The organism is Streptomyces sp. NP-1717 (assembly GCF_022695985.1).
In the GTDB taxonomy this organism is placed as follows: Bacteria; Actinomycetota; Actinomycetes; order Streptomycetales; family Streptomycetaceae; genus Streptomyces.
Window position 1 is genome coordinate 1 of sequence record NZ_JAAPBF010000026.1, and the last position, 56811, is coordinate 56811.

Genomic DNA, 56811 nt, shown 5'->3' on the forward strand with positions numbered 1-56811 from the left:
CGCCAGCAGCGGCGACACCGCCGGTTCGTGACGCAGCGGCACGTCGTCGCCGTCGATCTCCAGCGGCACGCCCGCCGAGGTCAGGGCCCGCCGTACCGCGGGGATGGTCCGGCCTCCGGCTCGTACCAGCACCGCCATCTCGCTCCACGGCACGCCCTCTTCAAGATGCGCGCGCCGCAGGATGTCGGCGATGTTCTCCAGCTCGGCCGAGGGGGTCGGGTAGGTGTACGTCTCCACCCGGCCGCCCTCACGCACCGCCGTCAGTTCGCGGTGTGCCCGCACCTTGTCGGCCGGCAGCCGGTTGAGCGGCATCCGGCGGGTGAGCAGCCGGGTCGCGGCGAGGAGATCGGCGCCGGAGCGCCGGGAGGTCGTCAGGACCTCCACCGGGGCGGGACGGCCGTCGGCGCGCGGGAAGGCGTCGGGGAAGTCGAGGATGCCGTTCACGTCGGCGCCCCGGAAGGCGTAGATCGACTGGTCCGGGTCGCCGAACGCGACCAGCGTACGGCCGTGCCCGGCGAGCGCCCCGAGCAGCCGGACCTGCGCCGGGTCGGTGTCCTGGTACTCGTCGACGAAGACGGCGTCGTACCGGTCGGCCAGCCGCTCGGCGACCTCGGGCCGTTCCGCGAGGAGTACGGCGCGGTGGACCAGTTCGGCGTAGTCGAGGACGCCCTGCATGTCGAGGACGTCGAGGTACTCGGCCAGGAAGGACGCCGCCGCCGTCCAGTCGGGCCGCCCCGTACGCCGCGCGAAGACGGACAGGGAATCCGGGCCGAGCCCCAGCTCACGGCTGCGGGCGAGCACCGCGCGCACCTCGTCGGCGAACCCGCGCGTGGTGAGACAGGCCCGCAGCTCGTCGGGCCAGCGGATGTGCGCCAGCCCCTCGCGCTCCAGGTCGAGCTGGCCGGCGAGCAGTTCCCGTACGGCGACGTCCTGCTCCGGTCCCGACAGCAGCCGCAGCGGCTCCGTGAAGAGGTCGGCCTCCTGATGGGCGCGGATCAGGGCGTAACAGAATGAGTGGAACGTGGTCGCCTGCGGCCCCTGCGCGCCGCCCAGCCGGACCGCCGTACGGTCGCGCAGTTCGACCGCCGCCTTGCGGCTGAAGGTGAGGACGAGCATCCGTTCGGGATCGAGGCCGCGCGCGACCCTCGCGGCGACACTCTCGACGAGCGTGGTCGTTTTCCCCGTGCCGGGACCGGCCAGGACGAGCAGCGGTCCGCGGTCATGGTCAACCACCGGACGTTGCGCTGCGTCCAGCACAGGAGGATCCACCGGAGCCGGCGTCGTACGTACCAGTCGGTACGCACCGGAGGTCCGCTGCCGTACCCGACGGTGCGGGGTACGCCCGGTGAAAGAGGAGGAGCTCACGTGGATCGCCGGTCCTGGAGGGGGTGCTGGTGGTGACGGTGCTTTCTGGGGTGTCTGTGCCGCGAGCTGACGAGGCTACGCCGTGGAGCGCCACGGAAGCGGGGAGTCCGTCCGATGGTCCGACGGCCTTCACGGTCACCGCGGTCGCGGCGGTCCCCCCGGTCGCCGGGCCCCGTCGTCAGCCGTACGGTCCCCGGCCGACTCGCAGGACCTCCCGTGACGCGGCGGAATGCCGGAAACTGTCAGGTGTGAGAAGCGTCGCCCGTACCCGCGCCCGTTTCCGGCGGCCGGCCGTCCCATCGCGCCCGTTTCATGTCGAGGCGCGGCAGATGGCCTTCGGTGACGCGCGACGCCTCCCGCAGCGGGGTGCCCTCCTCGCGGTAGTGGGCCAGGGCCCGCAGCTCGTGACCGGCGAGCAGCACACCGTCCGAGCGGACCACACGCCACCAGGGCACGGCCCCGCCGTACAGCGCCATCGCCCGGCCGACCTGGCGCGGGCCGCCCTCGCCCAGCCACTCGGCCACGTCGCCGTACGCCATGACCCGGCCCGGCGGGATCAGGTCGGCGACGTCGAGCACCCGCTCCGCGTACTCGGGCAGTTCTCCGGACACCTCGTCGGGCTCGTCGCTCGTCATCCGTCCCATCCTGCCGCACGGCACCGACAGCCGGTCCGACCGCTCGGCCCGGCCGGGCGGCATGTCCCGCGCACGCGGCGCGGTGTTCCCCAATGCACCCTGATACCCCCCTCTGTCACCCTGGCGTGCCACCATCATCCGGGCGGTGACTGGTGATACGAGATCAAGAAGACACGGACTCGACAAAGGAGCAGGGCGTGCAGCCTCCGACGGTGGCCGGCACCCCTGAGGCCGAGCCACGCCCCGATCCGGCCCCCGGCGACGGCGCGAAGACGGGCGCCGACGCGGGCGCCGACACCGGCAGCGAGGGCGGCAGCGACACCGGCACCGCCCGCGAAACCCCCCGAGCCCACGCCGGCCGAGCGGACACCGACGACACCGACGAGACCGGCACCGACGGCGGGAGCCGCCGGGGCGTCCCTCCGGGCAGCCACGCCGACCCGCTCTCCGGTGACGAGCCGCTGCTCGCCGCCCGCGTGCACCGCCCGTCCGACCTCCTGCGCCTGCTCATCGGCATCCTCGCCATCGCGATCGTCCTCGGCCTCTCCGCCTTCGCCCACGGCACGACGTCCGGCCTCGAACAGGACATCAGCAAGGGCACCGGCCAGGCCCCCGACCTGCTCGTCAAGGTCGCCGGTCTGATCTCCAGCATCGCCGTGCTGCTCGTCCCGGTCGCCTTCGCGATCGAGCGGCTCATCAAACGCGACGGCCTGCGCATCGCCGACGGCGTCCTCGCCGCCGTCCTCGCGCACGGCGTGACGCTCGCGACCGATCTCTGGGTGGCCCGCGCGGCGCCCGGTTCCATCCAGGACGCGCTGACGCGCGCGCAGCCCGGCGAAGGGCTCACCGACCCCGTACACGGCTATCTCGCGCCCGTCATCGCCTACATGACGGCCGTCGGGATGGCCCGCAGACCCCGCTGGCGCGTGGTCCTGTGGGTGGTGCTGCTGCTCGACGCCTTCGCGATGCTGGTCGCCGGCTACACCACCCCGTTCTCGATCATCCTCACCGTACTGATCGGCTGGACCGTCGCGTACGGCACGCTCTACGCGGTCGGTTCGCCGAACGTACGGCCCACCGGCCAGACCCTGATGGCGGGTCTTCGCCATGTGGGTTTCCGCCCCGTCAGCGCGATGCGCGCGGAGCCCGACGACACCGCCGACTCCACCGAGCAGGGCGAACGGGGCCGCCGCTATCTGGTGACGCTCGACGACGGCCCACCGCTGGACGTCACGGTCGTCGACCGGGAACAGCAGGCACAGGGCTTCTTCTACCGGGTCTGGCGCCGTCTCACCCTGCGCTCGATCAGCACCCGCCGCTCGATCCCCTCCCTGCGCCAGGCCCTGGAGCAGGAGGCGCTCCTCGCGTACGCCGCCATCGCCGCCGGCGCCAACGCGCCCAAGCTGATCGCCACTTCGGAGCTGGGCCCCGACGCCGTCATCCTGGTCTACGAGCACATGGGCGGGCACTCCCTGGACTCGCTGCCGGACGACGAGATCACCGACGAGCTGGTGCGCGGCGCCTGGGAACAGGTCAGGGCGCTCCAGTCGCGCCGTATCGCCCACCGCAGGCTCACCGGCGACGCGCTGCTGGTCGACCGGGACGGCCAGGTGATCGTCACCGATCTGCGCGGCGGCGAGATCGCCGCGGGCGACGTGGTGCTGCGGATGGACATCGCACAGCTCCTCACCACCGTCGGACTGCGGATCGGCGCCGAACGCGCGGTGGCCACCGCCGTGGACGTCCTCGGCCCCGACACCGTCGCCGACTGTCTGCCGCTGCTCCAGCCGATCGCGCTCAGCCGCTCCACGCGCGCGACGCTGCGCCGGCTCGCCCGTGAGCGGTCCCAGCGCGAGCGCGAGGCGGTGCTCCAGGCGTCCCTGGCGGCCAAGCACTCCCGTACGTCGGAGGCGAAGGCACCGGCCACGGACGCCGAGCGCAAGGCGGCCCGCAAGTCGCTGCGCGCCGAGAAGCAGGCGGAGAAGAGGGCGCTGGACGACGCGCAGGAGGGCGCGCGCGAGGAGGACCTACTCTCCCAGATCCGCGCTCAGGTGCTGCTCATCAGGCCGCAGGCACCGGTCGAGCCGGTCAGGCTGGAGCGGATCAGACCGCGCACGCTCTTCAGCTTCATCGCGGGCGCCGTCGCCGCCTACTTCCTGCTGTCGAGCCTCGCCGGGATCGACTTCCGCACCGTCGTCTCGGAGGCGCACTGGGGCTGGGTGGCCGCGGCCGTCCTGTTCTCCTCGCTCAGCTACTTCGCCGCCGCGATGAGCCTGCTCGGCTTCGTGCCGGAGCGCGTGGGCTTCCTGCGTACGGTCGTCGCGCAGGTCGCCGGGTCCTTCGTGAAGATCGTCGCCCCGGCGGCGATCGGCGGTGTGGCGCTCAACACCCGTTTTCTCCAGCGCGCGGGCGTGCGCCCGGGGCTCGCCGTGGCCAGCGTCGGCGCCTCGCAGCTGTTCGGACTCGGCGCGCACATCCTGTTGCTGCTGCTCTTCGGCTATCTCACCGGTACGGAGAAGACGGCCTCCCTCACCCCGTCGAGGACGGTGATCGCCGGCCTGCTGACGGTCGCCGTGCTGGTGCTGGTCGTCACCGCGATCCCGTTCCTGCGCAAGTTCCTGGTGACGCGGCTGCGTTCGCTGTTCGCGGGGGTCGTGCCGCGCATGCTGGACGTGCTCCAGCGGCCCATGAAGCTCGCCACCGGCATCGGCGGCATGCTGCTGCTGACCGGCATGTTCGTGATGTGCCTGGACGCGTCGGTGAGGGCCTTCGACAACGGCGACCACGGGCTGAGCTACGCGAGCGTCGCCGTCATCTTCCTGGCGGGCAACGCGCTGGGGTCGGCCGCTCCGACACCGGGCGGTGTGGGAGCCGTCGAGACGGCGCTGACGGTCGGTCTGGTGGTGACCGGCGGGGTGCCCTCCGAGGTGGCGGTCCCGGCGGTGCTCCTGTACAGGGCGCTGACGCTGTGGCTGCCGGTGCTGCCCGGATGGATCTGCTTCAACCACCTCACCCGCAAGGGAGCCCTCTGAGACCGGTCCCCGGGCCCGGCCACCACTCGGCTGGCCCCCGGGCCGCGCGCCGCTCCCCGCCACGACGCACCATGGGGAGATGCCGATGCCCTTCTTCTCCGCCCCCACCACTCCCGCCGGGCGTCGCCGCCCGGCGCTGACCGCCGTCACCGCCGTCGCTGTCGCCACGCTGCTCGCCGCCGCCGGATGCTCGGGGTCCGACCCGGGTTCCGAGGGTGGTGACCAGGGCGGGCAGAACAGCCGGACCGGCCAGGACGGCCAGAACAGGGCCGACAAGAGCGCCGCACCCGAGGACCTGACGTCCCAGAAACTGGACTGGAAGGCGTGCCCCACCCCGTCGGCGGCCGAGGGCGGCGGTACGGCCCCGTCTCCGCTGCCCGGCGGCACCAAGTGGGAGTGCGCCACCATGACCGCCCCGCTCGACTACGCGAAGCCCAAGGGCGACACGATCCCGCTGGCCCTGATCCGGGCGAGGACGAGCGACCCGGACAAGCGCATCGGCTCCCTCGTCTTCAACTTCGGCGGGCCCGGCGGCTCGGGGGTGACCGGGCTGCCCTCCTTCGGCAAGGACTACGAGAAGCTGCGCACCCGCTACGACCTGGTCAGTTTCGACCCGCGCGGGGTCGGCCGCAGCGAGCCCGTGGAGTGCAAGGACGACAAGCAGCTCGACGCGTACTACGCCAAGGACATGACCCCGGACGACAGTGCCGAGGAGAAGTCGTACGTCGACGGCCTCAAGTGGTACGCCGAGGGCTGCGAGCGGAAGTCCGGCCGGGAACTCCCGTACGTCGGCACGGTCAACGCCGCACGCGACATGGAGCTGATGCGCCAGGTCCTCGGCGACGACAAGCTGAACTACTTCGGTATCTCGTACGGCACCGAACTGGGCGGCGTCTACGCGCACTTGTATCCGAAGTCCGTGGGCCGCACCGTCTTCGACGCCGTCGTGGACCCGACCGAGAGCTCCGAACAGGGCTCGCTCGGCCAGGCCAAGGGCTTCCAGCTCGCCCTGACCAACTTCGCGAAGGACTGCGTGAGCCGTGGCGACGCGTGCACGCTGCCGGGCAGCACCCCGCAGGAGATCGAGAACTTCGTCGTCGGGCTGCTCGACCGGCTCGACAAGAAGCCCATCAACGCCCTCGGTGCCCGCAAGCTCACCCAGACACAGGCCACCAACGGCATCGCCCAGGCGCTCTATTCGAAGGAGTACTGGCCGCTGCTCGAACAGGGGCTGGACGAGGCCGACGGCGGCAGCGGCGCGCTTCTGCTCGTCCTGTCGGACGCGATGAACGGCCGCGACGAGAAGGGCCGTTACAGCAACATCCAGTCGGCCAACGCGGCCGTCAACTGCGTCGACTCCAAGCAGCGTTACACGCTCGCGCAGACGAAGGCCAAGCTCGCCGAGTTCCGCGAGGTGTCGCCGGTCTTCGGCGACTTCCTCGGCTGGGGACTGCTGGGCTGTTCCGAGTGGCCGGTGCCGGGCGAGCGGGACAAGCCCGACGTCAGCGCGCCGGGGGCGGCCCCGATCCTGGTCATCGGCAACACCGGTGACCCGGCGACGCCCTACGAGGGCGCCCGGGCGATGGCGAAGGCGCTCGGCAAGGGCGTCGGCGTCGAGCTGACGTACGAGGGCCAGGGGCACGGCGCGTACAACAGCGGCAGCACGTGCGTGCAGAACGCCGTCAACGGCTATCTGCTGGACGGCAAGGTGCCGAAGGACGGAACGGTCTGCAAGTGACCCCGTGAGGTGGCGGGGCGCCCGCATACGCAGGAGGCCGGTCCACGCGTGGCGTGGACCGGCCTCCTGCGTAGGACCCTCGGTCAGTAGATCGGCTTCTCCGGCTCGATCTGGTTGACCCAGCCGACGACCCCGCCGCCCACGTGCACGGCGTCCGCGAATCCCGCCGACTTCAGCACCGCGAGCACTTCCGCACTGCGGACACCCGTCTTGCAGTTCAAGACGATCTTCTTGTCCTGCGGCAGATCCTGGAGCGCGTTCCCCATCAGGAACTCGTTCTTCGGGATCAGCTTGGCGCCCGGGATGGAGACGATCTCGAACTCGTTCGGCTCCCGCACATCGATGAGTTCGATGTTCTCGCCGTCGTCGAGCCACTCCTTGAGCTGCTTCGGAGTGATCGTCGAACCGGCCGCCGCCACCTGCGCCTCCTCGGACACGACGCCGCAGAAGGCCTCGTAGTCGATGAGTTCGGTGACGGTCGGGTTCTCGCCGCAGACCGCGCAGTCGGGGTCCTTGCGGACCTTGACCTGGCGGTACTGCATCTCCAGCGCGTCGTAGATCATCAGACGGCCGAGCAGCGGCTCGCCGATGCCCGCGAGGAGCTTGATCGCCTCGTTGACCTGGATGGACCCGATCGACGCGCACAGGACGCCGAGCACGCCGCCCTCGGCGCAGCTCGGGACCATGCCGGGCGGCGGCGGCTCCGGGTACAGGCAGCGGTAGCAGGGACCGTGCTCGGACCAGAAGACGCTCGCCTGACCGTCGAAGCGGTAGATCGAGCCCCATACGTACGGCTTGCCCAGCAGCACACACGCGTCGTTGACCAGATAGCGGGTGGCGAAGTTGTCCGTGCCGTCCACGATCAGGTCGTACCGGGAGAAGATCTCCATCACGTTCTCGGACTCCAGCCGCTCCTCGTGGAGGACGACCTCCACCAGCGGGTTGATGCCGAGGACGGAGTCACGCGCGGAAGCGGCCTTCGAGCGGCCGATGTCCGCCTGACTGTGGATGATCTGCCGCTGGAGATTCGACTCGTCGACCTCGTCGAACTCCACGATGCCGAGTGTTCCGACACCGGCCGCGGCCAGATACATCAGCGCGGGCGAGCCGAGCCCGCCGGCGCCCACGACGAGCACCTTCGCGTTCTTCAGCCGCTTCTGCCCGTCCATCCCGACGTCCGGGATGATCAGGTGACGGGAGTACCTGCGGACCTCGTCGACGGTGAGCTCGGCAGCGGGCTCGACCAGGGGTGGCAGCGACACAGGGACCTCAACAGGGGATTGGTCGGTTGGTCAGTACGTTTGTTCCTTCAGTAACACTGCCACGCGCCTTCTCATTCCGAGACACCTGGTCCGATCTGCGAGACGATTTCGTCCCAGTAGCCGGGCAGGGCCGCGAACGGGCTCTGCTGTCCCGTCCGCTCGTCGTGATCGCCGCGGTCGGTGAAGAAGATCGTGCCCGCGCCCTGCCGGCGCGCGATCCCCATCGCCTCGTCCAGATCGCCGCGCGGCACGCCGTGGACGAGGTGCGCGAAGCGCTCGGGCGGATGGTCCGCCGTCCACCCGGCCGCCCGTGACCGGCGATAGTCGCTCCACGGCCCGCGGAAGGTGACCAACTGGTCGGCGATCCCGGCGTATCCGGGGTGCGGATGCGTGCCGTGGCCGAGGACCAGATGCCCGCGGTGGGCGACCGTGCCGAGCGTCGCCGCCGCGCGCCGGACATCGGGGAGGTACGAGGCCTCCGCCGGACAGCGGTCCAGGTAGAAGCCGTCGACGCGGTACCAGTCGTGGAAGTCGTGCGCGTCGGAGACGATCTCGCCGAAGCTCCGGGCGCCGTACGCGAGATCGAGATGTCCGAGCACCCGCACGCCGGCGTTCCTGAGCCGGCCGGCGGCTTCCAGGCAGTGCGGGTCCGGCATGGTGCCGGGCCCGTCGGCGACGTTGAGCACGGCCCAGTGCAACGGCGTGCCGGGACGCGTCAGTTCGGCCCACTCGACCCGGGCGAGCAGCGGATGCGCGTAACCGGGGACGCCGAAGCCGAGCCCGGCGGCCCCGGTGGCCGGCAGGCTGTCTCCGGCGGTCGTCAGATGCGACATGCCGCCTCCATCCAGATGTCGGCGAGCGACTCCTCCAGGTTGATACGGGGCCGCCAGCCGAGCCGGTCGCGCGCGGTGCGGACGTCGGCCTGCTGCCAGCCGCCGCAGCCGTCGGGGTACGGGAACGGGCCGGCGCCCAGCTGCTCCGCCGGGTGCTCCCCGCGCGGCGGGCCGACGGTGGCGTGCGCCGGGCGCGGGGAGCCGGTGGGCGCGTCCAGTTCGTGCAGGGCGCCGCCGTATCCGGCGACCCTCGCGAGGACGGCGGCGGCGTCCCGGAGCCGGACCGCGCGCCCCGTCCCGATGTTGACGACGCCCTGCGCCGCCGAGAGCGACGCGGCGTGCACGGCCCGGGCCACGTCCCGTACGTCGACGAAGTCTCGCTGTACGCCGAGGCCGCCGAGCTTCAGCTCGCCGTCGCCGGACTGCATGGCGCGGCGCATGGCCTCGGCGAGCCTGCCGAGCGGGGAGCCCGCGGGCGTGCCGGGGCCGACCGGCGAGAAGACCCGCAGGACGACGGCGTCGAGCCCGGCGCCGAGCACCAGCTCGCTGGCGGCCAGCTTGCTCACGCCGTACGGGCCGCCGGGCCGGGGCACCGCGTCCTCGGCGGTGGACGAGCCGGGCTGGGAGGGCCCGTACTCGGAGGAGCAGCCGAGCTGGACCAGACGGGCACCGCAGCCGCTGCGGCGCAGCGCCTCGCAGACGGTGGCGACGGCGACGGTGTTGTGCCGGATCAGGTCGCGGGCGCCGCCCCGGGTGGCGCCGGCGCAGTTGATGACGACTCCGGGGTGGACGGCGTCCAGGAACCGGGTGAGGGCTCCGGGACTGCCGCCGGCGAGGTCGAACCGTACGTCGGCGTCGTCGCCCCGGCCGAGTGCCGTCAGATGGACGGCGGGATCGGCGAGCAGCCGGTCGGCGACGAAGCGCCCGAGGAAACCGTTGGCACCGAGCAGCAGGACCCTCATCGCGCGGCCCCTTGGTTCCGACGTGTCGGTGCTGAGGGTTGACGGGTCATGTTCTGTCGTCTCCTTCGAGGTGTTGCCGTGTGCTTCGGGTACGCCCGCGGCGTCGGCTCCGCGGGAGGTCTGTGGTGTCCGGGGTGCGGCCCGGAGGGGCGTGCGCCGGAGGCCGGTGGTCCGCCGGTCAGGTGTGGGCCGAGGCCCGGGAGAGGGCGACGGTGGCGTGGATCAGCAGGCCGAGCGCGGCGGCGCCGCAGGCGACGGCCGGTACGGCACCGGCTCCCCCCGCGTCGACGAGGGCCCGGACGGGGGCGGAGAGGGATTCGAGGCCGGGGACGCGGCCCGCCGTCGCGAGGACGAGGGCCAGCGCCTCGACGGCGCAGGCGGTGCCGAGGCCGGTCGCCGCCGCCTTCGGGACGTGGTGGACGGTGAGCAGCCGGGCGAGGAACAGCAGAGCGCCGAGGGCGACGGTCGCGGCGGGATGACCGGTGTCCGCGCCCCGGTCGCCGCCGACGACGAGTTCGGCGAGGACAGCCAGCGCCGTCAGGGTGAGGAGGTACAGCGTGAGCAGGCCCACCAGCGGTGGCCGGGTACGGGAGGCGAAGTCGGCCAGTGCGCGGCTGTCGGCGAGGCCGCGCCGCGCCCGCAGGGAGAGCAGATGGGCGCACCAGGCGGCGGGGGCCACGGCGAACGACAGGGCCACCAGCGGCGCCGCCGCGTCGGTCAGGGGCGACGTCCCGTGCGGGGCGCCGCCGGACAGGCGCAGCAGCCCGTCGCCGTACAGCAGGTACGCCAGCAGCCAGCACACCCGGAGACGGGAGACGCGCGCGGTGCGGCCCTCGACGCGCAGCGGGCCGCGCCGGAGGGCCACGGTGAGCGCGATGGCGAGGGCGACGGCCCCCGCCACAGCTATCGCGGACCGCGCGCCTTCACCGTCGGCTCCGCGCGTGGCGGCGACGGCGACGGCGCACACGGCGCCCGGGAGCAGGGTGCGCAGCGCCCATCCGGCGCGCGGGTCGGCGGAACGAGCCGGGTACGGCGCGGCGTCGGAGGCGTCCGTGCCGTTGTCCGCGGCGCGCGGCACGCGCGCGTACAGCTCCTCGGCGAGGGAGAAGACGTCCCGGTGCCGGAAGCGCGTGGCGGCCCGGTCGGTGACGCCGTGCGCCTCCAGACCGGCGGCGATCTCCAGGGGGTCGACGGCGCGCTCGCACAGTTCGCGATGGCTGTGCATCAGCGTCCTGACGGGGTCGGCCGGTCCCCGTCGCCGCGCGGGCCGGGCCGATCCGGCGGATGTGGTGGGCGCGTCAGACATCGCTCTCCCCCAGGGCCTGTCCGGCGCCCACGGCGACCGCCCCCGCGGGACGCGACTCCGGCACCGCCGCACCGGAGTCCACCGGCCCGGTCAGCGGCGGGGGCGGCGGCATCGACACGGGAGGCACCATCGGTACGGGCGGCGGCATCGGTACGGTCCTGGCCTGCCCGGCGGTCCAGTGCCCGGGTACGTACGCCTCCGCCGGGTTGGCGAACGGCAGCGGCTCGCCGTGCGCGTCCACGGTCTCGGCCGGGCGCCGGACCGGGGCGTGCGAGATCAGCTCCAGATAGATGCCGCGGAACGCCGCCAGGTTCTGCTCGACGGTGAAGAGTTCGAGCGCGCGGGCCCGCGCGGCGGCGCCCAGCCGTTCTCGCCGCACCGGGTCGCGCAACAGCGCGAGACAGGCGTCGGCGAGCGCCCGCGGATTGCGCGGGGGCACTACGAGCCCGGTACCCCCGATGACTTCGACGACCGCGCCGACATCGGTGGAGACCGTCGCGCGCCCGCAGAACATCGCTTCGACCAGGCTGACCGGGAAGCCCTCGACGATGCTGGACAGGACGATCACCCCGCCCGCCGCGTACGCGTCCACCAGCTCCGGCGCGCCGGGCCCGCCGACCTCCTCGAAGGAGACGCGGTTGTCGCCCACAGTGTCCGCGTCGGCCGCCTCGTCGGGGAACAACCGGGCCGCCAGCGCGCGGCAGTGGGTGAGGTACGCCGTCGCCTCCGCGCCCCGCGCCGCGGCGCCGATGATCCTCAGCCGCGCGTCGGGCTCCTCCTTACAGATGTCGGCGAAGGCGTGCAGCAGGGAGATGAGGTCCTTGGCGGGCTCGATCCGGCCGACCCAGACCAGCGTGTTCGGATCGCCGCCGGCGTCACCGGGGCCGGCCCCGCCGGCCTCGTCGCGTTCTCCCAGCGCCGCGAAGCGCTCCGTCTCCATGCCGGGGTAGACGGTGCGCAGTTTCGCCCGGTCGGCTCCGCAGCGCTCCTGCCAGCGCCGGGCGTGGGTGTTGCCCGGGGTGATGACGGCGGCCTGGCCGTAGACCTCGGCGGCGAGCCGGCCCTGGAAGGCCGCGAGCAGGGCGCGTACCGGCGCGCGCAGGGGCGTGTCCCCGCCGGGTCCGGCGGCCAGGTAGTGGGCGCGGAGTCGGACGCCGTACTCGGTGACCAGCAGCGGCACCCCGAAGAAGCGTTTGGCCACAAGCCCCGGCAGGGCGGCGGATCCGCCGGTCGTCGCGTGACAGAGGTCGGCGCCGCCGAGCCCGTCGTCGTCGTACCAGTCGAGGGAGAGCGGGCGCAGGGCGCGCTCCAACTGGTCGGCGAAGACCAGGTAGTCGGGGACGGTGGCACCGCCCACGCTCCGGCGTGCGCCGGAGGCGTGGCAGGCGGTCTCCAGGATGCGTACGGCTGTCTCCGAGCGCAGGGCCGTGGGCAGCCCCCCGTGCTCGTGCGCGAGTTCGGCGAGCCCGTACAGCCCCTCGGCGAAGGCGCTCGCTGCGGACGCGTCGTCGTCCGCGCCCCGCGCCGCCTGTCCGTCCGGGGCGCAGACGGCGGTGATCAGCTCCCCGAAGTGCCCGGCGAAGCGCCGCCGTTCACGCCGGCCGTACGCCCTCCCGTCGCCCCGCGCGGACCAGAGCGCCGCCGTGCGCACCCGCTGTACGGAGGGCGGCAGCTGGATCCAGCCGGTGGCCTCCTGGTGGGCGCTGCGGCTGAGCGCGTAGATGTCGAACTCGTGCGGTGCGAGCCCGCGCACGAGCCGGTCGCACCACAGCCTGGACTCACCCGTCGCGTACGGGTAGCCACCGTCCGTAAGCAGTCCGATCCGCACGAGTACACCCCCGATCTCCCTGGTGGGAAGCCGCCGTTGGTTCGACGACTCGCAGCGGGACGACCGTAAGCGGACATGACGGTGCGACGGCGGACGGTTGTCCGCCGCACCACCGGAAGGGGTGAAAACGCGTGACTTTCCCACCGCGGTAGCGTTTCGTCGCGGTAGGGAATCATCGGGTCACGCTGCGTCAAGCTGCGGCCGATGCCTCAACCGCCGGGGAACACCCAGGGGTTGGGCCTGCACTTCACGCCGTCGAGGTTGAGCGTCTTGGTCTGCTGCTGCATCACGGGGGCGAGCGAGCCCGGCGTCCGGCAGCTCACGTGGTCGTGCCCGAGCCGGTGCCCGATCTCGTGGTTGATCAGCATCTGCCGGTAGGCGAGCATCGCCTTGGCGCCGTACGTCTTGGCCCCCTGCGCCCAGCGGAACGCGTTGATCATGACGCGGTCGGTCGCGGCGGAGTCGCAGGACACGTTGTCGACGGTGGTGTCCAGACCGGACTTGGCGCACCACTCGGCCGTGGTCCCCGGACTGGCCAGGGTGATCACGAAGTCGGGCGAGCCACCGGCGATCCGCTCGAAGGTCATGGCCCCGTCGTGGGCCCAACTCCGGTCGTCGTTCAGGGTCTTCTGCACGGCGTCGGCGAACAGGTCGCGGTCGAGACCGAGGCCCTTCTCGACATCGATCCGGTAGCGGACCTTGCGCCCCTCGCCGGGCGCCTTCGCCAGTCCGGGCACCGCCTCGAACTCGCCCGAGCCCTTCAGATCGGCGGCCAGCGGGAACTGCCTGGCCATCAACTGGCCGTAGGTGGGCGGCAGCGCCGGGGCCTCGGCCACGGGCTCCTTCGGCGTCGGCCTGCCGTCCGAGCGCGAGGCGGCGCCCTCGCCGTCGCGGGCGAGCCCGCCGGAGGGCTGCGCGCCGGCGCGCGGTTCCCCGCGGTCGGTGACCTGACCGGCCACCACGACGACGAGCACGGTGGTCACGGCCGCCGCGGCGATCCCGGTGAAGGTGCGGCCCAGACCGCCCTTGGCGGGCCGCTCTCCGTCGGCGTCCGGGGCGGCGTCACTGTCGTCGTCCCGGTCCGAGCCGCGGCCCGAACCGTCCGCGGAGCCCGCGCGGGGCCGGCTGTTCTCGTCGTCCCAGTCGGTGACGGGCGCGTACGGATCGGGCCGCCACCGCGCGGCGTCGACGTCCGTACCACTGCCGGCGCCGGATCCGGACGGAGGGGGCGGCACGTCGAAGGCGTCGATGAACTCACGGCGCGGTCCCGGCACTTGGCGCTGCCCGGCCGGTGCCGAGGGCGTCTGCCTGCCCTGCGGCTGTTGCGGATGCCTGGGGCCCGGCGCGCCGCCGCCCTGCCAGTCCTCGTAGCGCTGCTGACCCCAGCCGCCGCCCGGTTCGCGGTGCTCGGGATGCCCGCCGCGTACCTGCGGCACGCCGTGCGCGGGGGTGCCGTAGGCCGGCGGTGCGGCGTGGTCCCGCCCGCCGGGAGACGGCGCGGCGGGAGCGTCCCGATGGCCGGCCGCGGGGCCGGCGGGAGCCCGCTTCTTGCCGCCGGATCCCTGGGGTGCGGGGCCTTTACGGCTGTGTCGTCCCACGCCCAGGATCAGCTCCCGCCACTGTCGTTGTCGTTCTCGCTGCCACTGCCGCCGTCGTCGCGTACGACCGCGTCGTCTCTACCGTAACTACGGCCGGCACGGTCGTTCGTCTCACCCCGCGCACCGCACGCCGCGCCGTCCGACTCCACGATGAGGTCGCGCGCGGCCTCGGCGACCGCCCCGGGGTACTCCATCATGGCAACATGCCCGGCGTCCGGAAGCGTCAGGAGCCGCGAATCCCGGAAAGCCGCCGACGCCTTTCGTGCCATTCGGTAGGAAACGAGCTGATCCCGCCCTCCGTAGACGAGGAGCGTCGGCGCGAGGACCCGTTCGGCCTGCCGCCACAGCCCCTGCTGTCCACCGAGGGTGTACGCGTCGACGATGCCCCGCGCGGAGCGGGTCATCGCCTCCCAGAAGTGCGGAAGGCGCTGCCGCCGCTCCATCTCCTCGACCGCGTGCCGCAGCCCTTCCTCCGAGACCCGGCCGGGGTCTCCGTAACAGAGGGCCATCACCCCGCGCGTGCGCTGCTCGGCGGTCCACTCGCGCGTCATCCGCCCGAACAGCGCGGCGACCCCCGGCACCGCGAGCAGGGCGGTCGGCAGGGCGTTGCGCTGCACACGGATCTCGGGGAGCGCGGGCGAGACGAGGGTGAGGGTGCGCACCAGGTCGGGGCGGGCGGCGGCGATCCGGGTGGTGACGGCGCCGCCGAGGGAGTTGCCGAGGAGGTGCACCGGACCGTGGCCACTCGCGTCGAGGAGCCGGATCACGGCCCGCGCGTGGGCCGTGACGGAGTAGTTGCGGTCCTCGGGCGGCGGGGAGTCCCCGAAGCCGGGCAGGTCGACCGCCTCGCCGTCGACCACGTCGGCCAGCAGCGGCATCAGGTCGGACCAGTTCTGCGAGGAGCCGCCGAGGCCGTGCACGTACAGGGCGCGCGGCAGTCCGGCGCGCGTCGGGGGCCGTGAGCGCACGTTCAGGGTCAGCCCGGGCAGGGCCACCGTACGCAGCCGCTCACCTTCGGCGACCCGGACGGTACTCACGCGCGGTACGGCGGCGGCGAGGGTTTCCGGCAGCTCGGTCGAAGACATGCGGGCAATGTTACGAGACGATCACGCGCCGGTTCGCGTGTTCGCCGTCACAGGACATATAGCGTCCGGGGTCCGGACCTCCTACCCTCGTAAGTAGGCGTAGTCATTCGCCCCATTTCGCGAATGACTACGGACGGAAGACGACCGGAGAAGGAAAGGGCGCCCCATGGCGGCGGACCCGAACGGCCCGGACACATTCCCGAACGACACCGACGGCGAGGAACGGACCGCCGGGACGGATTCCGGCGAACTCGAAGAGATCGACGAGGAGACCCCGGAGGCCGACGCCGCCGAGCAGCACCGGGACGTGCGGCCGGAGGGCGACGATCCGCAGGCCCCCCTCAATACGACCGAAGCGGACGAGGCGGACGCCGCCGAGCAGGCGCGTATCGTCTCCCTCGACGAGGACGACTACCGCTGAGCGTGTGCTCAGGACCGGGTCCGCCTTTTGTCAGCATTGGATACTTTTCTCCGCCGCGGTATACGGGTCCGGACGGATATCCGGCTTCCCGACCGTCCGGTCCGTGAAATTCTGCGACCTGACCACGCACAGCCGGGATACCCAAAAGTACGATGGCAAGGCGGCGCACAGCGCGCACGGAACGATTCTGGGAGGCGGCGTGACAGCCATAGAGCAGACCGAGGCGGCGCGCCCGCGAGGGACGCGCCTGCCACGCCGCGCTCGGCGCAATCAGCTTCTGGGCGCGGCTCAGGAAGTCTTCGTCGCACAGGGGTACCACGCCGCGGCGATGGACGACATCGCGGAACGGGCCGGAGTCAGCAAGCCCGTCCTCTACCAGCACTTCCCCGGGAAGCTGGACCTCTACCTGGCGCTGCTCGACCAGCACTGCGAGGCGCTGCTGCACGCGGTGCGTACAGCCCTGGCGTCGACGACGGACAACAAGCTCCGGGTCGCGGCCACGATGGACGCGTACTTCGCCTACGTCGAGGACGAGGGCGGCGCGTTCCGCCTGGTCTTCGAGTCCGACCTGACGAACGAGCCGGCGGTGCGCGAGCGCGTCGACCGCGTCGCGCTCCAGTGCGCGGAGGCGATCTCCGACGTGATCGCCTCGGACACGGGCCTCTCCAAGGAGGAGTCCATGATGCTGGCCGTCGGCCTCGGCGGCGTCTCCCAGGTGGTGGCCCGCTACTGGCTCTCCAGCGAGTCGGTCATCCCCCGCGACAAGGCCGTGGAACTTCTCACCTCGCTCGCCTGGCGCGGCATCGCCGGATTCCCGCTGCACGGCAGCGAGCAGCACCCGGGCGCCTGACCCGGTCCGTGTTCGCTGCGGGCGTGCCCCGCCACCGTCCTGAGCATCGTCCCGCCGGGCTAATGTGTGCCGGGTACCGCGCGGTTGACCGCGCAACGCACCGAACCGTTCGGAGGGACATAGCGGTGGAGGTCAAGATCGGCGTGCAGCACACGCCCCGCGAGATCGTTCTGGAGAGCGGGCAGTCCGCCGAGGAGGTCGAGAGCGCCGTCGGCGACGCACTCGCCGGCAAGGCGAAGCTGCTCAGCCTCACGGACGAGAAGGGGCGGAAGGTGCTCGTACCGGCCGAACGGATCGCGTACGTGGAGATCGGCGAGCCGACGACACGGCGAGTGGGCTTCGGCACTCTCTAGGGCGACCGGTCCGAGGCGGGCGCGACAGCATCACGGTGACACAGGAGTGGCCCGGCGGGGATCCCGCCGGGCCACTCCTTCGTCGTCTCTTCGGATCGCGGAGGGTTGTTCCGCGCACACTCCGGGTAGACCGGGCTACGACCGAATTGCCGGCGCGCCTCGTGAGGTGAACAGCAGTGATCTTGGAAGCTCTCGGCGCGATCCTGCTCGGACTCGGTGCCTCGTGGGCCGCGCTCCAGCGACTGCCCCACCGGCTGCCCTCCCGCCGCCTCGTGCTCGCCGCGGGATCCCTCGGCTCCCTCTTCGGCGCGGTGCTCACGCACGCGGCCCTCGGTCCCGGTCACGCCGTCGCGACGCTGATCGGCGCGGTGGCCGTCGGGGCGGTCCTGCTCTCGCTGCTGCTCCGCCCCGCGGGCCACGGCCTGCGCCGGCCGATGCCTTCCTGACGCCCCGGCCCGCGGGCGGACCGCCCCCGGGCGGGAAGCCTCAGGCCGCCAGCCCCAGCGCCGCCATCCGCTTGGTGTGCGCCTCGGTGATCCGCGAGAACATCCGGCCGACCTCGGCCAGGTCGAAGCCATCGGCGACCCCGCCCACCAGCATCGTCGAGAGCGCGTCCCGGTCGGCCACCACGCGCTGCGCCTGGGACAGCGCCTCGCCCATCAGCCGGCGGGCCCAGAGCGCGAGCCGTCCGCCGACCCTCGGCTCGGCCTCGATCGCCGCCCGGACCTTCTCGACCGCGAAATTGCCGTGCCCCGTGTCGTCGAGCACGGCGAGCACCAGATCGCGGGTGTCGGAGTCCAGCCGTGCGGCCACCTCGCGGTAGAAGTCACTGGCGATCGAGTCGCCCACATACGCCTTGACCAGGCCCTCCAGCCAGTCCGACGGCGCGGTCTGGCGGTGGAAGTCGTCCAGCGCGGCGGCGAAGGGGTCCATGGCGCCCGTGGGATCGGCGTCGATTTCACCGAGCCGGTCGCGCAGCCTCTCGAAATGGTGGAATTCGGCGGAGGCCATCTTCGCGAGTTCCGCCTTGTCGTCCAGCGTCGGCGCGAGTTTGGCGTCCTCGGCGAGCCGCTCGAAAGCCGCCAGTTCGCCGTAGGCGAGTGCTCCCAGCAGATCCACGACCGCGGCCCGGTACTTCGGATCGGCGGAGGCGGCCGCCCAGTCCTGGGCGGCGATCCCGGTGAGTTCCGAGGGCGCGGATCCGGGTGTGGACTTGGGGGCAGTGGCGTTGTCAGACGTCTCCATGGAGCGCACAATAGCCCGCTCCGCGCACCGCGTAAGGGCCTGGTCAGTGACTGCTCTCATACCGTTCCGACGAATTCGTCCAACACACATGCGCGATTCCGGGGTACAGTGGTAATGCGCCTGCCGAGTATTCGGTGGGCCATCGCAGTGTTTGACCGGGAGATCTGTCCCGGACAGGCCCCATGAGGATGCCCGGTCGGTGGCCCGATCGGCTCCGACCCCGACCGCCCTCCGCGCGGACCGTACGCACAGCTGCGTATGACCGCAGATGAGGGGCCCCCTCAGCGGCACGAGCGCTCGAGCGGCGGCAGTGGTCCCGCGCCATCCGGCCAATCCACGGCCGGCCGAGTACCCAGGTGCGGTACGACCCCCGCGTTCGCCTCTGGTCGCGTCTCACAGAAGAGGCAGCACCCTGACTACGACTTTCCGAGACCTCGGAATCCTCCCCGAGACAGCCGAAGCGCTTGAAGCCGTCGGCATCGTGTCTCCGTTCCCCATCCAAGAGATGACCCTCCCGGTCGCGCTGTCCGGCAAGGACGTGATCGGCCAGGCCAAGACCGGCACCGGCAAGACGCTCGGCTTCGGCCTGCCGCTCCTGGAGCGCGTCACCGTTCCCGCCGACGTCGAGGCGGGCCGGGCCGTCCCCGAACTGCTGACCAACGCCCCGCAGGCCCTCGTGGTCGTCCCCACGCGCGAGCTGTGCCAGCAGGTCACCAACGACCTCCAGACCGCCGGCAAGGTGCGCAACGTGCGCGTGCTGGCGATCTACGGCGGCCGTGCCTACGAGCCGCAGGTCGAGGCCCTGAAGAAGGGCGTCGACGTGGTCGTCGGCACCCCCGGCCGGCTCCTGGACCTGGCGGGCCAGCGCAAGCTCGACCTGTCGCACGTGCGCGGACTCGTTCTCGACGAGGCCGACGAGATGCTCGACCTGGGCTTCCTGCCCGACGTCGAGCGGATCATCCAGCTGCTGCCGGCGAAGCGCCAGACGATGCTGTTCTCGGCCACCATGCCGGGCGCGGTCATCGGTCTCGCCCGCCGCTACATGTCGCAGCCGACGCACATCAGCGCCACGTCCCCGGACGACGCCGGCGCGACGGTCGCCAACACCACCCAGCGGGTCTACCGCGCCCACTCCATGGACAAGCCGGAGATGGTCGCGCGCATCCTCCAGGCCGAGGGCCGCGGGCTCGCGATGATCTTCTGCCGGACGAAGCGTACGGCCGCCGACATCGCCGACCAGCTCGCGCAGCGCGGCTTCGCCTCGGGCGCCGTCCACGGCGACCTGGGCCAGGGGGCGCGTGAGCAGGCGCTGCGCGCGTTCCGCAACGGCAAGGTGGACGTTCTCGTCTGCACCGACGTCGCCGCCCGCGGTATCGACGTCGAGGGCGTGACGCACGTCATCAACTACCAGTCGCCCGAGGAGGAGAAGACCTACCTCCACCGCATCGGCCGCACCGGCCGCGCGGGCGCGTCCGGTATCGCCGTGACGCTGGTCGACTGGGACGACATCCCGCGCTGGCAGCTGATCAACAAGGCGCTGGACCTGGGCTTCCCGGACCCGCCGGAGACGTACTCGACATCGCCGCACCTCTTCGAGGAGCTCAACATCCCCGCGGGGACGAAGGGCATCCTGCCGCGTACGGACCGGACGCGTGCCGGTCTGTCGGCGGAGCGGGTCGAGGACCTGGGCGAGACGGGCGGACGCGGCCGTAAGTCCGCCGGTCCGTCGTCGCGGACGTCCGCCTCCGCGACGGAGGAGCGCCCGGCACGCACGCGTACGCCGCGGCAGCGCCGCCGTACGCGCGGCGGGACTCCGCTGGAGGCCGGCGAGGCTCAGACGGCTCAGACGGTGACGGCGACCGCTCCGGCGGCGACCGGAGCGGTCGACACCGCCGAGGGCGCCGACGGTACGGAGCCGCGCATCCCGCGCCGTCGTCGGCGCACCCGCGTGAGCGTGCCCGCCGAGGCGGCCGAGGCCGTCGCCGCGACCGTGGCACAGCCCGTGGCCGACGTGTTCGTCGAGCCGCTCGCCGAGGCGAAGGCCGACGCCGACGCCGAGGTGGCCACCAAGCCGCGCCGTCGTCGTACGCGGGCCGCCAAGCCCGCGGTCGAGGCCGTGGACACCGTCGAGGCCGTGGCTCCGTCCGTGGTCGCCGACGGCGGGACGAAGGCCGAGACCAAGCCCCGGCGCCGTACGCGCGCCAAGGCCCCGGTCGAGGCCGATACGGCGAAGGCCGCCGTCGCGGCGGAGGCCGACGCCCCCGCCGCCGAGGCCAAGCCGCGCCGCCGCCGTACGCGCGCGGCGGTCGCCCAGCCCGAGAGCTGACAGAGCGCGCACCGATGGCCCGGTCCCCGCAGGGGGTGCCGGGCCATCGGTGCGCGCGTGCCTCAGCAGGAGGGTGCCGCCGTCCTCCCGGCCGGGTGAGGCGGCGGCGGGTACGGGGTCTTACTCTCGTCGCATGAGCCGGCCGCCCACGTTCACTCCCCCGCCCTGCGCCCGCGCGCTCCAGTTGCCGACCGGGCGCGGGCCCTTCGCCGTGCTCGACGCGCGCCCCGAGGGGACGCCGCGGGGCACCGCGCTGCTGCTGCCCGGATACACCGGCAGCAAGGAGGACTTCATCGCGATGCTGGAACCGCTCACCGCGGCCGGCTACCGCGTCGTCGCCGTGGACGGCCGCGGACAGTACGAATCCAAGGGCCCCGACTCCCAGGACGCTTACGCCCAGAAGGAGTTGGCGGCTGACGTGCTGGCGCAGGCGGCGGCCGTCGGCGCCCCCGTCCATCTCGTCGGGCACTCGCTGGGCGGGCAGATCGCCCGCGCCGCCGTCCTGGCGGACCCGGAGCCGTTCCTGACACTGACGCTGATCTCGTCGGGCCCCGCCCGCATCGCGCCCTCCCAGCGGGAGCGCGTACGGCTGCTGAGCGAGGCGCTGGAACTCACGCACATGGACATGGAGCAGGTCTGGGCGGGCATCCGGGCGATGGACCCGCCGGAGGAGACGGATATCGACGGGGCGGATCTGCGCCGTCGCTGGCTCGGCCACAACCCGTCCCAACTGATCGCCACGGGGCGGCAGTTGACGGTGGAGCCGGACCGGGTGGCCGAGCTGGCGGCCGTAAGGGACCTGCCCGTGCATGTGATGTCCGGCGTGCGGGACGACACCTGGCCGGTGCCGCTGCTCGACGACATGGCGCGACGGCTGGGCGCGCGCAGGACCGTGATCGAGGGCGCCGAACACTCGCCGAACACCGATCAGCCACCGCGTACGGCGGCCGCGCTCAGCGCGTTCTGGGACGAGGCAGGCCGCCCCCGGAGGTGACGAGCGGCCGGGCGGGTGGCGTCACGCGCTCAGAACTGTGCCTGCAGGTGCTGCCAGAACCCGTCGCGCAGTGCCCGTCGCAGCACGGCGTGCCCGCGCAGCGACCGTTGCAACAGCTTCTCCGCCTCGATCAGCAGGTCCTGGTCCACCGGTCCGGGCAGATACGGATGGCCGGGCAGCAGCTCGGCCATCGCCACCCGTCCCCGCCCCACCAGCCAGGTCGCCGCGATCTGCGCGCCGATGAAGCGCACCTGTTCGCGCGAGGGCGGCGGATCGCCCTCGTTCTCGTACGTCGTGACCGGCCGCCGTGTCACGTACGGCTGCCAGAAGTCGAGGTCGAAGGTGCGCTGGCTGTCGACCTCCCACAGCAGCGGCTCGGCCTGGTTGCGCCCGTCGCCCGCCTCGATGCCCCACAGGTGGACGCGCGCGCCGTACCCCTGCGCGGCCTCGACGGCGGACACCAGGTCCTCGTCGCCGCCGACGAGCGCGGCGTCGCTGATGGCGCGGTGTCTGGCGAGCGATTCGAGATCCGTGCGGATCAGTGAGTCGACGCCCTTCTGCTGGTTGTTCGCGTTGAGATTGCCGAGGCGGACCTTGACGTCGGGCAGTTCGGCGATGGACTGCTGCTCGGGTGTGTGGATACGGCGGCGCGCGCCGTCGTACCAGTAGACGCGCAGCAGCCTGCTGTCCGCGAAGATCGTGCGCGCCTTGTCGATGAACGCCTCGATGAGCCCCTCGGCGTCGAGATCGAACGCCCGGCGGTCCTCGGTTCCCGCCACCAGTAATCCCGCCGCAGCGTAGACGTAACCCGCGTCGACGAAAATGGCGTGGGTGGAAGGGGTCTTCGCGACCTCGGCCAGCATCCGCTGGAGCAGTTCGTTGGTGCGCTCCAGGCGGGCGCCGACCTCGGCGATGTCGGGGTTGATCTCTGCCTCGCTCATACGCGGCCCATTGTCCGTGGGTGCGGCTGTACCCGCCAGTAGTTAGCCGACTGAAAATTTTCCTTAGTGTAGGGAATGTTTGCAGAGGGCAAGGCGTTGTGGCCTTATGTAATCAACGACGGGCTTTCCGTCACACATAGTTCTCCTACGGAGGATCAGACGAAGGGAGAAGCGATATGCGCTTCGAGATCATGCGACTGAACGATGCCGACGGCACAGCCGTGGACAGCACCGTTGTGGACGCCGCCTCCGTCAATCAGATCGTGCAGCAGGCCGCCTCAACAGGGCAGCGCCTCTATATCCGGCCGGCCGTCACCACGGCCTCGTAATTCCCCGGATCCCCCGGATCCCCCGGATCCCCCGGATCCACTGATCGGCTCATGTCGAGACGCCCCCGTACGGAGCATCCGTACGGGGGCGCTTTGGTGTCACGCGCGCCGGTGTCACGCGCCCTGGACGACCTGGGTGACGCCGTTGATGATCTGCTGCACGGCGATGGCCGAGAGCATCATTCCGGCGAGCCGTGTCACCAGCACCACACCGCCGTCCTTGATCAGCCGGATGATCACCAGCGAGTAGCGCATCGTCAGCCAGAGCACGGCGTGCATCGCCACGATCGCCGCCCACACCGACACCTGTGCCGCCGAGCCCTCCGCGTGCTGGACGGCGAGGATCACGGAGACGATCGCGCCGGGGCCGGCCAGGAGCGGCATGCCGAGCGGTACGAGGGCGACGTTGACGTCCTTCGTCTGCTTGGGCTCGTCGGTCTTGCCGGTGAGCAGGTCGAGCGCGATGAGCAGCAGGAGCAGCCCGCCCGCGATCATCAGCGCGGGGACGGACACGTGCAGGTAGTCGAGGATCTGCTGGCCGAGGATACCGAAGACGGTGATGACACCGAAGGCGACGGCCACCGCCTGCCAGGCCATGCGTCGCTGGACCTTGGCGGGGCGCCCGGAGGTGAGGGCGAGGAAGATCGGCGTGATCCCGGGCGGGTCCATGATCACGAAGAGGGTCAGGAAGAGAGAGCCGAAAACGGCGGTGTCGAACACGGTGTGGCCTTGCGAGGAGTGGGTGGATGGAGCGCGGGGCCCGGGAGGCGGCCCGAGGTGACGCGACGCGCGCGCGGCGGGGTACGTGAGGCGCGGCCGGGCGGCCGTCGGACGGCTACGGGTTACGGGTGAGCGGTTACGGGCGATCGGGTGCGGCGTAGTACGGGGTGCTTACGCCTGTCCGCCCGTGCCGGGCACCGGGAACGCGCCCGAGGCGCGCCGGACGATCTCGCCGTAGATCTCCGGGTCGGTGCTGTAGTCCCCGAGCCGGACGGTCTTGCGGCTGCCGTGGTAGTCGCTGGAGCCGGTCGTGAGCAGGCCCAGCTCGGCGGCGAGTCCACGCAGCCGTGCGCGGGTGGACTCGTCGTGGTTCATGTGGTCGACCTCGATGCCGTCCAGCCCCGCCTCGGCCAGCCGCGCGATCGCCGCCTCCGCCACGACCGCGCCACGGGTCACGGCCAGCGGATGCGCGATGACGGTGACGCCGCCCGCGGCCTTGACCAGCCGGATCGCGTCGAAGGGGTCGAGCTCGTGCCGGGGTACGTGCACCCGGCCGTGGTCGGCGAGCCACCGGGAGCCGAACGCCTCGTCGACCGAGCCGACGATGCCCAGTTCGACGAGCGCCGACGCGATGTGCGGGCGGCCGATCGAGCCGTCCCCGGCGATCCGGGCGACCTGCTCCCAGGTGATCGGCGCGCCGAGTTCCTGGAGCTTGGCGACGATGGCCCGCGCGCGCGGCACCCGGTCGTCGCGCACCAGTTCGCGCTCGCGCAGCAGTTGGGGCTCGTCGGCGTCGAAGAGGTACGCCAGCATGTGCAAGCTCACACCGTCGGTCCGGCAGGAGAGCTCCGCGCCGGTGACCAGGGTGAGTCCGCTGTCGAGTTCGGCGAGGGTCTTGACCGCCTCGGCGTGGCCCCGGGTGGTGTCGTGATCGGTGAGCGCGACGACGTCCAGGCCGGCCGCGGCGGCGTTGCGTACCAGCTCGGCCGGGGTGTCCGTGCCGTCCGACGCGGTGGAGTGGGTGTGCAGGTCGATGCGCACGACGCGTACTCCAGGGGCTCGGACGGGCAGGGGACGCTCCAGGATAACGGGCGTGGCGGGCCGTCCCGGCCGCCCGGCCCCGGCCCTCCCGGTGGTCCGGCCGGCCCCCGGTCAGCTCAGCAGGCGCTGCGAAAGGGCCCCGCACGGCAGCAGATCCACCTCGGCGCCCGCGTCGCGCAGATCGGTCAGTACCAGCTCGTCGTACATGAGCAGCCCCGTCTGCTCCGGCCAGACGATCGCCCACAGCCACAGCCCGAGCGCCTCGCCCGCGAAGACCGCGCGGTCCGGCGGGACGCCTGGGACGTGCCAGAGCGGGGTGGGGCGGCCGGCGGCCAGCAGTTTGGCGTGCGGGGGCTTGTCGCCGCAGATGTGCGGCCCCGGGTCGGGTCCGTCGATCCCCGCGTAACGCGCCCCGAGTCCCACGCCCAGTTCCTCGGCGACCAGCAGCAGCTCGCCCGTGCCACCGAGCGGGCCGGGCCCGGAGCAGGCCACGACGGTGGCACGGCCGCCGCTGCGGTCGTCGCCCGCGTAGGCCACACCGCTGAAGAGCCAGCCGACGGGGAGCGGCCAGGGCATCCAGACGGGGACCCTGGCGCGGTTCACCACTACCCCGAGGGCTTCGACGCTGGGCGGTATCACCGGCTGCATCGGATGGACCGTGCCGTGTGTGTCGCACTGCCAGGAGTCGGCGAAGAGACCGGGCGCCCTGACCCGGCCACCGCACTTCGGGCAACCTGGTTCGCCCCTCATATCGCCCAACGGTCCTCCGCGCCCGCCGCCCCGTCAAGGACGATCACCCGTCCGGCACAGAACCCTGGCAAATACCAGCGGCGTGTACGAGACGGGGAGTCCTCTCGGCGGCGTACGAGGTTCAGCGGCCGGCCGTGCTCCCGCGTACGCCCCCGTCTCCCCGGACCCTTCCCAAGAACGGTCCCGTACATCCTGGCGGGCGCACGACGACAGCACTCAGTCGAGCGGGACCGAGCCGCGCAGCGGGTCGCGCAGATCCGTCCCGTGCGCCAGCCAGCGCTCCTGGAGTGCCTGCGCGCCCTTGACCCGCTTCCACGCGGCCTCGTTGGGCGTCATGGGGAGCAGCGGAAGGAACCGTACGGGGTCGAGCGGCGCGTCCAGCTCCAGATCGGCCACCAGGCCGCCGGACTCCGCGACGAGCACGGAGCTGAACGGCGCGCCGGGCCACAGCGGTTCGCCGACCTCCAGGGCCGCGCCCGGCGCCACGACCAGGCCCTCGACCTGGGGTGACGCGGCCAGGACGGCGAGGGGGCGCAGCACCTTGTCGGTGTCGGCGAGCCCGGCGCGTACCGACAGGACCAGTTCGGCGCGCGGGCCCCGCCGCGGGTCGGCGACGACGACCGTGGGGTCGGCCATGGGCCGCGCGGACATCCCCAGCGTGGCGTACCGCACGACGGCGCCCCCGGGGCCCGGTGACTCCCCCGGCTCGTCACGGTCACCCGCGTCGAGGAAGCGCAGCACCTCGACGCGGTCGGTGCCCACGAACGTCATCGCGGCGCGTGAGTCGGGCTCGCCGAGCGCCGTACGCAACCGGGCCTCGACCAGAGAGAGAACTTCTGCCATCCCGCGAGCATAGAACGCCGTCTTAACGGGCAAGAGACAGAATTGGCCCGGATCGGCTGCTAGTCTGGGCCGCCGGTCGGGACAGCGCGCGCAAGCGTCGCTCTCCGGTCCCGACACACGTCATCCCCTACGGGGGACCGGCCGGAGGAGGTGGGGCTGCGGTGGATCGAAGTCACCCGGCCAGTACCAGCCGCTCTTCCTCGCGCTGTACCGCCTCTCTCTGAGGCCCTGCCCCGTACAGGCCCGCGGCTCGTCGCACGACGGAAGAGCATCGCACCAGCTCTCTTTTACCTGTCTGTAGCGAACGCCGTCACCGCGCTCTCGCGGTGCCGCCCGCTTTGCGGACGTATGCGCGCCGCGTCGTGTCCCGTCAGGGCATGTCATCCCGATCCGATGGCGTGCCGGCCCGTACGCGCGTCACGTCCCCGTTCCGGGCTGTGCCACGCCCCGCCGACGGCCTCTCCGTGAGGAGCCCAGCCATGTCGATGATCCGTGACCTGCGTGCGGCGGTCCGTCCGTCCCTGCGCAAGAGCAACACCGCCTACAGCACGTACGACTCCACGCGTGACCCCTCGGCCTCCAGCGCCGTCGTCGACTGCGCCGTCTACCGCGACGGGCGCCGGGTGAAGGACGAGCCGTGCCTGACCCCGCACGAGGCGATGCTGGAGGTGCGCAGGGGCGGCGGCTTCGCCTGGATCGGTCTCCACGAGCCGACCGAGGCCGAATTCGCCGGTATCGCCGCCGAGTTCGGGCTGCACCCGCTCGCCGTCGAGGACGCCGTCCACGCCCACCAGCGGCCCAAGCTGGAGCGGTACGACGACACCCTCTTCGCCGTCTTCAAGACCATCCACTACGTCGAGCACGCCGAACTCACCGCGACCAGCGAGGTCGTGGAGACCGGCGAGGTCATGTGCTTCACCGGCCAGAACTTCGTCATCACCGTGCGGCACGGCGGCAAGGGCTCGCTGCGCGCGCTGCGGCACCGGCTGGAGGACGACAGCGAGCTGCTCGCCAAAGGGCCGTCGTCCGTCCTGCACGCCATCGCCGACCATGTCGTCGACGGCTACATCGCGGTGGCCGCCGCCGTGCAGGACGACATCGACGAGGTCGAGATCGATGTGTTCTCGGCGCCCGCGAAGGGCAGCCCGCGCGGTTCGGACGCGGGGCGGATCTACCAGCTCAAGCGTGAGGTGCTGGAGTTCAAGCGGGCGGTGGCGCCGCTGCTGCGCCCGATGCAGCTGCTGAGCGAGCGTCCGATGCGGTTGGTCGAACCCGACGTGCAGAAGTACTTCCGGGACGTCGCGGACCATCTGGCCCGGGTGCACGAGGAGGTCGTCGGCTTCGACGAACTGCTGAACTCGATCCTCCAGGCCAATCTGGCGCAGGCGACGGTCGCGCAGAACGAGGACATGCGCAAGATTACGTCCTGGGCGGCGATCATCGCCGTACCGACGGCCGTCTGCGGTGTCTACGGCATGAACTTCGAGCACATGCCCGAACTCGAGTGGAGGTACGGCTACCCGATGGTGCTCGGCGGCATCGCGGTCGTCTGTCTCACGATCCACCGGATGCTCAAGCGCAACGGGTGGCTGTAGGGCCGCCGGGTGACGCCTTAGGCTGCGGGACATGACAGAAACCGCCCCCGGCTCCCCGCTCCTCGGCAAGGCGCTCGTCGAGGAGGCCACCAAGAAGTCCGGCCTCATCTGGGTGCGGGCGGGCGGCCCCGCCCGTGCCCTGTGGCACGTGTGGGCCGACGGCGCCGCGCTGATCGTCGGGGACGGCGGCGGTGAGCAGCCCCTGCCCGGGCTCGTGGACGGCGCCACCGCCGACGTGACCGTACGGAGCAAGGACAAGGGCGGGCGGCTGGTGGCCTGGACCGCCTCGGTCACCGAACTCGCTCCTCGCACGGAGGCGTGGGAGGCGGCCGTCGCGGAGCTGAAGGGCAAGCGGCTGAACGCGCCGGACTTCGACGACATGACGGAGCGCTGGGCGCGCGAGTCGCGGGTGCTGCGCCTGGAGCCGCTCGACGCGATCACCGACATGCCGCAGGACTCGCAGGCGGCGGCGCCGCTGCCGACATCGGCGACGACGCGCAGGCCCGCCCCGGCGGCCGTGCCGCGTCTGCTGTTCAAGCGCGCGAAGAAGAAGGACTGAGGGCGGGCCCGGCGAGCGGACCGCCGGGCCGGGTCAGGTGCTCGGCAGCGTGCTGCCGTAGTCCACCGTCTCGCCCTTGGCGGGCGCGTTCAGGGGAAAGTCCTTGCCCCAGTCGGTGAGTGTGAGCGTCCCGGCGCCGCCCGCGCGCGCCAGTTGCAGCGGGTACGGCGTACCTTCCAGCGACACCCTCAGTGACCCGCCCGCGCCCTCGCTGCCGTTGACCTCGATGGTGCGTATGCCGCCGATCTCCGCCCGGTCGCCCTTGCCGCGCTTGCCGTGCAGCCCCAGCAGCCCGTCGAGCAGCACGCTCTTGTCGGTGAAGCCCCGCAGCTGCTTGTACGCCGGGTCCTCCTCCGGGACCTTCACGTACTTGTCACCGAGCTTCTCCGCCGCCTCCGCGTCGGCCTTGCTGGGCGGGGTGTCCGTACCGCCGTCGCCGCCCTTGCCGTCCGCGTGGCTCCAGAATGCGGCGTCCGCCTTCAGGAACAGCTCGTCCTCGACGCGCAGCAGTTCGAACGTGCCGCCGGTCTTGGAGCTGACCGATCCGGTCCCGCCCGCCTCCTTGAGAGACATGTTGAGCTTGTACGTCTGCCCGTCGGTGACGAGCGTGCCCGACAGGCGCACGGCGTCCGCGCTCTCGGCGGCGGCCTTCGCCTTCTTCTCGATCCCGGCGGGCGTCAGTCTGCCGACGCCGTTGGTGCCCGCGTCCGGATCCTCGTCGCCCCCGCACGCGGTGAGCGCGACTGTCATCCCGATACAGAGAGCGAGGGGGACCGCGGCCCGGCGAAGTCGGGCGGAGGACCGAAGAAGGGTCACGAACGCACTGCCTCTCATACGTGACGGGGACGGCAGACCGCAGCGTACCCGTGCCGACCGTGCCCCTCGACAACGAGCCCCGGCCGCGCATCGCCCGTACCGTACGGACGGATCCGCCAGGGCGGCACGGAGCGGTACGGGCTAGCCTGAACCCGTTGTCGCGGTCGATACGGGGACACTCACGGCAAGGCCGCGGGCGGGGCCGGACCGCGGAACAGGACAGGGCACGGCAGGGACAGTCGCGGGCGAGGAGGTGCGCATCATGGCGTCGGGCGCTTCCCGGGTGTTCGTCTCGCATCTCGCCGGTGTGCCGGTCTTCGACCCCAACGGTGACCAGGTCGGACGGGTACGCGATCTCGTGGCGATGCTGCGCGTCGGCGGCCGGCCGCCCCGGGTGCTCGGCATGGTCGTCGAAGTGCTCAGCCGGCGGCGGATCTTCCTGCCCATGACGCGCATCACCGGTGTCGCCTCCGGCCAGGTGATCACGACGGGCGTGGTCAACATGCGACGGTTCGAACAGCGCCCCACCGAGCGCCTGGTCCTGGGCGAACTGCTGGACCGCCGCGTACAGCTCGTGGAGAACGGCGAGGAGGTGACCGTCCTCGACGTCGCCGTCCAGCAGTTGCCGGCCCGCCGCGAGTGGGAGATCGGGAAGGTCTTCGTCCGGCGCGGCAGGGGCGGCGCGCTGCGGCGGCGCGGCGAGGCGCTGACCGTCGACTGGTCCGCCGTCACCGGCTTCACGCTGGAGGAGGACAGCCAGGGCGCGGAGAGTCTCGTGGCGACCTTCGAGCGGCTGCGCCCCGCCGACCTGGCCAATGTGATGCACCATCTGACGCCGAAGCGGCGCGCCGAGGTGGCCGCCGCCCTCGACGACGACCGGCTCGCCGACGTCCTGGAGGAACTGCCCGAGGACGATCAGGTGGAGATCCTCGGCAAGCTGGAGGACGACCGGGCCGCGGACGTCCTGGAGGCGATGGACCCGGACGACGCGGCCGACCTGCTCTCCGAACTGCCCGAGGACGACAAGGAGCGGCTGCTGGCGCTGATGCGGCCCGGCGACGCCGCCGACGTGCGTCGGCTGCTGGCGTACGAGGAACGGACGGCGGGCGGTCTGATGACGACCGAGCCGATCGTGCTGCGGCCGGACGCGACCGTCGCGGACGCGCTGGCGCGGGTGCGCCGGCAGGATCTCTCGCCCGCGCTGGCCGCGCAGGTCTACGTGTGCCGGGCGCCGGACGAGACGCCGACGGGCAAGTACCTGGGCACGGTGCACTTCCAACGGCTGCTGCGGGACCCGCCGTTCACGCTGGTCGGTTCGATCGTCGAGAGCGACCTGCCGCCCCTGGCACCCGATACGCCGCTGCCCCAGATCACGGGCTACCTCGCCGCGTACAACATGGTGGCCGCGCCGGTCGTGGACGAGAGCGGGTCGCTGCTCGGCGCCGTGACCGTCGACGACGTCCTGGACCACCTGCTGCCCGACGACTGGCGCGAGACCGGGTACGGCCTGGCGGAGGCCGCGAGTGGGCGCTGAGCGGGCGGAGAAGGACGCGGCGAGGGAACGGGGCCTGGCGGCCACGGGAGCGAGCGCCGTGGCGCGTGGGCCGCGCGGACGGCTCGACCAGCCGCGCGCGCCGAGGCGCAGACTGCTGCCGGACTACGACCCTGAGGCGTTCGCCCGGCTGTCGGAGCGCATCGCGCGGTTCCTCGGCACGGGACGCTTCATCGTCCTGATGACGCTGGTCATCATCCTGTGGGTGCTGTGGAACATCTTCGCGCCGCCGGTGCTGCGCTTCGACGAGTACCCGTTCATCTTCCTGACGCTGGCGCTGTCCCTCCAGGCCTCGTACGCGGCCCCGTTGATCCTGCTGGCACAGAACCGCCAGGACGACCGGGACCGGGTCACCCAGGAGCAGGAGCGCAAGCAGAACGAGCGCTCCATCGCCGACACCGAGTACCTGACCCGCGAGATCGCCTCGCTGCGGATCGGGCTCGGCGAGGTCGCCACCCGCGACTGGATCCGCTCGGAGCTTCAGGACCTGGTGCGGGACCTCGCCGAACAGCAGGTCCTGCCGCCTGCGGAGCCGCCACGCGGACGTGACGAATCAGACCGTTCCGAGCACTGACGCGCTTTCCGGGGCGTGCGCGCGGCGCCGTACCATCTCCGTATGGCTACCGACACGCACGGAACCGTCGCCCCCGCGGAGGACGCGGTGCGCGCAGCACTGGCGACGGTGAACGACCCCGAGATCCACCGGCCGATCACCGACCTCGGCATGGTCAAATCCGTCGACATCGCACCGGACGGCGCGGTGGCCGTCACGGTCTATCTCACGGTGTCCGGCTGCCCCATGCGCGACACGATCACCACCAATGTGACGGAGGCCGTCGCCTCGGTCGCGGGCGTCACCCGCGTCGATGTCACGCTCGACGTGATGAGCGACGAGCAGCGCAAGGAACTCGCCGCGTCGCTGCGCGGCGGTGCGGCCGAGCGCGAGGTGCCCTTCGCCAAGCCGGGCTCGCTGACCCGGGTGTACGCGGTCGCCTCGGGCAAGGGCGGCGTCGGCAAGTCGTCGGTGACGGTCAACCTGGCGGCGGCGATGGCGGCCGACGGCCTGAAGGTCGGCGTCGTCGACGCGGACATCTACGGGCACAGCGTGCCGCGCATGCTGGGCGCGGACGGCAGTCCCACCCAGGTCGAGAACATGATCATGCCGCCGTCGGCGCACGGCGTGAAGGTCATCTCGATCGGCATGTTCACGCCCGGCAACTCGCCGGTGGTCTGGCGCGGACCGATGCTGCACCGCGCGCTCCAGCAGTTCCTCGCCGATGTGTACTGGGGCGATCTGGACGTGCTGCTGCTGGACCTGCCGCCGGGGACGGGCGACATCGCGATCTCGGTGGCGCAGCTCGTGCCGAACGCCGAGATCCTGGTGGTCACCACGCCGCAGCAGGCCGCCGCCGAGGTCGCCGAGCGGGCCGGCTCCATCGCCGTACAGACCCATCAGAAGATCGTCGGCGTGGTCGAGAACATGTCGGGCCTGCCCTGCCCGCACTGCGACGAGATGATCGACGTCTTCGGGACTGGCGGCGGCCAGCGGGTCGCCGACGGCCTGACGAAGACGACCGGCGCCTCGGTACCGGTGCTCGGCGCGATCCCGATCGACGTACGGCTCCGGGAGGGCGGCGACGACGGCAGGCCGGTCGTGCTCTCCGACCCCGACTCCCCCGCGGGTGCGGCGCTGCGGTCCATCGCCGGCAAGCTGGGCGGGCGCCAGCGTGGTCTGGCGGGCATGACGCTGGGGCTGACGCCGCGCAACAAGTTCTGAGACGGACGGTGCCCCGGTGCGCGGGACTCGGTGAGTCCGTCCCGCGCACCAGGGCACACCGCCGACCGGGCCGCCCCGGTGAACGGGGCCGTCCGGCCACTGGGCCACCGGGCTACTCGGCCGCGTACGACCTGATGTCCTCGATCACCGAGAAGCCGAGGCCGTAGGCGCTCATGCCCCGCCCGTACGCGCCGATGTGCACGCCGTCCCCGGCCGCGCCGGCCGGGCCCGTCGAGCCCGCGAGCACCCAGCCGAATTCGGATTCGCGATAGTGGAACGGCGTCGGCACACCGTCCACCGGCAGCGAGAGCACCGACCAGGCGGAGCCGTTGAGATCGTCGGCCAGCTCGAAGGCCGTCTCGGTCTGCTGGTCCAGCCAGTCGTCACGCAGCGAGTGGTCGAGCTGCGCGGGCCAGGTCGACACCAGCAGCCCCGAACCGGCCAGCCAGGCCGCCGATGACACCGTCGTGGCGTCGAGAACCCCCGTACCGTCACCGCTGCGCCGTACGGGGCTCGCGGCGACCGTGACGACCGCCGCGAAGCGCTCCTTCTCCGCGCCCGGCGCCTCCGGTCTTATCGACGGCTCGTCGCCGTGTCCCGTGGAACCGTGCTGCACGGTGTCGTCCGCCGCGGTCCCCACCTGCATGAGCCACCGTGGGCCGGTGAACGCGTCGTCCAGTCCGTACCAGGGGAAGGTCGCCCGCAGATAGCCCTCGACCGCGCGCCTGCTGCCCGGCGCGCCGCCGGCCGTGCTCCGGGCTCCTGCCCGACTCGTCGTCTCCATCGGTCCGGACCGCCTCCTCCATCTCGGGGTCCGGAGCGGCCCGCCCTCACGGACGTCTCACTACCGGACAGATGGAGGATAGCCACCCGTTACCGGCTCGCCGGGCAGGGTGGGCCTCAGGTGGCGTCTGCGTCGAAAGGCGGACGATCGGCCTGCTGGGGCTTCTCCTGCTTCTTGAGCAGGTCAGAGGTGCCGGACGGGCTCTTCGTCAGGCTCGGCGGCACGGCAGCGGTCCCGGCGGTGTCGCTCCCGCCGGTGTCGCTGTCCCTGCCGTGGACCGAGTCGGCGACGTCGTTGATCTCCTTCTTGAGGTTGAAGCTGCCGCGGATCTCCTTCAGCCCCAGGTCGTCCTCGTGCTCCGCCAGCTGCTTGCGCACGAACTTCTTGGGGTTGAGGTCCTCGAAGTCGAAGTCCTTGAACTCCGGCCCCAGCTCGGAGCGGATGTCCTCCTTGGCGTTGTCGGAGAACTCGCGCACCTTGCGGATGAAACGGGACACGTCCTGAATGACCTTGGGCAGCTTGTCCGGGCCGAAGACGAGCACGGCGAGGACCACGAGCGTCACCAGCTCAAGCGCGCCTATGTCATTGAACACCTTGCTGCTCCTCGTGTTCTCCGTGCCCGCAGGCGGGACCTCGTCGGCCTGGCCTGTGGTGGGTCAAGGCCCGGGCCGCTCCACGGTACCCGGCGGACCTGGCCGGACGGTACCTTCATTCGACACTCACCTGCCCTCCGCACTTCCGAGGACCAGAGTCATGGTCTGCTCTTTACCTCCGCGGATCAGGGTCAGGTCCAGCTCGTCACCGGGGCGGTGCGAACGGATCTTCACGATCAGCTCCTCGCCGCTGTGCACGCGCTGGCCGTCCACCTCGGTGATGATGTCGCCGGTCCTGATGCCCGCCTTCGCGGCCGGGCCGCCTTCCTCCACGGCCGGTCCGCCCTCGGCGCTCTTGGCGCCGACCTTGGCGCCGTCGCCCGTGTACTCCATGTCGAGCGTGACACCGATCACGGGGTGCGACGCCTTGCCCGTGTTGATCAGCTCCTCGGCGACGCGCTTGCCCTGGTTGATCGGTATGGCGAAGCCGAGCCCGATGGAGCCGGCCTGGGCTCCGTCCGGCGCGCCGCCGCCGTCCGCGCCGCGGATCGCGCTGTTGATGCCGATGACCTGTGCCTTGGAATTCACCAGCGGGCCACCGGAGTTGCCGGGGTTGATCGGCGCGTCGGTCTGGAGGGCGTCGACGTAGCTGATGTCGCTTCCGTCGCCCTTCTCGCCGCCGGCGGTGATCGGGCGCTCCTTGGCGCTGATGATGCCCGCGGTGACGGTGTTCTGGAGGTCGAAGGGCGCGCCGATGGCCACGACCGGGTCGCCGACCTGGACGTTGTCGGAGTTGCCGAGGGGCAGCGGCTTGAGCCCGGAGACTCCGGTGACCTTCACCACGGCCAGGTCGTAGCCGCTGTCCTTGCCGACGAGCTTCGCCTTGGCGGTCTCGCCGCCGCTGAAGGTGATCGAGATGTCGCCGGACTCACCGGCCGGGTCGACGACATGATTGTTCGTCAGGATGTGGCCCTTGCGGTCCAGGACGAATCCGGTGCCGGTGCCCTGCTCGCCGCCGCCGCTGACATGGAGGGTGACCACGCTCGGCAGGGCGCTGGAGGCGATCCCGGCGACGCTGTCGGCCGGCCGGCCGCCGCCGTCGGTGCCCGCCTGGGGCAGTTCGACGCTGGTGAGGCCGCCGTTGCGCTCGACGTACGCGCCGACGCCCCCGCCGATGACGGCGGCGCAGAGCGCGAGTGCCAGGGCGCCGACGAGTCCGACGCCCCGGCGCTTCTTCTTCCGGGAGTCGCCGAGGTCGGGGTAGGCCAGCGGCTGCTGCTGCCCGGGGGCGCTCCAGGGGTCGTACTGGAGCCACTGGGTGGGCTGCGGCTGCCCGTCCTGGGGCGGGGGAGGCTGCTGGGACCCCGCCTGCGGGTGCGCGAGAGGCTGCGGGTGGGTCTGCGTCTGCGGCGAGGGCATGGGCTGCGGCATCGGCTGCTGGGCCGCCTGCGCCGGCACGCCGTATCCGGACGTCTGGTGGGGCTGCGGCTGGGCGTGCGGCTGCGGCTGCGGCTGGCCGGGGGCGGCCGGGCCGGTGTAGTGCTGCGGCGGAATGGGCGTGCCCTGCGCCGGGGTGGGCACCGGCCGCTGGACCGGCGGCGCGGGCGCCCACGGTCCGGGGCCGCCGTAGGGCGGTGTGCTGTACGGGTCGGGCTCGTGCAGCGGCTGCGGCCGGCCCTGCGGCTCCGGGGCGGCGCTCACGGCGGCGGGAGCGCGCTCGGGCGGGGCGAGCAGATGGTCATCGGAGTCCCGGTCCGGCTCGGAGGCCCGCTCCGGGACGCTGTCGAGGGGCTCGCCGTGGGCCCGCCGTCCTTCGGCCGCTTCCGGGGCGGCCGGTTCGGGAACGGACGCGCCGCCGGCACCCGGGGGGACTTCGTCGGTGACCGGCGACGGTTCCGTCGTCTCCTCCGTGTTCCGGCGCTGCGCCTCGTCGGGCTCCGGCGGTATCGCGCGTCCCGATGCCGGGCGGCTCCACCACTTCGCCTTGGGTCCGGTGGGCTTCCCGTCGTCCATGCTCTCCCCGCACCTGCCTCGTCCGTGCCCCGACAAGGGCACCCGTGCAGGGATTCAACCAGGTTTACGAATGTCCGCGCAGGGACCCCGTCACCGAGGCCGCGAAAGCGGCACGCCGGACTGCGTGGGCGCGGCGAGGTGGGTGGGGTCGGGCGTGGCGGTGGGTGTGGTCAGTCCGGGGTTCGCCGCCAGCTGGAACGCCGTGCCCGTGGGACGTATCAACGGCGCCGCCGGGAAGTGGTTGAGAACCGCCGACTGGAACGGGTGGGGGGTGAACGGCGCCGGCGTCGTGCCCGGAGCGAGTACGCGCGCGTTGTCGACCGACTGGGGAAGAATGGCCCCCTGCTCGCCGCCCTGCCTGCCCCGTGTGCCGCTGCCGGGCGGTGTGGTGGCCCTGGTCAGCGGTGTGATGGTGTTGCCGCCGGCTCCGCGCGCGGCCGTGTCGGCCGTGGCGCCCATGGGCAGCGCGCCGCCCAGCGCCATCGCGGCGAACGACACCGCGCTCGCGGCGGCGAAGGCGAACCTCCGGCCGCGCCAGGGTGAGCGCTCGGCCTCCGCGCGCCCCACCTCGTGGATCCTGAAGCCCGCGCCGGAGCCGGAGCGACCGCCGCGCAGGGGGGAGGCGTGGGCGCCGGCCGGGTCGTATCCGAAAGCGTCGCTCCGTACGCCGAAGACACCGCCGCCGAACGCCGATCCGTCGAACGGGCCGGGGGTCCCGTCCCCGTCCCGCTCGGACGATCCACCGGGCAGACCCTGGAGCCGGGCGAGAAACCCTTCGGACAGCGGCGGCGGCGCCGACTGCGCGAACGCGTTCTTCAGCCTGCGCTGGGCGTCGGCCTCCGCCTTGCACTTGGCGCAGGTCGCGAGGTGCGCCAGCACACGCTCCCGGGCGTCGTGACCGAGCTCCCCGTCCACCAGGGCGGCGAGCCGGTCCCCCAGGTGCTGCTCCGCGGGGGTCGGTCCTGTTCCACTCACGCGACTCCGCCCTCCCCGGCCACGCCCGCGAACGTGCGCTGCTCGGCCCGAGCCTCGGGAGAACGGTGCGAGAGGGCCTTGCGCAGGTGGGAGCGGCCGCGGTGGATCCGGCTGCGCACCGTGCCGAGCTTCACGCCGAGGGTGGCGGCGATCTCCTCGTACGACAGTCCTTCGATGTCGCACAGGACGACCGCGGCCCGGAATTCGGGGGCGAGGGTGTCCAGAGCCTGCTGCACGTCCGCGTCGAAGTGGGTGTCGTGGAAGACCTGCTGCGGTGAGGGCTCACGGCTGGGGAGGCGCTCCGCCGCGTCGTCACCGAGCGCGTCGAAACGGATCCGCTGCTTGCGGCGGACCATGTCCAGGAAGAGATTGGTGGTGATGCGGTGGAGCCAGCCCTCGAACGTGCCGGGCGTGTACGTCGACAGGGACCTGAAGACCCGGACGAAGACTTCCTGGGTCAGATCCTCGGCGTCGTGCTGGTTGCCCGTGAGACGGTACGCCAGGCGGTACACGCGGGCGCTGTGCGTGCTGACGATCTCCTCCCAGGTGGGAGGCGTCCACGCCTGCGATTCCGCATCCGATGCGAAGGTCGCCGTAACTGCGGAGTCGGTCGAGCGAGAACGGTCAGCGAAGTTGGTCACGGATTTCGGCTCACCGGCCGACCTGAGAAAGCGCTTGAACGCTCCTCCCCGATCCGCAGGCGCAGCCGCACCTCCCCTATCGACTCTGGTGGTGTCCAGCGGAGCACCTACCATAGCTACCTCGCCCGTTAGCTCCGGATAAGAATCTTTGCCTGAATTTGCGCCTGGTCCCAGGTCTTCATCCATGTGTTCCCCCACCCCTTCATAACGCCCGGTCCCATCAGCGGGTTCCCGAGTCCAGCGGATACAGTCACCGGTGCGCCAACTACGGGGACAGGAGAGGGTCATTACCGCCAACCGGCAGACAAGCTGGGCGTTCGCCGACGCTTTTGTCGCCGAGGACGAGGCACTGCGCTGGGCCCGCGACAGGGCCCGGGACATGGGGCTCCGCTCCGTGTCACCGGGCACGGGCGCCGCGCTTCGTCTGCTTGCCGCCACGGCGGACGCCAAGGCGGTCGCGGAGATCGGTACGGGTACCGGGGTCTCCGGGATCTATCTCCTCAACGGAATGCGGCCCGACGGCGTACTGACCACGGTCGACACCGAACCCGAGCGGCAGCAGTTCGCCCGCGAGGCGTTCCGCGCGGCCGGGTTCACCAACAACCGCGCGCGGTTCATTCCCGGCCGGGCCCGCGACGTGCTTCCCCGGCTCGCCGACGGCGGGTACGACCTCGTCTTCTGCGACGGTGACCGGCTGGAGTGCCTGGACTATCTCGCTGAATCGTTGCGCCTGCTGCGGCCCGGCGGGCTGGTGTGCTTCGAGGGTGTCTTCGCCGACGGCCGTACGGTCGACTCGGCGGCGCAGCCGCACGAGGTGCTCCGGCTGCGGGAGCTGCTGCGCACGGTCCGTGAGATGCAGGACGAGCTGCTGCCGTCACTGCTGCCGGTGGGCGACGGGCTGCTCTGCGCCGTACGCCGCTGACCGGCCGGGCCGCGTCCCCGAGCTCCGGCCCCGCTCCGCGAGTCCGGCCCCGGCGGGCCGGCGACCGCATGAAGCCGCCCCGCCGCGGAGGTGTGTCCGTGGCGGGGCGGCATGAGTGCGCGTTCTGTCCGCGTCAGCCGACGACCTTCTTCAGGGCGTCGCCCAGCGCATCCGCCTCGTCGGGGGTCAGCTCGACGACCAGCCGACCGCCGCCTTCGAGCGGAACGCGCATGACGATGCCCCGCCCCTCCTTGGTCACCTCGAGCGGGCCGTCGCCCGTCCGCGGCTTCATGGCCGCCATGCTCGTTCCCCTTCCTGAAACCAGCTCATCGCAGCCGGCGGCCCCATGACAGGCGCTGTGTCACCGGCATCGAACACATTGCTTCCAGGCCATTATCCCGCATGGCGGGACCCGATGACCAACATCGGACGGCATCGCTTGCGCAACGCGCTCTCTCAAAACGACTCAATTCGGCGATCCGCCTGCGATACTGCGCCGCCGTTCACGGCCGCGCGGCCGTGGATTGTTTGACGCAGGTCACATGCCGGCCTGCGGTGATCTCCGCCATGCTGGGGCCGGACAGGACAGCGGACAGGCAGTCAGATTCGCAGAGGAGATCCGATCATGGCCGACACGGTGCTGTACGAGGTGAGCGACGGGCTCGCGACCGTCACGATCAACCGGCCCGAGGCCATGAACGCGCTGAACGTCGCGGCGAAGGTCGCTCTGCGGGACGCGCTGCGTACCGCCGCCGACGACTCCGCCGTACGGGCCGTGCTCCTCACCGCCACCGGGCGGGCCTTCTGTGTGGGACAGGACCTGAAGGAGCACGTCGCCCTGCTGGCGGCTGACGCCGCCGACGGCAGCGGCGGGACCATGAGCACCGTGCGCGAGCACTACAACCCCATCGTGCGGGCCCTGACCGAGATGCCGAAGCCGGTCGTCGCCGGGGTCAACGGGGTCGCGGCGGGGGCGGGCCTCGGTTTCGCGCTCGCCTGCGACTACCGGGTCGTCGCCGACACGGCCTCCTTCAACACCTCGTTCGCGGGCGTGGCGCTGACGGCCGACTCCGGCGTGTCGTGGACACTGCCCCGGCTGATCGGACAGAGCAGGGCGGCCGATCTGCTGATGTTCCCGCGGTCGATCACGGCGGAGCGGGCGCTGGAGCTGGGGATCGTCAACAAGCTGGTGCCGGCGGCCGATCTCGCGGCCGAGGCGGCGACGGTCGCGCGCACCCTCGCACAGGGCCCCACGCTGGCGTACGCGGCGCTGAAGGAGTCCCTGGCCTACGGCGCCGGCCACTCGCTGGCCGAGACGCTGGAGAAGGAGGGCGAACTCCAGAACCGGGCGGGCGCGTCGCAGGACCACGGCATCGCGGTCCAGTCCTTCCTCGACAAGGAGAAGCCCCGCTACGTGGGCCGCTGAGGCGCCTGTCCCGCCTCAGCCCGCGTTGAGCTGTCCGCGGACGAGGCATTCGGCCAGGTGGTCGTCGACCAGGCCGCACGCCTGCATCAGGGCGTACGCCGTCGTCGGGCCGACGAACCGGATGCCGCGCTTCTTGAGCGCCTTGGCCAGCGCGGTCGATTCGTCGGTGACCGCCGGGACGTCCCCGGTCGTCTTCGGCACCGGGCGGGTCGCCGGGTCGGGGGCGTAGGACCAGATGAGGGCGTCCAGCTCGCCGTCGGACCAGCCGGCCAGCTCGCGCGCGTTGGCGAGCGTGGCGTCGATCTTGGCGCGGTTGCGGATGATGCCCTCGTCGGTCAGCAGCCGGGCGGCGTCCGCGTCGGTGAACGCGGCGACCGCCGGGATGTGGAATCCGGCGAAGGCCCGGCGGAAGCCCTCGCGGCGGCGCAGGATCGTGATCCAGGAGAGGCCCGACTGGAACGCCTCCAGGCACAGCCGCTCGAAGAGCGCGTCGTCGCCGTGGACGGGGCGGCCCCACTCCTCGTCGTGGTACGTGATGTAGTCCTCGGTCGACAGGCCCCAGGGACAGCGCAGCTCGCCGTCCGGTCCCGCCACCGCGCCGCCGTCGGTCACCGCAGGTCCTCCGTGCCCGGGTTCTTGAAGAGGTCGGGCCGGGCGACCGCCGTCGCCTGGGCGCCCGCGAGACTGGACTCCAGCTCGGCGATCCGGGAGTCGCGCTCGGCCAGCTCGGCTCCGAGCCTGGCGAGCACCTCGTCCACGTCGGCCATCCGGTAGCCGCGGGGCGCGACCGGCAGCCGCAGGGCCTCGATGTCGGCCCGGCCCACCGGGCGTGTCGCGGGCAGCGGGTCCACGAGCTGTTCGGGCGCGGACTCCGGCAGCACCTCGCGGTCGCCGCCGCCCACGACCGCGAGGGTGACGGCGGCGACCACCACGACCATGGCGACGAGCAAGAACAAGAACACGTGCTTCTCCCCGGGGCAGGAAAACGTCCGGTGCCGATCGTGCCATGCGGCGGTGACAGTTAGGGTCGGTCGGTCGGGTCCGAGCCGGGGGTGGGCCCGGCGGGACTTTGAAGACAGGCCCTAAGGTCGGCGGCGACGGAACGGGCGGCGGAAACGGGTGGTGACCAGGGGATGAGCAGCGGCACTCTGCGGCTGGGGCGGCGCGAGTTCGACGCGTACGAACCGGTGATCATGGCCATCGTCAACCGGACGCCGGACTCCTTCTACGACCGGGGCGCGACCTTCCGCGACCAGCCCGCGCTCGACCGGGTGGAGCGGGCGGTGTCCGAGGGCGCCGCCATCATCGACATCGGCGGTGTGAAGGCGGGGCCGGGCGACGAGGTGACGGCACGGGAGGAGGCGCGCCGCACGGTCGGTTTCGTCGCCGAGGTCCGCAGGCGGTATCCGGACGTGGTGATCAGCGTCGACACCTGGCGGCACGAGGTCGGTGAGGCCGTCTGCGAGGCGGGCGCCGATGTGCTCAACGACGCCTGGGGCGGGGTGGATCCGGCGCTCGCCGAGGTCGCGGCCCGGTACGGCGCGGGCCTGGTCTGTACGCACGCGGGCGGGGCCGAGCCCCGGACCCGGCCGCACCGGATCGCGTACGACGACGTGCTCGCGGACATTCTCCGGGTGACGCTCGGGCTGGCCGAGCGGGCGGTGGAGCTGGGCGTCCGCCGGGACGCGATCATGATCGATCCGGGGCACGACTTCGGCAAGAACACCCGGCATTCGCTGGAGGCGACCCGCAGGCTCGGTGAGATGGCCGGAACCGGCTGGCCGGTGCTCGTCTCGCTGTCCAACAAGGACTTCGTCGGCGAGACCCTCGACAAGCCGGTGAAGGAGCGGCTGATCGGCACGCTCGCGACGACGGCTGTCTCGGCGTGGCTCGGCGCGCGGATCTACCGCGTGCACGAGGTCGCCGAGACGAAGCAGGTGCTGGACATGGTGGCGTCCATCGCGGGCCACCGGCCCCCGGCGGTGGCCCGCCGGGGGCTTGCCTGACCGCCGGCCCCGCGGACGCCGCTACTTGCCGGTCTCCTTGGTGACCAGCGCCACGGCCTCGTCCACGTCGTCGGTGACATGGAACAGCAGCAGGTCCTTCTCGGACGCCTTGCCCTGCGCGACGACCGTGTCCCGCAGCCAGTCGATGAGCCCGGTCCAGTACGCCGTACCGAACAGGACGATCGGGAAGCGCGTCACCTTGCGCGTCTGGACCAGCGTGAGCGCCTCGAACAGTTCGTCCAGCGTGCCGAGGCCGCCGGGCAGAACGACGAACCCCTGGGCGTATTTGACGAACATCGTCTTCCGGACGAAGAAGTAGCGGAAGTTCACACCGATGTCGACGTGCGGGTTGAGCCCCTGCTCGAAGGGCAGCTCGATACCGAGTCCTACGGAGACGCCCTTCGCCTCCCGCGCGCCCTTGTTCGCCGCTTCCATCGCGCCGGGGCCGCCGCCGGTGATCACCGCGAAACCCGCCTCGACCAGTGCCCGGCCGATCCGGACGCCCGCGTCGTAGTCCGGTGAGTCGACGGGGGTCCGTGCCGAGCCGAAGACACTGATGGCGCCGGGCAGTTCGGCGAGCGCGCCGAAGCCCTCCACGAACTCCGACTGGATGCGCATGACCCGCCAGGGGTCGGTGTGCACCCACTCGGAGTCGCCCTCGGTGTCCAGCAGCCGCTGGTCGGTGGTGCCCGGCTGGACCTGGTCCCGGCGACGCAGCACCGGCCCGAGTCGCTGCGTGTCCGGCTTCCGTGCTTCCTCAGGACTGCCCATGGACTGCTCCCTCCGCTGCTGTGCCAGTTCCCGGCCAGCGTAGATCCATGGAGGTGACAAACGGCGAAATTCCGGCGGTCGGTCCGACTCCCCCGCTCCCGGGGGCCGCGTACCGGCCGGGTACGGACCGACCGCCCACGCCTCCTTACGAGGTCAGCCACTCCCGCAGCCGGTTCTCGCAGTGCGTGATCCGCTCGACGGCCACGTGCTCGTCCCGCTTGTGGGCGAACAGCGCGTCCCCCGGGCCGTAGTTGACCGCGGGCACCCCGAGCGCGCCGAAGCGTGAGACGTCCGTCCAGCCGAATTTGGGCCGGGCGCTGCCGCCCACGGCCGCCATGAAGGCGGCGGCGGCGGGGTGCGAGAGGCCGGGCAGGGCCGCGCCCGAGTGATCGTCCACGACGAACTCCCGGACCCCGCAGTCGGCGAACACGGCGCGTACGTGCTCCACCGCCTCCTCCTCGCCCCGGTCGGGCGCGTAGCGGTAGTTGACCACCACGGTGCACGCGTCGGGGATGACGTTGCTCGCCACGCCGCCCTCGATCGCCACGGCGTTCAGGCCCTCCCGGTACTCCAGTCCGTCGATCACCGGGCGGCGCGGCTCGTACGCGGCGAGGCGGGCCAGGATCGGCGCGGCGGCGTGGATGGCGTTGGACCCCGTCCAGCTGCGCGCCGAGTGCGCCCGCTCGCCCTCCGTACGGAGGTGGATCCGCAGAGTCCCCTGGCAGCCGCCCTCGACCTGCGCGTCGGAGGGTTCGAGCAGGACGGCGAAGTCCGCCTCCAAGAGATCGGGGCGGGCCGCCGCCACATGACCCAGGCCGTTGAGGTCGGCGGCGACCTCCTCGTTGTCGTAGAAGACGAAGGTGAGGTCGCGGTTGGGCCCGGGGACGGTCGCGGCGATGCGCAGCTGGACGGCGACGCCCGACTTCATGTCGGTGGTGCCGCAGCCCCAGAGGATGCCGTTCTCGTCGAGCCGGGAGGGCACGTTGTCCGCGATCGGGACGGTGTCGATGTGCCCGGCCAGGATGACTCTCTCGGCCCGTCCGAGGTCGGTACGCGCCACGACGTTGTTGCCGAACCGCTCGACGGTGAGATGCGGCAGGGCGCGCAGCGCCTCCTCGACGGCGTCGGCGAGGGGCTTCTCGCCGCCGCTGACGGACGGGATGTCGACGAGCCGGGCGGTGAGCTCCGGGGCGTCCAGCGTGAGGTCCAGCACGGTTCCAGGCTTCGTTTCGGGCATGGCCAGACCCTACGACGTGGCCCGTGTCCGGCGGGCGCGGGAGGCGGCGGGCGGACGGGTCCCGCCGGCCGGCGGTGCCGGTACCGTGTGCTGCGTGTCCGAGACCGCCTCCCCTCCCCGCCGCGGGCGACTCCTGCGCTTCGCCGCCGCCCTCACCGTGCTCCTCGCGCTGGCCGGCTACGTCGCGGTGCGGTACGTGTCCGGCGACACGGGCCCGCCGCGCTGCACGGCGCGGGCCGCCGAGTCGTCCGACGGCGACGTGCCCACCTACGAGATGAGCCCTGAGCAGGCCGCGAACGCCGCCACGATCTCGGCGGTCGGCACCACGCGCGGCATGCCCGAGCGCGCCGTCACGATCGCCCTGGCGACCGCTCTCCAGGAGTCGGCGCTGCGCAACATCGACTACGGCGACCGGGACTCCGTCGGTCTGTTCCAGCAGCGTCCCTCGAAGGGCTGGGGCACGGTCGAGCAGATCCTCGACCCGGTCTACTCGGCGGGGAAGTTCTACGCGGGTCTCGCCGAGGTGCCCGGCTATTCGCGGCTGCCTCTCACGGAGGCGGCGCAGCGCGTCCAGCGCAGCGGTTTCCCGCAGGCGTACGCGAAGCACGAGCCGGACGCCACGCTGCTGTCCGCCGCGCTCACCGGCCGGTCCGCCGCGACGCTCACCTGCACGGGCGCGAGCGACGGCGAACCGGGCGATCCGGCGAAGGTGCGGGCGGCCCTGTCGCGCGCCTTCGGGCCGGAGGTGCTGCCGGGCAGCGAGGGCGCCGACCCGGCCGCCGGGGGCGGCGAGGCGGGCGGTCAGGCGGACGGTCAGGCCGGGGAACAGGCCGACGGGCGGGCCGGGGCGAAGGGGCCGGTCGAGGTCGAGGTGCCGGTCGGCGGCTCGGACCGGGCCCGCGGCTGGGAATTCGCCCACTGGGCCGTCGCGCACTCCGCCGATCTGCGGATCGCCGAGGTCTCGATCGGGAACCGGGTGTGGAGCGCGGCGAAGTCCGGCCAGGGCTGGCGGAAGACGGAGGGCCAATCGGGTCCGGAGAAATCCGCCGCGAACGACGTTCGAATTCGTATCGCGCAGTAGCACGACGAGGTCGCCCGGACGGGTTAGTCACGGCGGATCCGGGCGGCATTGCGGCGTCTCACCAGGCGGTTCCCTCGCACGGCGGCAAATCCCTTGCCCCGAAAGAGAAGTGACGGTTCGCCAAGTTTCTGCGGCGAGGATCCTTTGACCGTTTTTATCCATGCCCGATAATGCGACGCATTACTAATTCTTTACCTTTGTACACCGCATCCTCCGGTGCCCTCCGAGGGGTTGTCACTGCGTCCGCTCACTGGACACGACAATTTCCTCTCCCGTCGAAGGAGCATCATGTCCCTCCCCCTGACCCGTCGGATCGCCCGTGCCGCGCTGCTTGTCGCGGCGGGCGCAGCCCCCGTGGTCGGTGCGGCCGGCTCCGCCAGCGCGGCAACCCTCCCGCAGGCCGCCGACCTCGGTGGCGTCTCCCAGCTGGACGGCGCCGCCCTCGGCAGCACCCTCGACAGTGGCGCCCAGAAGGCGACCGGCGTGGCGGGCGAGGCCGGCAGTGACGCGGTCGCCTCCTCCGTCCCGGCGGCCGGCAAGACCCTCGGCGGCGTCGCAAGGAAGGCGACCCCCGTCGCCCAGCGGGCGGCCGGTCAGGCCGCCGGCGGCGCCGGTGAGACCCTCGGCGACGCGGCGACGTCCGCCACCGAGAACGGTCTGCCGACCGACTCCCTCGGTGGCGGCCTGCCCACCGGCAAGCTCCCCGTCAACACCCTGCCCCTCGGCTGATCCCAGCCGGTCGGGACGTACGCGTACGTGAAGGAGCCCGGGGAGTGCATGCTCCCCGGGCCCCTTCACGTACGAGGCCGGCGCGCGCCGGCCTCGTACGGAGTCTCAGCCGAGCCGCTTGACCGCGGCCTCCACGCGCTCGTCGGTCGCCGTGAGCGCCACCCGTACGAAGCTGTCCCCCGCGGGTCCGTAGAAGTCGCCGGGCGCCACCAGGATCCCCAGCTCCGCCAGGTGCGCCACCGTCCGCCAGCACGGCTCGTCGCGCGTCGCCCACAGGTACAGGCTCGCCTCGCTGTGCTCGATCCGGAAGCCGTGGCCCTCCAGCGCCGCGCGCAGGGCGGTGCGCCGGGCCGCGTACCGCGCCCGCTGCTCCGCGACGTGCGTGTCGTCGCCGAGCGCCGCCGCGGTCGCCGCCTGCACCGGCGCCGGCGTCATCATGCCGCCGTGCTTGCGGATCTGGAGCAGTTCGCCCAGGACGGCCGCGTCGCCCGCGAGGAAGGCCGCGCGGTAGCCGGCCAGGTTGGAGCGCTTGGAGAGCGAGTGGACGGCCACGACGCCCTCGTACGAGCCGCCGCAGACGTCCGGGTGGAGCACGGAGACGGGCTCGGCCTCCCAGCCGAGTTCCAGGTAGCACTCGTCACTGAAGAGCAGCACCCCGTGCGCGCGGGCCCAGGCGACGATCCGGGTCAGCTCGGCCTTGTCCAGGACCCGTCCGGTCGGGTTCGACGGCGAGTTGAGCCAGAGCAGCTTCAGGCCCGCCGGGTCGAGTTCGGTCGGGTCTTCGTAGGGGACGGGTTCCGCGCCGCACAGCCGGGCGCCCACCTCGTACGTCGGGTAGGCGAGCCGCGGATGGGCGACCCGGTCGCCGGGGCCGAGGCCGAGCTGGGTCGGCAGCCAGGCCACCAGTTCCTTGGAACCGACCACCGGAAGGACGTTGGTGTGCGCGACGTCGCGCGCGCCGAGCCGCCGTTCGGCCCAGCCCGTCAGCGCGTCGCGCAGCTCGGCCGTCCCCCACACCGTGGGGTAGCCGGGCGAGTTCGCCGCACCGACCAGGGCGCGTTGGATCAGCTCCGGGACCGGGTCGACCGGGGTCCCGACGGAGAGGTCCACGATGCCGTCCGGGTGGGCCGCCGCTGTCGCCTTGTAAGGCTCCAGCTTGTCCCAGGGGAAGACCGGAAGTCGCGAAGAGACTGCGGACACGGTGCTCACTTTCTCGACACTGCTCACTTTTCGGTACGCCGGGGAAAACACCGCGGTCCCGTACGGCGGCGTGCCGTACGGGACCGGGAGCCGTGCCCGTCAGTCGTTCTGGGGCTGCGGCGGCAGTGCGGCGATGACGGGGTGGTCACGCTCGATCAGACCGAGCTTGGAGGCGCCACCGGGGGAACCGAGCTCGTCGAAGAACTCCACGTTCGCCTTGTAGTAGTCCTTCCACTCCTCCGGGGTGTCGTCCTCGTAGAAGATCGCCTCGACCGGGCAGACCGGCTCACAGGCGCCACAGTCGACGCATTCGTCCGGATGGATGTACAAGGACCGGGAGCCCTCGTAGATGCAGTCGACCGGGCACTCTTCGATGCACGCCTTGTCCTTGAGATCCACACAAGGCTGCGCGATGACGTAGGTCACGCTGTCGTTCCTCCTCGATAGGGCGCGGCGGGCCATCTGCGGCTCCGTCCACGGGCGCGCGGGAGCGCGGCGTCGTCGATGCCCGGACCTAGTATCTCCGTTCCTGGGCACGATCCGCACAGGAGGGGCGCACAGAGCTGTGGAATTCACGACCGGGGCACGGCTGGAGGTCCGTATCACCCCCGCTGACGTGGGCAGACGCGTATCGGTACGCCGTCTGACCGGCGCCGGCGACGGCGCGGAGAAGTTCACCGACACGGTCGGTGTTCTCACATCCTGGGACAACGGTGTGGTCCTCGTCACACGCCGCACCGGTGAGACGGTCCGGATCGCGGAGTCCTCGCTCGTCGCGGGCAAGGTCGTCCCGGCCGCCCCGGCGAGGCGGCGGGGGCCCGCCGCATCCTTCCGGGAGCTGACCCGGGTGGCGGCGCGGGCGTGGCAGCCCGTCGAGCGGGAGGCGCTCGGCGAGTGGGAACTGCGGGCGGCGGGCGGATTCACCCGGCGGGCCAACTCGGCGCTGCCGCTGGGTGAGCCGGGAATGCCCCTGGACGAGGCCCTGGGGCGCGTACGGAGCTGGTACGGCCGCCGGGACCTGCCGGCGTACATCCAGGCCGCCACGGGCGGCGAGGGGACGCAGGAGCCGCTCTGCGCCGGACTGGAGGCGCGGGGCTGGGTGCGGGAGGTGACGGCCGAGACGCGCGTCGGCGCGCTCGCGCCGCTGGCGGACGGGCCGTCCTCGGGGACCGGCCCGGCGTCCGGCGCGCGCGTACGGCTGGAGCGCGTCTGCGACGAGGCGTGGCTCCGCCGCTACCAGCGCTTCGAGGAGCCGGGTCCGCACGTGCTGCGGGTGCTCGGCAGCGGGCCGTCCGTGTGGTTCGCGTCGGTGGACGGCGACGACGGCGTACCGGCGGCGATCGGCCGGTGTGTCGTCGACGGGCGCTGGGCCGGCTTCATGGCCGTCGAGGTCGATCCCGCGCGGCGGCGCCAGGGGCTGGCGAGCACGGTGATGCGCGCGCTCGCCGGGCGCGCCCTGGACGAGGGCGCGTCCGCGGCGTGGCTCCAGGTGGAGTCGGACAACGACGCGGCCCGCGCTCTGTACGAGGGCATGGGATTCACCACGCATCACCTGTACCACCACTTCCGAGCCGCGTGAGGAGCCACGGACCGGCCATGGAACCTGAACCGTCATCGACCGCCCGGCGGAGCCTGTTCGCCGCCGAGGCCCGCGCCGAGCGCCCCGATGTCGCGCTGCTCTGCCTCCTCATCGGTACGGAGGCGGACGCGGCGCTCGACGAGGCCGGGCTCGACGCGGCGCAGATCGAACTCGACCGGCTGGCGGGGATGCTGCCGTTCGGTCTCGAAGGACCGCGCGCCTGGGCCACCGCGCTGGCCGACCTGCTGGGCACGCGCCTCGGGTTCCGGGGCAGCCCGGGCGAGTACCGGCGTCTGGAGGCCTCGCTGCTGCACGAGGTGCTGCGCCGCAGGCGCGGGCTGCCGATCCTGCTGTCCGTGCTGTGGACCGAGGTCGCGCGCCGCGCGGGGGCGCCGGTGTACGGGGTGGCGCTGCCCGGCCACTTCGTCGTCGGCCTCGGCGTGCCGGAGGAACCGGACCAGCAGGTCCTGGTGGACCCGTACGCGGGCGGCAGGCTCCTGACGCGGCAGGACACCGAGACGCTGGTCACGGGGGCGACAGGGGCCCCTCTGGAGCCCTCCATGCTGAGTCCGGCCGAACCGCTGCACGTCGTGGTCCGCATCCTGAACAACATCCGCGCGTGGGCGTCGACCCGCCCGGAGCGCGGCGATGTCGCGCTGTGGGGGGTCGAACTGAGCCTGCTGCTCCCGTCCCATCCGGCCCGGCTCCGTTACGAGCGCGCCCAACTGCTCGTGCGGCGCGGGGAGTTCCTGGCCGGGGCCACCGAGATGGAGGAGTACGCGGAGGTGGTGGCGGCGGTGGAGCCGTCGACGGCGGACATGATCCGTCACAAGGCGCGGGCCGCCCGCGCGATGCTGAACTGACGGCGGACGGGGCCCACCGGCCGGCCGACGCCGAAGCGCCGGACGGACCGTGCGGTCCGTCCGGCGCTTCGGGGATGTGCGACCGGGTCCTAACCCTGCGGGTCGAGATCGATCTCGGCGGTGCGCTCCTCCGGGGTCGTGCCCAGCAGCGGCTTCTGCATCGCCTGCGCCACGTCCGCCGCCGACAGCGGGTGTTCCTTGCCGTCGGCCTTGGTGATCGTGAGGCCCTCGAAGACGCCGTCCAGCAGCTCCTCGATCGCCCCCCGGTCGTAGACCTCGACCAGTTTGCCGTCGATCGCCTTCATGGACAGGATCTGCGGCAGCGACCGGTCGGGGCCGAACTGGATCTGCCTGCCACCCGCCTTTATCGTGATCAGACCGGACATCGCGGGCTCCGCGAAGTCCTTCATCGCACGGTCGAGTTCGGCCTGGTCGATCGTCGGTTCGCGGGAACTGATGGGCAGTTCGACGCTGTTGGGCTCGCCCGTCTCGACCTGGGCGCGGTAGGCGTCCTTCACCGAGATCATCGAGCGCTCGACGTCAAGTGCCTTGCCCGCCTTGCCCGGTACGGGGACGGCCTTGCCCGGCTCGAACCTGATCGTGCCGTCGGACGCCGAGCCCGAGTCGCCCGCGAGGTCGGTGAGCGCGACGCGCAGCTTCTCCTCGTCGACGGGGATCACCGGTTCGGTGACCCGTTCGCCGCCGAAGAGCGAGCCGATCACGGAGACCGGGTTGTAGTCGCTGCCCGCGGCGCTGCGCACCGTGGCCTGGCTGTCGAGGCTGAGCCCCGCCTTGTCGGGCCCGAGCTCCTCCTTCTTGCCTCCGACGGAGAGCTGGAGCGGTGCGGTCGAGCGCTTGCCGAGCGCCGCGTCGAGCTTGTCCACCGCGTCGTCGCGGGTGCCGCCGCCGATGTCCACACCGAGGACGGTGGTGCCCTTCGGCACGTCGGAGTGGTTCAGCAGCAGTCCGGCGCCGTAGGCGATCGCCACCAGCGTGACGATGCCCACGCCGGCGCCCATCAGCTTGGAGCGCCCCTTCTTCTTGGGAGGCGGGCTCGTCGTCCGCGCGGGCGCCGGGCCGGAGCCGGGGCCTGCGGGCGTCCCGGCCGACGGTCCGGGCGGGCCGGGGAAGTCCGGCGACGAGAAGTCGGAGTTGCCGCCTCCGTGGGACGAGGGCCCGGCGGACATGGGGCCGCCGGGGGGCGCGGGCAGCTGGCCGTCCTGGAGCCGTCCCCCGGACAGGTCGGCGCGCGGCACCGGGCCCGTCTGGGAACCGGCGGACGGGAACGGCGCGCGGCTCTCCGAGGGCACCACCGGGATACCGCTGGTCAGCGTGTCGCCCGAGACGTGCGGGCCGGGCCCGCCCGCGGGCTCGGGGACCTGCTGCTGCGGGGTCAGTATGGCGGTGTCGTCGGACATGCGCGGCCGTCCGCCGCGGTCGTCCCGGTCGTCACGACCGGCCGGTGCCGGAGGGGCCGGGGAGGCTCCCAGGTCGGCGCCCGGCGGCAGGTCCAGGAAGGCGAGCGACGACGTGCCGCTCGCCGGGCCCGTGGTCGGTCCGTCCGGCGCGCCGGAGCCGGACGCCGGGGGGCCGCCGCTGCCCGGCGGCATGAAGGCGTTGCCGCCCGCGGCCTGCGGGCGCGGCACGCCCGCACCGCCCCGGGTGTCCGGTCCGGGGTCGGAGCCGTACGGCAGGTCGGACCGCCCGCCGCCGCCGGTGCCGGGTCCGGGGGCCGTCGCGGCGGCTCCCGCGCCCATGGCGCCGCCGAGCGTGCCCCCGCCGGGGGACTTGCGCGGCGCGAACCAGTCGCTCGTCGCGGGTTTGTCGGCCGCCGGCGCGTCCGCGTCGGGCGCGCCGGTGTCGGGACCGGCGCCGGAACGCGGCGCGCCGCCCGTGTCGTCCGCGGCCCGGCCCGGAGGCTCCGGCGGAGCTGCCGGGCCGCCCTGTCCGGACGGACCGGCGGCGGTGTCGCTCATGGGCGTACGCATGACGACGGGCGGAATCGGCCGCGAACCCGGGATGTTGATCCGGATGCGTGTGGTCAGCGTTGTCTCGGTCTTCGGCTCACCCGGCTGGGCCGGGGCCTCGGCTGTCTCCTCCGGAGCGTCCTGCTCAGGGTGCGGCGACGGATACTGGCGGGATCCGTACGGCGGTGTGCCCGAGGGGTACGCGGCTCCGCCGCGCCCCTGGGGACCGGAGGACGAACTGTCAGTTTCACGACTCAAAGCAAGTTCTCCCGGGTTGGCTCCGCCGCCCGTTCTTACTGGTACTCAACTGTGTGGGTCCCCCAGGCCGGAGGCCAGGGGACGGCCCGGAGCGCGCACCACCATACTGTCCTGCGCCGGACCACACCCGACGACCGGGGGAAGCGTTTATTCCACCGACCGTACGGAGGGGGTCAATTCGGGCCGACGGGTACGGGAAGGGCTCGTCACTTTCCAAGTCGGCCGGACTCGGCGACCGGTTGCGGTGACCGCGACATGGTGGCACACATCACAGCCACCATCGCACCGCCCAGCAGGTAGACGACCGGTCCCAGTCCGGCGGCGAAAATCCCGTCGCCCTCCGGGCGGCCGAGACTCAGGCCGATGACGGCGATCAGCCAGCCCGCGGCGGGGGCGCCGACGCCGAGCGAGGTCCCGGTGGCGGTCCGGCCTCCGTAGAAGAGGCCCGCGGAGCCGAGCAGCGCGAGGATCAGACCGCCGGGGAACAGGCCGCCCTGGACCAGGGCGCCCGCCGTGCCGACCACCAGACCGAGGACCACGAGACCGAGGTACGCGGCGATGCGGCCGGGTCTGGGCGGGGTCGCGAGCCAGGCGCCGGGCTCGCCGCGCCCCGCCCCTCCCGCACCGGTGGCACCGCCTGTCACACCACCCGCACGAGTAGCCGCGCTGGCGCGCGTCGCACCCGCACGGGCACCACCTTTCGCACCGGACGCCCGCTGGGCACCGCCCGGCTCCCCCACACCGGCCGTCTCCCCCGCACCGCTCGTCGCCTTCGGGCGACCCGGCCGGCCCGTGCGTTCCGCACCCCCGCGCCCGCCCTCACGCCCGCTCACACGCCCACCCCGGCGAAGAGATCCGTCTCACGTGCGCCCGCGTCCGCGCCGGAGGCGCCCTTCACCAACTGGTAGTACTCCGTGGTGAAAAGGGGCTGCCCCAGGCCGTTGGAGAGCGCGAAGAAGGCTCCGTCCACAACGATCTGGGTCTCGTGGGCGCGCATCGCCGCGGCCTTGTGCGCCGCGTACGCCGTCCCGTCGATCTCCGCCGTGATCTCGCCGTCGTCCACCACGCCGGGGACGTCCCCGATGTCCGCGACGCCCCCGAACTCGGGCCCGGAGGCGCGCAGTCGGGCGAAGCCCTCCTCGGCCGCCGAGCGCGGCACCCGGTTCCAGTAGATCTTCGCGATCGTGTGCGGGTCGCCGAGCGCGGGCCGGAAGCCCGCGTCGGCGGCCAGTTCGGCGGCGCGCGTGGCCACGCGGTGGGTCTGGATGTGGTCGGGGTGGCCGTAGCCGCCGTGCGGGTCGTACGTGACCAGCACCTGCGGCCGTACGGCGCGGACGACCTCGACCAGGTACGCGGCGGCGGTGTCCACGTCCGCGCCCCAGAAGGCGTCCTCGCGGTCGTTCTGCGGGAAACCCATCATCCCGGAGTCGCGGTACCGCCCACGGCCGCCGAGCAGCCGGTGGTCGCCGACGCCGAGTTCCCGCATCGCCGCGGCGAGTTCGCCCTCACGGTGCGCCCCGAGCGCGCCGGGGGCACCCGTCGGCTCGCCGCCGGGCGCCAGATGGGCGAGCGAGGGCGGGATGACCTCGCCCTCCTCACCGAGTGTGCAGGTCACCAGGGTGACCCGGGCGCCCTCGGCCGCGTACCTGGCCATCGTGGCGCCGTTGTTGATCGACTCGTCGTCGGGGTGCGCGTGGACCAGGAGCAGACGACGCTCGGGAAGATCGGTCATGCGCACAGCGTACGAGGCGAGTCCTCATGCGGGCGCCCGGCGGGGCGGGCGCGCGTGAGCACGGGCGGGAACCCGAAGATCTAGAACTGGATGTCGCCGATCATCCCCGCCACGTTGCTGGTCAGTTCGGTGATCGTGGGAGCCACCGAGGAACTGGCCAGGTAGAAGCCGAGTAAGACGCAGACGAACGCGTGTCCACCTTTCAGCCCGGATTTCCGGACCAAGAGGACGACAATGATCGCCAGCAGCACCACCGCCGAAATCGAGAGTGCCACGGCGGTTCACCTCCACAGATGTTCGGCGGATATTCGATCGGGACGAGCAACACGCATGTGCCGGCGGGTACATACCCACTTGGCGCTATGGATCATAACTATCCGGCGGAACGCATCGATCGGTGCACGGCAGCACACGGGGGCGCACGAACGGCTGGGACGGACGCTAGGTTCGGTCGTATGACCTCAGGGCAACAACTCTCGTTTCCTCGCCAGTACGCAAGGACCCAGCGGTTCACGCTCGGTGCTCCGCGCGCCTTCACGGTGTCCCCCGACGGTTCGCGGGTGGTCTTCCTCCGGTCCGCCTCGGGAACGGACCGTACGAACCGTCTGTGGGTGCTCGACCTCGACGACGGATCGGGTACGGCGCGCGAGCGGATCGCCGCCGACCCGGAAGACCTGATGGCGGGCACGCCCGAGGAGCTCTCGGCCGAGGAGCGCGCCCGCCGGGAGCGGAGCCGTGAGGGGTCCGCGGGCATCGTCGGCTACGCGACCGACGGCGCCGCCGAGTTGGCGGCCTTCGCCCTGTCGGGGCGGCTGTTCACCGCCGAGCTGCGCGCGGGGACTTCACGCGAACTGCCCGTACCGGGACCGGTGATCGACCCGCGGCCGTCGCCGGACGGGCGGCACATCGCCTACGTGGCCGAGGGCACGCTGCGGGTGACGGGCGCCGAGGGGGACGGCGACCGCGCGCTGGCGGCTCCGGAGGACGGCCGGACCACCTATGGTCTGGCCGAATTCATCGCCGCCGAGGAGATGGCCCGCTCACGCGGATTCTGGTGGTCGCCGGAGTCGGACCGGCTCCTGGTAGCGCGGGTCGACGGGGCGGACGTCCAGCGCTGGTGGATCGCCGACCCCGCGCACCCGGACCGCGAACCGGCGGCGATCGCCTATCCCTCGGCGGGCACACCCAACGCTGACGTGCGGCTTTTCCTGATCGGGCTCGACGGTTCACGTACGGAGGTGGTCTGGGACCGGACCCGGTCGCCGTATCTCGCGGCCGTCCACTGGTCGTCGGCGGGCGAGCCGCTGCTGCTCGTCCAGGAGCGGGACCAGCGTGCTCAGCGCTGTCTGTCGGTCGACACGGAGAGCGGCGAGACGCGGCTCCTGCACGAGGAGAAGGACCCGGCTTGGCTTGAACTGGTCTCCGGCGTACCGGCCTTGACGCCCGGCGGCGAACTGGTGCGCGTGGTGGACATCCCGGACGGCGAGAGCGGCGCGGACACCGACAACGGCGGGACCGGCCGGGAGAGCGGGAGCGGCGGGGACGGTACGGGAGCGGGTCACGGCGCGCGGGTGCTGTTCGTCGGCGACCGGGCCCTCACCGGGCCGGAGCTGCAGCTGCGCGCGGTGCTCGACATCGGCGAACGGGACGTGCTGGTGTCGGCGGCGGCGGGTGTGGCCGCCGAGTCGCCCGAGACCGGCCAGATCCACGTCTACCGGGTCCCCTACGGGGACGGCGGCCCCGTGCCCGGCGGCGGGGACGAGGCCGGGGAAGCCGCTCCGTGGGGCCCTGAGCGCGTCTCGGAGGGTGTGGGCGTCCATACCGCCGTCCGCGTAGGCGGGGTCACGGTGATGGCGTCGGCACGGCCCGATGTCAGCGGAACACTGGTACGCGTGCTGAGGGAGGACAAGCAGCTCGCCGTCGTCACCTCCTACGCACAGCAGCCGAATCTGACCCCGCGCGTACAACTCACGGAGGGGGGCGCACACCGAATTCCGTGCGCCGTTCTGCTCCCCACCGCGTACCAGGAGTCGGACGGTCCGCTTCCGGTGCTGCTGGATCCCTACGGCGGGCCCCACGGACAGCGCGTGCTGGCCGCGCACAATCCGTACCTCACGTCACAGTGGTTCGCCGACCAGGGCTTCGCCGTCGTCGTCGCGGACGGCCGGGGCAGTCCCGGCCGCTCCCCCGGCTGGGAGAAGGCGGTCAAGGACAATCTGGCGCTCACCCTGGACGACCAGATCGAGGCGCTGGAGGCGCTCGCCGAGCGGTTCCCGCTGGACCGTTCGCGGGTGGCCATCCGCGGCTGGTCGTACGGCGGTTACCTCGCCGGGCTCGCCGCGCTGCGCCGCCCCGACGTCTTCCACGCGGCGATCGCGGGCGCGCCCGTCACCGACTGGCGGCTGTACGACACCCACTACACGGAGCGCTATCTCGGCGATCCGGCGACGGCGGCCGAGGTCTACGCGGCCAACTCGCTGGTCACCGACGACGGGCTGTCGCGGCCGGCGGACCCCGCGCGGCCGTTGATGATCATCCATGGTCTGGCGGACGACAACGTCGTGATGACGCACACGCTGCGGCTGTCGTCGGCGCTGCTGTCCGCGGGCCGCCCGCACGAGGTGCTGCCGCTGACCGGGGTGACGCACATGACGCCGCAGGAGCAGATCGCGGAGAACCTGCTGCTGCTCCAGGTGGACTTCCTGAAGCGTTCGCTCGGGATGACGTAGGGGCACCGCCCCTCACCCGGTCCTCCGCGCCGTCCGGCCGGCCGCCCTCACCAACCGGGCGGCGGGGACGAGGGCGGTGGCGGCCCGAATCCGCCGCCGCCCTGTCCGTACCTCTGCGGCTCGGGCTGCCCCCACGCCGGTCCGTGGGCCCCCGCCCCCGGCATGTCCTCCTCGCCCCTGCGGGCGAGCGCGAACAGCGCCAGGGTGCCCGCGCCGAGCCCGAACAGCAGGCTGGCGAGGGAGAGTTGTTCGACGGTGGTCAACTCGCCGAAGCGGTCGAGCTGTTCGTACCGCAGAGCCGTCGCGAGAGCCGCCCCGCCGAGCCCTGTCAGCAGCGCCGCGGCCACCATGCCGAGCGGCCGTGAGAACGGTGTGCCGAAGAGCGCCCCCACGGCCGCCGCGAGGCAGAGCAGCACGATCGCCGCGTTCAGCCAGCCGGGCGGAGTGCCGAGGAGGGGCATCAGGACCGACTCGCCGGTGACACGGTCGAAATACGCGTCGAGGCCGAGCCGCTGCCCCCAGTAGACCTCCCAGGCCGCCCAGATGCCC

55 protein-coding genes (1 of these 55 only partly in view) are annotated in these 56811 nt (G+C 72.3%); 22 read left to right on the forward strand and 33 right to left on the reverse strand.

Annotated elements, in window-relative coordinates:
• Both GXP76_RS08380 and GXP76_RS08385 read right to left on the reverse strand, forming a co-directional pair.
• The coding region (locus tag GXP76_RS08380; RefSeq protein WP_242570805.1) for an ATP-dependent helicase at nt 1-1365 on the reverse strand (1365 nt) is incomplete at its 3' end.
• A 242-nt stretch (nt 1366-1607) separates the two neighbouring features.
• A complete protein-coding gene (locus GXP76_RS08385; protein WP_374360212.1) occupies nt 1608-2000 on the reverse strand; it encodes an MGMT family protein in 393 nt (130 codons plus the stop codon).
• 197 nt (nt 2001-2197) lie between these two features.
• On the opposite strand from GXP76_RS08385, the gene GXP76_RS08390 reads away from it, so the two are divergent.
• Nucleotides 2198-5032 (forward strand): lysylphosphatidylglycerol synthase transmembrane domain-containing protein, encoded by a 2835-nt coding sequence (locus tag GXP76_RS08390; protein ID WP_242570806.1) that lies wholly within the window; start codon nt 2198-2200, stop codon nt 5030-5032.
• Between the two features lie 79 nt (nt 5033-5111).
• On the forward strand, nt 5112-6770 hold the full coding sequence (locus GXP76_RS08395) for an alpha/beta hydrolase (protein WP_374360216.1): 1659 nt from the start codon (nt 5112-5114) through the stop codon (nt 6768-6770).
• Nucleotides 6771-6853: 83 nt separating this feature from the next.
• Here the strand turns inward: GXP76_RS08395 and moeZ are convergent, their stop codons facing one another.
• The 7 genes from moeZ to GXP76_RS08430 form a co-directional block, all read right to left on the reverse strand.
• On the reverse strand, nt 6854-8032 hold the full coding sequence (gene moeZ, locus GXP76_RS08400; protein WP_242570807.1) for an adenylyltransferase/sulfurtransferase MoeZ: 1179 nt from the start codon (nt 8030-8032) through the stop codon (nt 6854-6856).
• A gap of 71 nt (nt 8033-8103) precedes the next feature.
• Entirely contained in the window at nt 8104-8865 is a 762-nt protein-coding gene (locus tag GXP76_RS08405) for a spherulation-specific family 4 protein (RefSeq protein WP_242570808.1), read from the reverse strand.
• The gene (locus tag GXP76_RS08410) at nt 8853-9827 is read right to left on the reverse strand and encodes an NAD-dependent epimerase/dehydratase family protein (RefSeq protein WP_242570809.1); all 975 of its coding nucleotides are present in this window, start codon (nt 9825-9827) and stop codon (nt 8853-8855) included. Before GXP76_RS08410 ends, GXP76_RS08405 begins: the two co-directional genes overlap by 13 nt.
• 178 nt (nt 9828-10005) lie before the next feature.
• Nucleotides 10006-11133, reverse strand: coding sequence for a hypothetical protein (locus GXP76_RS08415; protein WP_242570810.1), 1128 nt, complete (start codon nt 11131-11133; stop codon nt 10006-10008).
• Nucleotides 11126-12961, reverse strand: coding sequence for a DUF3492 domain-containing protein (locus GXP76_RS08420; protein WP_242570811.1), 1836 nt, complete (start codon nt 12959-12961; stop codon nt 11126-11128). The genes GXP76_RS08415 and GXP76_RS08420 overlap by 8 nt, the downstream gene beginning before the upstream one ends.
• Nucleotides 12962-13170: 209 nt before the next feature.
• The gene (locus GXP76_RS08425) at nt 13171-14559 is read right to left on the reverse strand and encodes a DUF3152 domain-containing protein (RefSeq protein ID WP_242570812.1); all 1389 of its coding nucleotides are present in this window, start codon (nt 14557-14559) and stop codon (nt 13171-13173) included.
• An 8-nt stretch (nt 14560-14567) separates the two neighbouring features.
• A complete protein-coding gene (locus GXP76_RS08430) occupies nt 14568-15644 on the reverse strand; it encodes an alpha/beta fold hydrolase (RefSeq protein ID WP_242570813.1) in 1077 nt (358 codons plus the stop codon).
• Between the two features lie 166 nt (nt 15645-15810).
• Between GXP76_RS08430 and GXP76_RS08435 the strand changes: the two genes are divergently transcribed.
• The 4 genes from GXP76_RS08435 to GXP76_RS08450 all read left to right on the forward strand — a co-directional run bounded on the left by GXP76_RS08435 (nt 15811) and on the right by GXP76_RS08450 (nt 17714).
• Complete coding sequence (locus GXP76_RS08435; protein ID WP_242570814.1) at nt 15811-16065, forward strand: hypothetical protein; 255 nt, start codon at nt 15811-15813, stop codon at nt 16063-16065.
• Nucleotides 16066-16264: 199 nt separating this feature from the next.
• A complete protein-coding gene (locus GXP76_RS08440) occupies nt 16265-16915 on the forward strand; it encodes a TetR/AcrR family transcriptional regulator (RefSeq protein ID WP_147873983.1) in 651 nt (216 codons plus the stop codon).
• A 125-nt stretch (nt 16916-17040) separates the two neighbouring features.
• On the forward strand, nt 17041-17268 hold the full coding sequence (locus GXP76_RS08445; protein WP_078075210.1) for a DUF3107 domain-containing protein: 228 nt from the start codon (nt 17041-17043) through the stop codon (nt 17266-17268).
• 176 nt (nt 17269-17444) lie between these two features.
• Nucleotides 17445-17714 (forward strand): hypothetical protein, encoded by a 270-nt coding sequence (locus GXP76_RS08450; protein WP_147873984.1) that lies wholly within the window; start codon nt 17445-17447, stop codon nt 17712-17714.
• Nucleotides 17715-17754: 40 nt separating this feature from the next.
• Here the strand turns inward: GXP76_RS08450 and GXP76_RS08455 are convergent, their stop codons facing one another.
• Nucleotides 17755-18513, reverse strand: coding sequence for a ferritin-like fold-containing protein (locus tag GXP76_RS08455; RefSeq protein ID WP_277993131.1), 759 nt, complete (start codon nt 18511-18513; stop codon nt 17755-17757).
• 505 nt (nt 18514-19018) lie between these two features.
• On the opposite strand from GXP76_RS08455, the gene GXP76_RS08460 reads away from it, so the two are divergent.
• Both GXP76_RS08460 and GXP76_RS08465 read left to right on the forward strand, forming a co-directional pair.
• Entirely contained in the window at nt 19019-20839 is a 1821-nt protein-coding gene (locus tag GXP76_RS08460; protein ID WP_242570816.1) for a DEAD/DEAH box helicase, read from the forward strand.
• Nucleotides 20840-20972: 133 nt separating this feature from the next.
• On the forward strand, nt 20973-21833 hold the full coding sequence (locus tag GXP76_RS08465; RefSeq protein ID WP_242570817.1) for an alpha/beta fold hydrolase: 861 nt from the start codon (nt 20973-20975) through the stop codon (nt 21831-21833).
• 29 nt (nt 21834-21862) lie between these two features.
• Here the strand turns inward: GXP76_RS08465 and GXP76_RS08470 are convergent, their stop codons facing one another.
• Complete coding sequence (locus tag GXP76_RS08470) at nt 21863-22774, reverse strand: NYN domain-containing protein (RefSeq protein WP_147873987.1); 912 nt, start codon at nt 22772-22774, stop codon at nt 21863-21865.
• Nucleotides 22775-22950: 176 nt separating this feature from the next.
• Between GXP76_RS08470 and GXP76_RS08475 the strand changes: the two genes are divergently transcribed.
• Nucleotides 22951-23103: a hypothetical protein gene (locus GXP76_RS08475; RefSeq protein WP_187280063.1), complete on the forward strand. Its 153-nt coding sequence runs from the start codon at nt 22951-22953 to the stop codon at nt 23101-23103.
• Nucleotides 23104-23217: 114 nt separating this feature from the next.
• On the opposite strand, the gene GXP76_RS08480 is transcribed toward GXP76_RS08475, so the two are convergent.
• The 4 genes from GXP76_RS08480 to GXP76_RS08495 form a co-directional block, all read right to left on the reverse strand.
• Nucleotides 23218-23823 (reverse strand): MarC family protein, encoded by a 606-nt coding sequence (locus tag GXP76_RS08480; protein WP_242570818.1) that lies wholly within the window; start codon nt 23821-23823, stop codon nt 23218-23220.
• A 171-nt stretch (nt 23824-23994) separates the two neighbouring features.
• Nucleotides 23995-24864, reverse strand: coding sequence for a PHP domain-containing protein (locus GXP76_RS08485; protein WP_242570819.1), 870 nt, complete (start codon nt 24862-24864; stop codon nt 23995-23997).
• Nucleotides 24865-24975: 111 nt separating this feature from the next.
• The gene (locus tag GXP76_RS08490; RefSeq protein ID WP_242570820.1) at nt 24976-25614 is read right to left on the reverse strand and encodes a DUF6758 family protein; all 639 of its coding nucleotides are present in this window, start codon (nt 25612-25614) and stop codon (nt 24976-24978) included.
• Between the two features lie 216 nt (nt 25615-25830).
• Nucleotides 25831-26457 carry a suppressor of fused domain protein gene (locus GXP76_RS08495; protein WP_242570821.1) on the reverse strand — a complete coding sequence of 209 codons (627 nt, stop codon included), beginning with the start codon at nt 26455-26457 and terminating at the stop codon, nt 25831-25833.
• A 479-nt stretch (nt 26458-26936) separates the two neighbouring features.
• On the opposite strand from GXP76_RS08495, the gene GXP76_RS08500 reads away from it, so the two are divergent.
• Together GXP76_RS08500 and GXP76_RS08505 are read left to right on the forward strand one after the other, a co-directional pair.
• Nucleotides 26937-28052: a magnesium and cobalt transport protein CorA gene (locus tag GXP76_RS08500; RefSeq protein ID WP_242570822.1), complete on the forward strand. Its 1116-nt coding sequence runs from the start codon at nt 26937-26939 to the stop codon at nt 28050-28052.
• A 31-nt stretch (nt 28053-28083) separates the two neighbouring features.
• Entirely contained in the window at nt 28084-28611 is a 528-nt protein-coding gene (locus tag GXP76_RS08505; RefSeq protein WP_242570823.1) for a hypothetical protein, read from the forward strand.
• A 33-nt stretch (nt 28612-28644) separates the two neighbouring features.
• On the opposite strand, the gene GXP76_RS08510 is transcribed toward GXP76_RS08505, so the two are convergent.
• Nucleotides 28645-29445 (reverse strand): hypothetical protein, encoded by an 801-nt coding sequence (locus GXP76_RS08510; protein WP_242570824.1) that lies wholly within the window; start codon nt 29443-29445, stop codon nt 28645-28647.
• A gap of 244 nt (nt 29446-29689) precedes the next feature.
• Between GXP76_RS08510 and GXP76_RS08515 the strand changes: the two genes are divergently transcribed.
• The 3 genes from GXP76_RS08515 to GXP76_RS08525 are packed head-to-tail and all read left to right on the forward strand — an operon-like array spanning nt 29690 to nt 32756.
• Nucleotides 29690-30961 carry a magnesium transporter MgtE N-terminal domain-containing protein gene (locus GXP76_RS08515; protein ID WP_242570825.1) on the forward strand — a complete coding sequence of 424 codons (1272 nt, stop codon included), beginning with the start codon at nt 29690-29692 and terminating at the stop codon, nt 30959-30961.
• Nucleotides 30962-30995: 34 nt separating this feature from the next.
• Complete coding sequence (locus tag GXP76_RS08520; protein ID WP_277993141.1) at nt 30996-31553, forward strand: DUF1003 domain-containing protein; 558 nt, start codon at nt 30996-30998, stop codon at nt 31551-31553.
• A 42-nt stretch (nt 31554-31595) separates the two neighbouring features.
• Nucleotides 31596-32756 (forward strand): Mrp/NBP35 family ATP-binding protein, encoded by a 1161-nt coding sequence (locus GXP76_RS08525; RefSeq protein ID WP_242570827.1) that lies wholly within the window; start codon nt 31596-31598, stop codon nt 32754-32756.
• Nucleotides 32757-32868: 112 nt separating this feature from the next.
• Here the strand turns inward: GXP76_RS08525 and GXP76_RS08530 are convergent, their stop codons facing one another.
• The 5 genes from GXP76_RS08530 to sigE form a co-directional block, all read right to left on the reverse strand.
• Complete coding sequence (locus GXP76_RS08530) at nt 32869-33540, reverse strand: hypothetical protein (protein WP_242570828.1); 672 nt, start codon at nt 33538-33540, stop codon at nt 32869-32871.
• A gap of 116 nt (nt 33541-33656) precedes the next feature.
• Nucleotides 33657-34133: a sec-independent translocase gene (locus GXP76_RS08535; protein ID WP_242570829.1), complete on the reverse strand. Its 477-nt coding sequence runs from the start codon at nt 34131-34133 to the stop codon at nt 33657-33659.
• A 126-nt stretch (nt 34134-34259) separates the two neighbouring features.
• Nucleotides 34260-36146: a S1C family serine protease gene (locus tag GXP76_RS08540; RefSeq protein ID WP_242570830.1), complete on the reverse strand. Its 1887-nt coding sequence runs from the start codon at nt 36144-36146 to the stop codon at nt 34260-34262.
• Nucleotides 36147-36236: 90 nt separating this feature from the next.
• Complete coding sequence (locus GXP76_RS08545) at nt 36237-37121, reverse strand: zf-HC2 domain-containing protein (protein ID WP_308354119.1); 885 nt, start codon at nt 37119-37121, stop codon at nt 36237-36239.
• Nucleotides 37118-37876 carry an RNA polymerase sigma factor SigE gene (gene sigE / locus GXP76_RS08550; RefSeq protein ID WP_242570831.1) on the reverse strand — a complete coding sequence of 253 codons (759 nt, stop codon included), beginning with the start codon at nt 37874-37876 and terminating at the stop codon, nt 37118-37120. Before sigE ends, GXP76_RS08545 begins: the two co-directional genes overlap by 4 nt.
• Nucleotides 37877-38018: 142 nt before the next feature.
• Between sigE and GXP76_RS08555 the strand changes: the two genes are divergently transcribed.
• The gene (locus GXP76_RS08555) at nt 38019-38684 is read left to right on the forward strand and encodes an O-methyltransferase (RefSeq protein WP_078075229.1); all 666 of its coding nucleotides are present in this window, start codon (nt 38019-38021) and stop codon (nt 38682-38684) included.
• 133 nt (nt 38685-38817) lie between these two features.
• On the opposite strand, the gene GXP76_RS08560 is transcribed toward GXP76_RS08555, so the two are convergent.
• A complete protein-coding gene (locus GXP76_RS08560) occupies nt 38818-38985 on the reverse strand; it encodes a DUF3117 domain-containing protein (protein WP_003966491.1) in 168 nt (55 codons plus the stop codon).
• Nucleotides 38986-39309: 324 nt separating this feature from the next.
• Here GXP76_RS08560 and GXP76_RS08565 point away from each other — a divergent pair, with 324 nt between their 5' ends.
• Nucleotides 39310-40110, forward strand: coding sequence for an enoyl-CoA hydratase/isomerase family protein (locus tag GXP76_RS08565; protein WP_242570832.1), 801 nt, complete (start codon nt 39310-39312; stop codon nt 40108-40110).
• 15 nt (nt 40111-40125) lie between these two features.
• On the opposite strand, the gene GXP76_RS08570 is transcribed toward GXP76_RS08565, so the two are convergent.
• Together GXP76_RS08570 and GXP76_RS08575 are read right to left on the reverse strand one after the other, a co-directional pair.
• Nucleotides 40126-40722 (reverse strand): DNA-3-methyladenine glycosylase I, encoded by a 597-nt coding sequence (locus GXP76_RS08570; protein WP_308354120.1) that lies wholly within the window; start codon nt 40720-40722, stop codon nt 40126-40128.
• Nucleotides 40719-41072: a DivIVA domain-containing protein gene (locus GXP76_RS08575; protein WP_242570833.1), complete on the reverse strand. Its 354-nt coding sequence runs from the start codon at nt 41070-41072 to the stop codon at nt 40719-40721. Before GXP76_RS08575 ends, GXP76_RS08570 begins: the two co-directional genes overlap by 4 nt.
• A gap of 171 nt (nt 41073-41243) precedes the next feature.
• Here GXP76_RS08575 and folP point away from each other — a divergent pair, with 171 nt between their 5' ends.
• Nucleotides 41244-42116 carry a dihydropteroate synthase gene (gene folP / locus GXP76_RS08580; RefSeq protein WP_242570834.1) on the forward strand — a complete coding sequence of 291 codons (873 nt, stop codon included), beginning with the start codon at nt 41244-41246 and terminating at the stop codon, nt 42114-42116.
• 21 nt (nt 42117-42137) lie between these two features.
• Here the strand turns inward: folP and GXP76_RS08585 are convergent, their stop codons facing one another.
• The gene (locus GXP76_RS08585; RefSeq protein WP_078075234.1) at nt 42138-42887 is read right to left on the reverse strand and encodes a TIGR00730 family Rossman fold protein; all 750 of its coding nucleotides are present in this window, start codon (nt 42885-42887) and stop codon (nt 42138-42140) included.
• 145 nt (nt 42888-43032) lie between these two features.
• Nucleotides 43033-44124: a succinyl-diaminopimelate desuccinylase gene (gene dapE / locus GXP76_RS08590; protein ID WP_242570835.1), complete on the reverse strand. Its 1092-nt coding sequence runs from the start codon at nt 44122-44124 to the stop codon at nt 43033-43035.
• Between the two features lie 94 nt (nt 44125-44218).
• On the opposite strand from dapE, the gene GXP76_RS08595 reads away from it, so the two are divergent.
• The gene (locus tag GXP76_RS08595; protein ID WP_242570836.1) at nt 44219-45205 is read left to right on the forward strand and encodes a hypothetical protein; all 987 of its coding nucleotides are present in this window, start codon (nt 44219-44221) and stop codon (nt 45203-45205) included.
• A gap of 288 nt (nt 45206-45493) precedes the next feature.
• Complete coding sequence (locus GXP76_RS08600) at nt 45494-45934, forward strand: ATP-binding protein (protein WP_242570837.1); 441 nt, start codon at nt 45494-45496, stop codon at nt 45932-45934.
• Between the two features lie 105 nt (nt 45935-46039).
• Here the strand turns inward: GXP76_RS08600 and GXP76_RS08605 are convergent, their stop codons facing one another.
• Both GXP76_RS08605 and fdxA read right to left on the reverse strand, forming a co-directional pair.
• The gene (locus GXP76_RS08605; protein WP_242570838.1) at nt 46040-47134 is read right to left on the reverse strand and encodes a bifunctional succinyldiaminopimelate transaminase/glutamate-prephenate aminotransferase; all 1095 of its coding nucleotides are present in this window, start codon (nt 47132-47134) and stop codon (nt 46040-46042) included.
• 99 nt (nt 47135-47233) lie between these two features.
• Complete coding sequence (gene fdxA / locus GXP76_RS08610; RefSeq protein ID WP_078075238.1) at nt 47234-47560, reverse strand: ferredoxin; 327 nt, start codon at nt 47558-47560, stop codon at nt 47234-47236.
• A gap of 139 nt (nt 47561-47699) precedes the next feature.
• Between fdxA and GXP76_RS08615 the strand changes: the two genes are divergently transcribed.
• The gene (locus GXP76_RS08615) at nt 47700-48713 is read left to right on the forward strand and encodes a GNAT family N-acetyltransferase (RefSeq protein ID WP_242570839.1); all 1014 of its coding nucleotides are present in this window, start codon (nt 47700-47702) and stop codon (nt 48711-48713) included.
• A 17-nt stretch (nt 48714-48730) separates the two neighbouring features.
• On the forward strand, nt 48731-49576 hold the full coding sequence (locus GXP76_RS08620) for a transglutaminase-like domain-containing protein (RefSeq protein WP_242570840.1): 846 nt from the start codon (nt 48731-48733) through the stop codon (nt 49574-49576).
• A gap of 89 nt (nt 49577-49665) precedes the next feature.
• Here GXP76_RS08620 and GXP76_RS08625 read toward each other — a convergent pair whose 3' ends face one another.
• The 4 genes from GXP76_RS08625 to GXP76_RS08640 form a co-directional block, all read right to left on the reverse strand.
• Nucleotides 49666-51801 carry a hypothetical protein gene (locus GXP76_RS08625; protein WP_242570841.1) on the reverse strand — a complete coding sequence of 712 codons (2136 nt, stop codon included), beginning with the start codon at nt 51799-51801 and terminating at the stop codon, nt 49666-49668.
• A gap of 206 nt (nt 51802-52007) precedes the next feature.
• Nucleotides 52008-52445 (reverse strand): DUF6113 family protein, encoded by a 438-nt coding sequence (locus GXP76_RS08630; protein ID WP_242570842.1) that lies wholly within the window; start codon nt 52443-52445, stop codon nt 52008-52010.
• A gap of 185 nt (nt 52446-52630) precedes the next feature.
• Complete coding sequence (mshB, locus tag GXP76_RS08635; RefSeq protein ID WP_242570843.1) at nt 52631-53533, reverse strand: N-acetyl-1-D-myo-inositol-2-amino-2-deoxy-alpha-D-glucopyranoside deacetylase; 903 nt, start codon at nt 53531-53533, stop codon at nt 52631-52633.
• An 80-nt stretch (nt 53534-53613) separates the two neighbouring features.
• Nucleotides 53614-53808: a hypothetical protein gene (locus GXP76_RS08640; RefSeq protein ID WP_078075244.1), complete on the reverse strand. Its 195-nt coding sequence runs from the start codon at nt 53806-53808 to the stop codon at nt 53614-53616.
• 180 nt (nt 53809-53988) lie between these two features.
• Between GXP76_RS08640 and GXP76_RS08645 the strand changes: the two genes are divergently transcribed.
• Nucleotides 53989-56262, forward strand: coding sequence for a S9 family peptidase (locus GXP76_RS08645; protein ID WP_242570844.1), 2274 nt, complete (start codon nt 53989-53991; stop codon nt 56260-56262).
• A gap of 47 nt (nt 56263-56309) precedes the next feature.
• On the opposite strand, the gene GXP76_RS08650 is transcribed toward GXP76_RS08645, so the two are convergent.
• Nucleotides 56310-56811: the 3' end of a hypothetical protein gene (locus GXP76_RS08650; protein ID WP_242570845.1), read on the reverse strand. The gene runs 515 nt beyond the window's last position; only the last 502 of its 1017 coding nucleotides appear in the window; the start codon falls outside the window, past its right edge; the stop codon is at nt 56310-56312.

Coding starts and splice junctions, on each gene's coding strand:
- GXP76_RS08385 (WP_374360212.1), bottom strand. CDS start 2,000: ATGACGAGCGACGAGCCCGACGAGGTGTCCGGAGAACTGCCCGAGTAC.
- GXP76_RS08395 (WP_374360216.1), top strand. CDS start 5,112: ATGCCGATGCCCTTCTTCTCCGCCCCCACCACTCCCGCCGGGCGTCGC.
- GXP76_RS08405 (WP_242570808.1), bottom strand. CDS start 8,865: ATGTCGCATCTGACGACCGCCGGAGACAGCCTGCCGGCCACCGGGGCC.
- GXP76_RS08410 (WP_242570809.1), bottom strand. CDS start 9,827: ATGAGGGTCCTGCTGCTCGGTGCCAACGGTTTCCTCGGGCGCTTCGTC.
- GXP76_RS08415 (WP_242570810.1), bottom strand. CDS start 11,133: ATGTCTGACGCGCCCACCACATCCGCCGGATCGGCCCGGCCCGCGCGG.
- GXP76_RS08430 (WP_242570813.1), bottom strand. CDS start 15,644: ATGTCTTCGACCGAGCTGCCGGAAACCCTCGCCGCCGCCGTACCGCGC.
- GXP76_RS08435 (WP_242570814.1), top strand. CDS start 15,811: ATGGCGGCGGACCCGAACGGCCCGGACACATTCCCGAACGACACCGAC.
- GXP76_RS08455 (WP_277993131.1), bottom strand. CDS start 18,513: ATGGAGACGTCTGACAACGCCACTGCCCCCAAGTCCACACCCGGATCC.
- GXP76_RS08460 (WP_242570816.1), top strand. CDS start 19,019: ATGACCCTCCCGGTCGCGCTGTCCGGCAAGGACGTGATCGGCCAGGCC.
- GXP76_RS08465 (WP_242570817.1), top strand. CDS start 20,973: ATGAGCCGGCCGCCCACGTTCACTCCCCCGCCCTGCGCCCGCGCGCTC.
- GXP76_RS08470 (WP_147873987.1), bottom strand. CDS start 22,774: ATGAGCGAGGCAGAGATCAACCCCGACATCGCCGAGGTCGGCGCCCGC.
- GXP76_RS08475 (WP_187280063.1), top strand. CDS start 22,951: ATGCGCTTCGAGATCATGCGACTGAACGATGCCGACGGCACAGCCGTG.
- GXP76_RS08490 (WP_242570820.1), bottom strand. CDS start 25,614: ATGAGGGGCGAACCAGGTTGCCCGAAGTGCGGTGGCCGGGTCAGGGCG.
- GXP76_RS08495 (WP_242570821.1), bottom strand. CDS start 26,457: ATGGCAGAAGTTCTCTCTCTGGTCGAGGCCCGGTTGCGTACGGCGCTC.
- GXP76_RS08500 (WP_242570822.1), top strand. CDS start 26,937: ATGTCGATGATCCGTGACCTGCGTGCGGCGGTCCGTCCGTCCCTGCGC.
- GXP76_RS08505 (WP_242570823.1), top strand. CDS start 28,084: ATGACAGAAACCGCCCCCGGCTCCCCGCTCCTCGGCAAGGCGCTCGTC.
- GXP76_RS08510 (WP_242570824.1), bottom strand. CDS start 29,445: ATGAGAGGCAGTGCGTTCGTGACCCTTCTTCGGTCCTCCGCCCGACTT.
- GXP76_RS08515 (WP_242570825.1), top strand. CDS start 29,690: ATGGCGTCGGGCGCTTCCCGGGTGTTCGTCTCGCATCTCGCCGGTGTG.
- GXP76_RS08525 (WP_242570827.1), top strand. CDS start 31,596: ATGGCTACCGACACGCACGGAACCGTCGCCCCCGCGGAGGACGCGGTG.
- GXP76_RS08530 (WP_242570828.1), bottom strand. CDS start 33,540: ATGGAGACGACGAGTCGGGCAGGAGCCCGGAGCACGGCCGGCGGCGCG.
- GXP76_RS08540 (WP_242570830.1), bottom strand. CDS start 36,146: ATGGACGACGGGAAGCCCACCGGACCCAAGGCGAAGTGGTGGAGCCGC.
- sigE (WP_242570831.1), bottom strand. CDS start 37,876: ATGGTAGGTGCTCCGCTGGACACCACCAGAGTCGATAGGGGAGGTGCG.
- GXP76_RS08560 (WP_003966491.1), bottom strand. CDS start 38,985: ATGGCGGCCATGAAGCCGCGGACGGGCGACGGCCCGCTCGAGGTGACC.
- GXP76_RS08565 (WP_242570832.1), top strand. CDS start 39,310: ATGGCCGACACGGTGCTGTACGAGGTGAGCGACGGGCTCGCGACCGTC.
- folP (WP_242570834.1), top strand. CDS start 41,244: ATGAGCAGCGGCACTCTGCGGCTGGGGCGGCGCGAGTTCGACGCGTAC.
- GXP76_RS08585 (WP_078075234.1), bottom strand. CDS start 42,887: ATGGGCAGTCCTGAGGAAGCACGGAAGCCGGACACGCAGCGACTCGGG.
- dapE (WP_242570835.1), bottom strand. CDS start 44,124: ATGCCCGAAACGAAGCCTGGAACCGTGCTGGACCTCACGCTGGACGCC.
- GXP76_RS08600 (WP_242570837.1), top strand. CDS start 45,494: ATGTCCCTCCCCCTGACCCGTCGGATCGCCCGTGCCGCGCTGCTTGTC.
- GXP76_RS08620 (WP_242570840.1), top strand. CDS start 48,731: ATGGAACCTGAACCGTCATCGACCGCCCGGCGGAGCCTGTTCGCCGCC.
- mshB (WP_242570843.1), bottom strand. CDS start 53,533: ATGACCGATCTTCCCGAGCGTCGTCTGCTCCTGGTCCACGCGCACCCC.
- GXP76_RS08645 (WP_242570844.1), top strand. CDS start 53,989: ATGACCTCAGGGCAACAACTCTCGTTTCCTCGCCAGTACGCAAGGACC.